This is a genomic window from Pseudomonas sp. JH-2, assembly GCF_036231725.1.
Taxonomy (GTDB): domain Bacteria; phylum Pseudomonadota; class Gammaproteobacteria; order Pseudomonadales; family Pseudomonadaceae; genus Pseudomonas; species Pseudomonas delhiensis.
The window spans coordinates 1-57,671 of the sequence record NZ_JAZAQP010000005.1; the positions used below are offsets into that span (position 1 = coordinate 1).

At 68.6% G+C, this 57,671-nt stretch carries 36 protein-coding genes and 1 pseudogene (1 of these 37 running past the window's edge); 23 read left to right on the forward strand and 14 right to left on the reverse strand.

Features of this window, described 5'->3' with window-relative positions:
• From VV867_RS04860 to VV867_RS04885, 6 genes are all read left to right on the forward strand, one after another.
• On the forward strand, nt 1-2,067 hold a 2,067-nt coding region (locus VV867_RS04860), incomplete at its 5' end, for an Ig-like domain-containing protein (protein WP_328565755.1).
• A gap of 242 nt (nt 2,068-2,309) precedes the next feature.
• A complete protein-coding gene (locus VV867_RS04865) occupies nt 2,310-6,389 on the forward strand; it encodes a VCBS repeat-containing protein (protein WP_328565756.1) in 4,080 nt (1,359 codons plus the stop codon).
• Nucleotides 6,390-6,678: 289 nt separating this feature from the next.
• Complete coding sequence (locus VV867_RS04870; protein WP_328565841.1) at nt 6,679-7,935, forward strand: HlyD family secretion protein; 1,257 nt, start codon at nt 6,679-6,681, stop codon at nt 7,933-7,935.
• Nucleotides 7,936-7,947: 12 nt separating this feature from the next.
• Complete coding sequence (locus tag VV867_RS04875) at nt 7,948-10,089, forward strand: peptidase domain-containing ABC transporter (protein WP_275629786.1); 2,142 nt, start codon at nt 7,948-7,950, stop codon at nt 10,087-10,089.
• Nucleotides 10,086-11,492 carry a TolC family protein gene (locus VV867_RS04880; RefSeq protein ID WP_328565757.1) on the forward strand — a complete coding sequence of 469 codons (1,407 nt, stop codon included), beginning with the start codon at nt 10,086-10,088 and terminating at the stop codon, nt 11,490-11,492. Before VV867_RS04875 ends, VV867_RS04880 begins: the two co-directional genes overlap by 4 nt.
• Nucleotides 11,493-11,826: 334 nt before the next feature.
• Complete coding sequence (locus tag VV867_RS04885; protein ID WP_177412040.1) at nt 11,827-12,204, forward strand: hypothetical protein; 378 nt, start codon at nt 11,827-11,829, stop codon at nt 12,202-12,204.
• An 8-nt stretch (nt 12,205-12,212) separates the two neighbouring features.
• On the opposite strand, the gene VV867_RS04890 is transcribed toward VV867_RS04885, so the two are convergent.
• Nucleotides 12,213-12,467 (reverse strand): hypothetical protein, encoded by a 255-nt coding sequence (locus tag VV867_RS04890; RefSeq protein WP_328565758.1) that lies wholly within the window; start codon nt 12,465-12,467, stop codon nt 12,213-12,215.
• 291 nt (nt 12,468-12,758) lie between these two features.
• Here VV867_RS04890 and VV867_RS04895 point away from each other — a divergent pair, with 291 nt between their 5' ends.
• From VV867_RS04895 to VV867_RS04915, 5 genes are all read left to right on the forward strand, one after another.
• Entirely contained in the window at nt 12,759-13,160 is a 402-nt protein-coding gene (locus tag VV867_RS04895; protein WP_109933529.1) for a hypothetical protein, read from the forward strand.
• Nucleotides 13,161-13,719: 559 nt separating this feature from the next.
• Nucleotides 13,720-15,096 (forward strand): TolC family outer membrane protein, encoded by a 1,377-nt coding sequence (locus tag VV867_RS04900; RefSeq protein WP_328565759.1) that lies wholly within the window; start codon nt 13,720-13,722, stop codon nt 15,094-15,096.
• Nucleotides 15,093-17,258: a type I secretion system permease/ATPase gene (locus VV867_RS04905; RefSeq protein ID WP_109933527.1), complete on the forward strand. Its 2,166-nt coding sequence runs from the start codon at nt 15,093-15,095 to the stop codon at nt 17,256-17,258. Before VV867_RS04900 ends, VV867_RS04905 begins: the two co-directional genes overlap by 4 nt.
• Before the next feature lie 55 nt (nt 17,259-17,313).
• Nucleotides 17,314-18,513: an HlyD family type I secretion periplasmic adaptor subunit gene (locus VV867_RS04910; RefSeq protein ID WP_275629789.1), complete on the forward strand. Its 1,200-nt coding sequence runs from the start codon at nt 17,314-17,316 to the stop codon at nt 18,511-18,513.
• A 9-nt stretch (nt 18,514-18,522) separates the two neighbouring features.
• The gene (locus tag VV867_RS04915; RefSeq protein ID WP_328565760.1) at nt 18,523-19,770 is read left to right on the forward strand and encodes a tetratricopeptide repeat protein; all 1,248 of its coding nucleotides are present in this window, start codon (nt 18,523-18,525) and stop codon (nt 19,768-19,770) included.
• A gap of 201 nt (nt 19,771-19,971) precedes the next feature.
• Here the strand turns inward: VV867_RS04915 and VV867_RS04920 are convergent, their stop codons facing one another.
• A complete protein-coding gene (locus tag VV867_RS04920) occupies nt 19,972-20,694 on the reverse strand; it encodes a substrate-binding periplasmic protein (RefSeq protein WP_328565761.1) in 723 nt (240 codons plus the stop codon).
• A gap of 152 nt (nt 20,695-20,846) precedes the next feature.
• Between VV867_RS04920 and dnaX the strand changes: the two genes are divergently transcribed.
• From dnaX to VV867_RS04940, 4 genes are all read left to right on the forward strand, one after another.
• Nucleotides 20,847-22,997 (forward strand): DNA polymerase III subunit gamma/tau, encoded by a 2,151-nt coding sequence (gene dnaX, locus VV867_RS04925; RefSeq protein WP_328565762.1) that lies wholly within the window; start codon nt 20,847-20,849, stop codon nt 22,995-22,997.
• Nucleotides 22,998-23,039: 42 nt separating this feature from the next.
• Complete coding sequence (locus tag VV867_RS04930) at nt 23,040-23,366, forward strand: YbaB/EbfC family nucleoid-associated protein (RefSeq protein ID WP_009619439.1); 327 nt, start codon at nt 23,040-23,042, stop codon at nt 23,364-23,366.
• 138 nt (nt 23,367-23,504) lie between these two features.
• Nucleotides 23,505-24,098, forward strand: a complete 594-nt coding sequence (recR, locus tag VV867_RS04935; protein ID WP_275629792.1) for a recombination mediator RecR — start codon at nt 23,505-23,507, stop codon at nt 24,096-24,098.
• Nucleotides 24,099-24,204: 106 nt separating this feature from the next.
• Nucleotides 24,205-25,353, forward strand: coding sequence for an acyl-CoA dehydrogenase family protein (locus tag VV867_RS04940; protein WP_275629793.1), 1,149 nt, complete (start codon nt 24,205-24,207; stop codon nt 25,351-25,353).
• Nucleotides 25,354-25,763: 410 nt separating this feature from the next.
• Here VV867_RS04940 and VV867_RS04945 read toward each other — a convergent pair whose 3' ends face one another.
• Nucleotides 25,764-26,648 carry an SDR family NAD(P)-dependent oxidoreductase gene (locus tag VV867_RS04945; RefSeq protein WP_328565763.1) on the reverse strand — a complete coding sequence of 295 codons (885 nt, stop codon included), beginning with the start codon at nt 26,646-26,648 and terminating at the stop codon, nt 25,764-25,766.
• Nucleotides 26,645-28,229: pseudogene (locus VV867_RS04950) on the reverse strand (flavin-containing monooxygenase). Before VV867_RS04950 ends, VV867_RS04945 begins: the two are co-directional and overlap by 4 nt.
• A gap of 78 nt (nt 28,230-28,307) precedes the next feature.
• On the opposite strand from VV867_RS04950, the gene VV867_RS04955 reads away from it, so the two are divergent.
• Nucleotides 28,308-28,997 (forward strand): TetR family transcriptional regulator, encoded by a 690-nt coding sequence (locus VV867_RS04955; RefSeq protein ID WP_275629794.1) that lies wholly within the window; start codon nt 28,308-28,310, stop codon nt 28,995-28,997.
• Nucleotides 28,998-29,170: 173 nt separating this feature from the next.
• Here the strand turns inward: VV867_RS04955 and VV867_RS04960 are convergent, their stop codons facing one another.
• The gene (locus VV867_RS04960) at nt 29,171-30,001 is read right to left on the reverse strand and encodes a metal-dependent hydrolase (RefSeq protein ID WP_275629795.1); all 831 of its coding nucleotides are present in this window, start codon (nt 29,999-30,001) and stop codon (nt 29,171-29,173) included.
• A 382-nt stretch (nt 30,002-30,383) separates the two neighbouring features.
• Nucleotides 30,384-31,313, reverse strand: coding sequence for a LysR family transcriptional regulator (locus VV867_RS04965; RefSeq protein WP_089390444.1), 930 nt, complete (start codon nt 31,311-31,313; stop codon nt 30,384-30,386).
• A 166-nt stretch (nt 31,314-31,479) separates the two neighbouring features.
• Here VV867_RS04965 and VV867_RS04970 point away from each other — a divergent pair, with 166 nt between their 5' ends.
• Entirely contained in the window at nt 31,480-32,709 is a 1,230-nt protein-coding gene (locus tag VV867_RS04970) for an acyl-CoA dehydrogenase (RefSeq protein WP_109932525.1), read from the forward strand.
• A 997-nt stretch (nt 32,710-33,706) separates the two neighbouring features.
• Here the strand turns inward: VV867_RS04970 and VV867_RS04975 are convergent.
• Complete coding sequence (locus VV867_RS04975) at nt 33,707-35,818, reverse strand: sensor domain-containing protein (RefSeq protein WP_328565764.1); 2,112 nt, start codon at nt 35,816-35,818, stop codon at nt 33,707-33,709.
• Between the two features lie 382 nt (nt 35,819-36,200).
• Here VV867_RS04975 and VV867_RS04980 point away from each other — a divergent pair, with 382 nt between their 5' ends.
• On the forward strand, nt 36,201-36,548 hold the full coding sequence (locus tag VV867_RS04980; RefSeq protein ID WP_109933727.1) for a helix-turn-helix domain-containing protein: 348 nt from the start codon (nt 36,201-36,203) through the stop codon (nt 36,546-36,548).
• 36 nt (nt 36,549-36,584) lie between these two features.
• Here the strand turns inward: VV867_RS04980 and VV867_RS04985 are convergent, their stop codons facing one another.
• From VV867_RS04985 to VV867_RS04995, 3 genes are all read right to left on the reverse strand, one after another.
• Nucleotides 36,585-36,770 (reverse strand): hypothetical protein, encoded by a 186-nt coding sequence (locus VV867_RS04985; protein ID WP_109933981.1) that lies wholly within the window; start codon nt 36,768-36,770, stop codon nt 36,585-36,587.
• Entirely contained in the window at nt 36,739-37,779 is a 1,041-nt protein-coding gene (locus VV867_RS04990) for a TerC family protein (protein ID WP_328565765.1), read from the reverse strand. Before VV867_RS04990 ends, VV867_RS04985 begins: the two co-directional genes overlap by 32 nt.
• A gap of 198 nt (nt 37,780-37,977) precedes the next feature.
• Nucleotides 37,978-39,357: a phosphate ABC transporter substrate-binding/OmpA family protein gene (locus VV867_RS04995; protein WP_328565766.1), complete on the reverse strand. Its 1,380-nt coding sequence runs from the start codon at nt 39,355-39,357 to the stop codon at nt 37,978-37,980.
• Nucleotides 39,358-39,512: 155 nt separating this feature from the next.
• Here VV867_RS04995 and VV867_RS05000 point away from each other — a divergent pair, with 155 nt between their 5' ends.
• Nucleotides 39,513-43,094, forward strand: coding sequence for an ATP-binding protein (locus VV867_RS05000; protein ID WP_328565767.1), 3,582 nt, complete (start codon nt 39,513-39,515; stop codon nt 43,092-43,094).
• On the opposite strand, the gene xthA is transcribed toward VV867_RS05000, so the two are convergent.
• Nucleotides 43,095-43,907 (reverse strand): exodeoxyribonuclease III, encoded by an 813-nt coding sequence (xthA, locus tag VV867_RS05005; protein WP_109933723.1) that lies wholly within the window; start codon nt 43,905-43,907, stop codon nt 43,095-43,097. It lies immediately after the preceding gene.
• Nucleotides 43,908-44,056: 149 nt separating this feature from the next.
• Between xthA and VV867_RS05010 the strand changes: the two genes are divergently transcribed.
• The 4 genes from VV867_RS05010 to mgtA all read left to right on the forward strand — a co-directional run bounded on the left by VV867_RS05010 (nt 44,057) and on the right by mgtA (nt 52,986).
• Nucleotides 44,057-44,704: a GNAT family N-acetyltransferase gene (locus VV867_RS05010; protein WP_109933722.1), complete on the forward strand. Its 648-nt coding sequence runs from the start codon at nt 44,057-44,059 to the stop codon at nt 44,702-44,704.
• A gap of 115 nt (nt 44,705-44,819) precedes the next feature.
• Entirely contained in the window at nt 44,820-46,517 is a 1,698-nt protein-coding gene (locus tag VV867_RS05015; RefSeq protein WP_442965002.1) for an autotransporter assembly complex protein TamA, read from the forward strand.
• Nucleotides 46,514-50,179 (forward strand): translocation/assembly module TamB domain-containing protein, encoded by a 3,666-nt coding sequence (locus tag VV867_RS05020; protein ID WP_328565769.1) that lies wholly within the window; start codon nt 46,514-46,516, stop codon nt 50,177-50,179. The genes VV867_RS05015 and VV867_RS05020 overlap by 4 nt, the downstream gene beginning before the upstream one ends.
• An 86-nt stretch (nt 50,180-50,265) precedes the next feature.
• On the forward strand, nt 50,266-52,986 hold the full coding sequence (gene mgtA, locus VV867_RS05025; RefSeq protein ID WP_328565770.1) for a magnesium-translocating P-type ATPase: 2,721 nt from the start codon (nt 50,266-50,268) through the stop codon (nt 52,984-52,986).
• Nucleotides 52,987-53,333: 347 nt separating this feature from the next.
• Here mgtA and VV867_RS05030 read toward each other — a convergent pair whose 3' ends face one another.
• The 3 genes from VV867_RS05030 to VV867_RS05040 form a co-directional block, all read right to left on the reverse strand.
• Nucleotides 53,334-54,344, reverse strand: coding sequence for an alpha/beta hydrolase family protein (locus tag VV867_RS05030; RefSeq protein ID WP_328565771.1), 1,011 nt, complete (start codon nt 54,342-54,344; stop codon nt 53,334-53,336).
• 199 nt (nt 54,345-54,543) lie between these two features.
• Nucleotides 54,544-56,133 carry an ABC-F family ATPase gene (locus VV867_RS05035; RefSeq protein ID WP_109934966.1) on the reverse strand — a complete coding sequence of 530 codons (1,590 nt, stop codon included), beginning with the start codon at nt 56,131-56,133 and terminating at the stop codon, nt 54,544-54,546.
• A 254-nt stretch (nt 56,134-56,387) separates the two neighbouring features.
• On the reverse strand, nt 56,388-57,671 hold the 3' portion of the coding sequence (locus VV867_RS05040; protein ID WP_328565772.1) for an FAD-dependent oxidoreductase. It continues 246 nt past the right edge of the window; 1,284 of the gene's 1,530 nt are visible here — the last part of the coding sequence; its start codon lies beyond the right edge, outside the window; its stop codon occupies nt 56,388-56,390.

The window sequence follows — 57,671 nt, forward strand, 5'->3', positions numbered from 1 at the left end:
AGCCTGTCGCTCAAGGGCACCGCCGATGCCGGCAACCTCGTGCTGCTGTACGTCAACGGCGAGCTGGCTGCCAGCGTGGTCGCCGATGAAAGCGGCAACTGGAGCACCGAACTGCCGCTGGCCGGCGATGGCGAGAAGGTCATCACCGCCAAGGCGCAGGATGAGGCCGGCCGTCACAGTGAAGAGACCGCTCCGGTCTCCATCACTCTCGACACCATCGCGCCGGAACAGCCGGACGTAGTGACCGCCGAGGACAACACCGGCGCCATCACCGGCCCGATCGAGCCGGGCAGCGTGACCGACGAAACCCAGCCGACCCTCAGCGGCTCGGGCGAGCCGGGCGACACCGTCAGCATCCTCGACAAGGGTGAGGTGATCGGCACCGTCGTCATCGACGAGAACGGCAACTGGGAGTTCACCCCGGAACAGCCGCTGGAAGAGGGCGACCACAGCATCAGCGTGGTGATCACCGACCCGGCCGGCAATGCCAGTGAACCCAACGAGTCGCTGGACTTCACGGTGCAGGCCCAGGTACCGACCCTTACCCTCGACTCGGTGTACGACGATGTCGAAGGCATCGTGGGCGAGATCGCCCAGGGCGGGTTGACCAACGACGCGCAACCGATGCTGTCCGGCACGGCCGGCAATGGCGCGGTGCGGGTGCTCATCCATGACGGCGAGGTCCTGCTGGGCAGCGCGCTGGTCGATGGCGACGGCAACTGGCAGTTCGAACTGCCGGAGCTGGCCGACGGCGAGCACAGCCTGCGCCTGGTGGCCGAAACCGCCAGCGGTACGCCGAGCGCAAGCCTCGAATGGGGCTTCACCGTCGACACCGAGGTGCCCGGCGTCGTCAGCGGCCTGGACCTGGTCGACGACGAGCCGCTGATCACCGGCACCATCGCCCAGAGCGGCCTGACCAACGACGCCACGCCGACCTTCAGCGGCCAGGCCAGTGGCGCCCAGTGGGTGAACATCTACGACGGCAGCCTGCTGATCGCCAGCGTCGCCGTGGACGCCGAGGGCAACTGGAGCTTCACCCCGGACGAGGCGCTGTACGAAGGCGTGCACCGCTTCAGTGCCGCGGCCGTGGACGAGGCCGGCAACGAAGGTGCGCGCAGCGTTGGCTGGAACTTCACCGTGGATATCACCGCACCGGGCCGGGTCACCAACCTCGGGCTGTACGACATGATCGGACAGAATCCGGAGACGGACTGGGGCGATGTGCCGAACGGCGGCAAGACCGACGACCCCTGGCCGAACTTCTACGGCCAGGTGGACACCTTCGGCGTGAAGTACGTGTACGTCTACGACAATGGCACCTTCCTCGGCTCGGCCACGGTCAACCAGCTCACTCTGGAGTGGGCCTTCGAGCCCTACCTGCAGCTGTCGACCGGAAGCCACAGCTTCCAGGCCTGTGCCGTGGATGAGGCTGGCAACATGGGACCGCTCAGCGACGCCTGGGACTTCACGGTGGCCATTCAAGCGTCGCCCTACCCGTCGATCATCAATGTGTATGACGACGTCGCGGGCGTGTTCCTGCAGAAGGAGGACTTCACCGAGGATACCAATCTGACGGTCAAGGTTTCCTGTGCCCCGGGCAACCTGGTGACGCTCTACGCCAACGGCGTGGCGGTGGGTTCCCATGTGGTGGACGCGGATGGCTACTGGACCTTCTCCACCGGTGAACTGGCCCACCTGGCCAAAGACGATGGTTCGGTGGACCTGGTGGTTGGCGCCGAGGACCTGCCGTCGTCCGGGCCTTACACCATCTTCCTGGAGGACAGCGTACTGCAGCCGCAGGTGCTGGCCGAGCCTTACGAGGCCGGCGATGGACTGGTGGCGGGGCTGCTCGGCGCCCTGGCGTCGGGGCAGGAAGCCCGCGCCGAGGCGAAGCCGTTGTCGCTGGCGGACCTGCTGCAGGCCCGGGAGCCGGTGGCCGAGCCCGCCGCGCCCGAGCTGCTGAGTGCAGCCGCGGCGCCGGCGGCGCCCGCGGCCGAGCCGGTGGTCTTCGACAACCCGCTGGTGAAGCAGGACCTGCTGGCGCTGCAACAGCAGCACCTGGTCTGACCCACCCGGCCCCGGCCGACGCCTGGCGTCGGTCCGGGGTTCCTACCCAGGCGGCATGGGCCCTGGCCCATGCCGCCTTTTTTTGTGCGCCATGCAGCGCGCCGACGGACGTCGGCGGACTTTAGGGCACGCCTTAGATACATCGTTGGGATGGCTTTCTAACATCGCCGCACGCCTGCGAACCGGTTGGCCCCAGGGCATACGGGCAGGCGCATGCCAACAGAAAACTTCAGGAGTAGTACATGACCGTCAGCAAGAACCCGTTCCGGGATGTCGCGGCCTACGCCGTGTCTCAGGACGAACCCGTCATTCCCGTGGCGCCGCCCGCTCCGAACATCCAGTATATCCTCGATGACACCGGAAGGCCCGAGTACCAGGGCATGGTCCAGCTCAACGGCTACACCGACGACACTACCCCATCCATCGTCGGCAACGGTGCCGCGCCGGGCGACACGATCAAGGTCTACCATGGCGACCGCCTGCTCGGCAGCACCACTGTCCAGGGCAACGGTTCCTGGCGCTTCACCCCGAGCGAGCCGTTGCTGGACGAGGGTATGCAGGTGCTGCGCGCCACCGCCACCGACAAGGACAATGGCCTGGAGAGCGGCTACAGCTCGCCCTTCACCTACATCCTCGACCGCACCCCGCCATCGGCCCAGGCCACGATCAGCAATGTCGCCGAAGCCAGTCCGGAACAGCCGCTGGTGACCGCCGACACCTCGCCGTTGCTCTACGGCACCCTGAACGTACCGCTGGCCGCCAACGAGAAGCTGCAGATCAGCCTGGACACCGGCGTCACCTGGCAGGACGTCGACACCGTCAGCGGCGGCTACTGGCAATACCAGGACGTGCGCGAGCTGCAGAACGGCAACTACACCTACCTGATGCGCAGCATCGACGCCGCCGGCAACGAGGGCGCGATGACCGCCCAGCAGATCACCATCAGCCGCGAGGTGGCCCCGCCGCCGCTGGAAGGCATCAAGGTGTACATCACCGGCATCACCCCGGACACCGGCGTTGAAGGCGACTTCATCACCAGCGCCTCGAAGATCACCCTGATGGGCACCCTCAGCGAGGAGCTGCCGGCCGGCGCCAAGCTGCAGGTCAGCGTCGACGGCGGCCAGACCTGGAAGGTCGTGCAGGCCTTCGGCACCGACTGGATCTACATCGATCCCAGCGTGCACAACCTCGGCACCCAGGTTCGCTACGAAGTGCGCGTGGTCGACGCCCAGGGCAAGCCGGTGGCCAGCGCCTACGCGGCCCAGGACGTGCTATTCGACGCCGGCGTGCCGCTGCCGGAAATGCACACCACCATCGATCTGGGCACCGACACCGCGGTGGAGATCGCCGGCCAGTACAGCAATGCGCAGACCGCGCAGAACAACGACTTCATCACCCGCGACAACAGCGTCACCCTGTCCGGCAAGCTGAGCGCGGCCCTGCAGATCGGCCAGCACCTGCAACTGTCCCTGGACGGCGGCAAGACCTGGCAGACCATCATGTCCAACGGCGGCCAGCTGTGGAGCTACACCAGCGACCCGCTGCTGGCCAGCCAGCGCCTGGACGTCGAACTGCGCGTGGCCGACAACAGCGGCAGCACCCTTGGCCTCGGCGAGCGCACGCTCATCGTCGACCTCGACTCGCCGGTGCCCTTCGCCTTCGCTCCGCAGATCGCCTCGCTGACCTCCAGTGGCGAGCGCGCCTACTATTCCAGCTCCCAGTATGGCCTGGCCGAAGCCGGCGCCACCGTGGCCCTGGTCCAGGACGTCAACCGCGACGGCCGCTACCAGGAAGGCCTGGACAAGATCGTCGGCCATGCGGTGGCCGGCAACGACGGCCGCTGGAGCTTCGATGCCATCCTCGCCGATGGCCAGCAGCAGCTGGGCTTCGTCACCTGGGACGTGGCCGGCAACAACTCCGGCTTCGGCCCGCAAGTGCTGACCGACGCCCACCGTCCGGTCAACGAGGTGGGCGCCAGCGTCCAGCAAACCAACTGGGGTGGCGCGGTCCAGTCCGAGCGCGGCTCCAATGCCGCGGCCATGACCATGAGCGCCGATGGCACCTGGTCGTTCTTCCAGAGCACCGGCTATGCGCTGAGCTCCGACACCTACAAGAACGCCGGCCACGTCTACAGCGGCTACGACCGTGAAAACTACCGCGCCAGCTACCTGAGCGAGCCGAGCAAGGTCACCGCCGACGGCCACGGCAACATGATCTCCAGGGCCACTTTCGCCGACTACAACCGCGATGGCCTGATGGACGTGATCGGCCACGTCAGCGGCAACTCCGCGAACCTGCCGGTATGGACCGCGAAGGCCGACGGTACCTACACCGCCGGCTGGGCGAACAACCCGAGCTCGCTGAACATCGGCGGCGTCATCGCCTGGGACGGCAACGGCGACGGCTATACCGACTTCATCGTGGTCGACAACAGCATCGGCAAGTGGGGTTTCAACCTCCTCCGCAACGAGAACGGCGTACTGAAAGGGGAGAAGAAGAACAACACCTGGTGGGGCTCCGAGATCAGCGGCGTCGACCTGGACAACAACGGCACCGTGGACCTGGCAGGGCACAACGACCAGTACGGCAATACCGCCCTCGCCGTGCTGCTGACCCAGGATGATGGTTCCTTCGGCAGGGAGCAGACGTTCGGCAATATGTTCCGCAGCGACAGCGCCAGCCGCACGGAGCACAGCAACCTGTCCACCGCCATGACCTGGGCCGACTTCGACGGCGACGGCGACCTGGACCTGTTCCTGGCCCGCGGCAGCCAATCCTCCACCGGCAAAAAGGGCAACGCCGACGACAGCCGCATCTACCTGAACAAGGGCAATGATGCCAACGGCAAGTGGCTGGGGATCGACAACGAAAATCCGCTGTTCTTCAACGACTTCCTCGGCCAGAACCAGGACGGCCAACTGGTGCATTTCGACGGCGGCGTTTCCTTCGCCGTGGACTGGAACCACGATGGCAGGATGGACGTCATCGAGGCGCCGCGGCAGAACGCCGTGAAGTCCGCCTCCAACGCCCCCATGTCTCCGGTGCTGTTCCTCAACCAGGGCAATGGCGACTGGATGAACACCGGCAAGCTGCTGGCCAACGAGGCCTACGGCAACGTCACCGGTGCCGTGGCGGTGGATTATGACTTCGACGGCGCCGTCGACCTGCTGCTGTACCGCACCTCCGGCGAGAAGCACCTGGGCATGATCACCGACTCGGCGCCCACGGTACTGATCCGCAACGAGAACCACGTGGCCGAGGGCACCAGCCTGATCCTGCGCATCCTCGACAAGAACGGCCTGAACAGCTACTACGGCAACACCGTGCAACTGTTCGACTCGGCCGGCCGCCTGGTCGCCACGCAGGTCATCAACCCGCAGTCCGGCGTCACCAACGACAGCTCCGGCCTGGTCTACTTCTACGGGCTCGACTCCAGCGAGGTCTACAGCGCCAAGCTGCTGGCCGCGAAGATCACCGGCCTGGCCGTGCCGGGCAGGTTCGAGGAAGACCTCGGCCTGACCGACCCGACCTGGGGCAACCTGGTCGCCGGCGCCACCGATCACGCCTACGTGCTTACCGCCGGCAAGCCGACCGTGAGCTTCGACAGCCAGGGCGCCGGCACCGTGGGCAGCGGCTACAACGACAGCTTCACCGCCACCGAAGGCAACGATGTCATCAATGGCGGTGGCGGCTGGAACTACCTCACCGACGGCAGCAAGGTCTGGAGCGCCACCCAGGGCATGGACGTGGTCGACTACCAGCACGCCCAGCAGGGCGTGCAGGTCAACCTGCAGAGCGGTCAGTCGGTGGGCATGGGCAACGACACCCTGCTCAACATCGAAGGCCTGAAGGGCAGCGCCCATGCCGACGCCTTCATGGACAACGCGGCCAGCAACCGCTTCGAAGGCCGTGGCGGCGACGACGTCTTCTACCTCTTCGGCGGTGGCAACGACACCCTGGTCTACCGTCCGTCCAGCGGCTGGGACATCTCCGCCGATGGCGGCAACGGCCATGACGTGGTGTTCGGCTTCGGCCTGGGCAACGTGCTGAACAACAGCAACGCCGACATCGTCGACCTGCGCGGCATGCTCGGCTACGGCGGCCCGGTCAGCCTGGTCAAGGATGAGGGCGTGCTGCAGCTGGATGCCTCGTCCCAGGGCCTGCTGGACTACCTGTCGACCCGCGTCGAGGGCAACAACACCATCCTCAGCGTCGACCGCGACGGCATCGGTAGCCAGGTCGGCTCCACCGACCTGGTCCACCTGATGGGTATCCGTACCGACCTGCTGACCCTGATCCAGAACCACCAGATCATGGTCTGAGGCCCCGAACCGCCCCGGCGCCCATGCGCCGGGGCACTCATCCGTTCTGGCGGCGCCGGTTTTCTCCCCCTTGATGGCGCCGCTTTTTTTCGCAGGGGCACGCTTGTTCGCGAGCTTCGGAACAGGCACGGCGTCTTTCGTCGACATTCAGAAAAATCTGGCCGATGTAGGTCTTTTTACTGCTCCTGAATCGGACATCCCCGGTATTTCCACCCGCGCTCCGCCCTGTAGAAAGACCGTCCGCCCCAAGACAACACAAGTGGTCCCTACCTTGAGTACCGAAACACCGCTGTTCCGCACCGAGGCCCTGCAAGGGCAGAGCGCCCAATGGCTGGGCTCGATCATCCTGATCCGGCCGCTGTCCTTCAGCGTGCTCACCGCCCTGGCCACCCTGTTCGCCCTGCTGGTGATGGGCTTCTTCATCTGGGGCAGCTACACCAAGCGCAGCACCGTGGTCGGGCAACTGCTGCCGGTCAACGGCCAGGCCAAGGTGCACGCGCCGCAGATGGGCGTGATCATCGAGAAGTCCGTGCGCGAAGGGCAGAAGGTCGAGCGCGGCCAGACCCTGCTGCGCCTTTCCAGCGAGCGCTACAGCGGCCAGGACCAGGCGGTGCAGGCCGGCATCAGCCACCGGCTGGAGGCCAGCCGCGAGTCCCTGGAGCAGCAACTGGAGAAGCTGCAGCGGCTGCAGGCCGATGAACGCCGCAGCCTGCAGGCCAAGGTCGTCAGCCTGCGCGACGAACTGGCCACCCAGGCCGCCCAGTTGCACAGCCAGCGTCAACTGGTGGCCATCGCCGGCGACGCCGAAGGACGCTACCGCGGGCTGATGGAGAAAGGCTACATCTCCATGGACCAGTTCCAGCAGCGCCAGGCCGACCAGCTCGGCCAGCGCCAGACCCTGCAGCGCCTGGAGCGCGAGCGCATGGCGCTGCAACAGCAGTTGCGTGAGCAGCAGGCCGGCCTCGACGGGCTCGACGCGCGCCATGCCAACCAGAGCGCCGAACTGCAGCGCCAGCTCAACGGCGTGCACCAGCAGCTGGGCGAGAGCGAGGCCAAGCGCACCCTGCGCATCGTGGCGCCGGAGGCGGGCATCGCCACCGCGGTGCTGGCCGAGGTCGGCCAACTGGTCGACCCCTCGCGGCCGCTGCTGAGCATCGTCCCGGAGAACGCCGAGCTGGTCGCCGAACTCTACGCGCCGAGCCGCGCGGTGGGCTTCATCAAGGTCGGCGGCCCGGCGTTGATCCGCTACCAGGCCTACCCGTACCAGAAGTTCGGCCAGTACCGCGGCAAGGTGCTGTCCATCTCGCGCACCTCGCTGCCGTACAACGAGCTGGCGGCCATGGCCGGCAGCGTGCCGGGCGTGGGCCAGAGCGGCGAGCAGTACTACCGCATCCGCGTGCAGCTGGACGAGCAGCAGGTGAACGCCTATGGCCAGCCGCGCCCGCTGCAGAGCGGCATGCTGCTGGAAGCCGACCTGCTGCAGGAAACCCGAAAACTCTACGAATGGGTCCTCGAACCCCTCTACAGCCTGACCGGCAAACTCTGAGGAACGTGCCGCATGGCTATCTTCGACTCCCTGGCGCTGCGCTTCGGCCGGCGCCTGCCCATCATCCAGCAGACCGAGGCCGCCGAGTGCGGCATCGCCTGCCTGGCCATGGTCGCCGGCTACCACGGCTGCCACAACGACCTGCGCGAGATGCGCCAGCGCTTCAACGTCTCGCTCAAGGGCATCACCCTCAAGCAACTGATCCAGGCGGCGCAGCAGCTGGGCATGGCCACGCGCCCGCTGAAGCTGGGCCTGAATGATCTGCCCAAGCTGCGCACGCCCTGCATCCTGCACTGGGACTTCAAGCACTTCGTCGTGCTCAAGTCGGTGAGCCGGCGCGGCGCGGTGATCCACGACCCGGCCCACGGCATCCGCAAGCTGGATCTTGCGGCGCTGTCGCGCTCCTTCACCGGGGTGGCCCTGGAGCTGTGGCCGGACACCGACTTCCAGAAGAAGGAGGCCAAGCCGAGCCTGCGCCTGCTCGGCATGCTCGGCAAGGTCAGTGGCCTGTACCGTTCCCTGGGCCAGGTGCTGCTGCTGTCGCTGGCCCTGGAGGTATTCGCCCTGGTCAGCCCGTTCTTCATGCAGTGGACCATCGACAACGTCATCCCCAGCAACGACCGTGACCTGCTCACCACGCTGCTGATCGGCTTCGGCCTGATGATGCTGATGCAGCAGGCCATCAGCGCGGTGCGCCAGTGGGTGGGCATGCACATGGGCACGCTGCTCAACGTGCAGTGGCGGGCCAACGTCTTCACCCACCTGCTCAACCTGCCCACGCAGTATTTCGAGAAGCGTCACCTGGGCGACATCGTCTCGCGCTTCGGCGCCGTCGACAGCATCCAGGGCACCCTGACCTCGGCCTTCCTGGTGGCGGTGCTCGATGGCCTGATGACCGTCGCCACCCTGGCCATGATGTTCGTCTACAGCCCGATGCTGGCCTGCATCGCCATCGTCTGCATGACGCTCTACGCGCTGGTGCGCTGGGCCTGGTATCAACCGCTGCGCAATGCCACCGAGGACGAGATCATCCATGCCGCGCGGCAGCAGACGCACTTCCTCGAGACCATCCGCGGGGTCCGTCCGCTGAAGCTGTTCCAGCGCCAGGACGAGCGCCGCGCCACCTGGCTGAGCCTGCTGGTGGAGCAGATCAACGCCAGCCTGCGCACGCAGAAGCTGGGGCTGTTCTACAGCCAGGTCAATGGCCTGCTGTTCGGCATCGAGAACCTGCTGGTGATGTACCTGGGGGCGAGCATGGTGATGGATGGGCATTTCACCGTGGGCATGCTCATGGCCTTCCAGTCCTACAAGGGCCAGTTCGACGGCCGCGTGGGCAGCCTGATCGACAAGTTCTTCGAGCTGCGCATGCTGCAACTGCAGGGCGAGCGCCTGGCCGACATCGTCCTCGAGCCGCCGGAGCAGGTCGGTGGCGGTGCGCCCCCCGAGGTGCTGCAGCAGCGCGAGTTCAGCATCGAACTACGCGACCTGCGCTACCGCTATTCGGAAAACGAGCCCTATGTGCTCGACGGCATCGACCTGAACATCCGCGCCGGTGAATCGGTGGCCATCGTCGGACCGTCCGGTTGCGGCAAGAGCACCCTGATCAACGTCATGCTCGGCATCCTGCCGCCCTCCGGCGGGCAGATCCGCGTGGCCGGCATGGAACTGTCGCAGATCGGCCTGGACGGCCTGCGCAGCGTGGTCGGCACCGTGCTGCAGGACGACAGCCTGTTCGCCGGCTCGCTGGCGGAGAACATCGCCTTCTTCGACCCAGCGCTGGACATGGAGCGGGTGATGGAGTGCGCGCGCCTGGCGGCGGTCCACGACGAGATCATGGCCGCGCCCATGGGCTACAACACCCTGGTCGGCGACATGGGCACGGTGCTGTCCGGCGGCCAGAAGCAGCGCGTGCTGCTGGCCCGGGCGCTGTACAAGCAGCCGAAGATCCTCTTCCTCGACGAAGCCACCAGCCACCTGGACGTGGACTGCGAGCGCCGCGTCAACGAAGCCATCCGTTCGCTGAGCATCACCCGGGTGATGGTCGCCCACCGCCCGGAGACCATCGCCTCGGCCGACCGCGTGGTGCTGCTCGGTGCCGGCCGGGTGAGTGCGGAACAACGCAACCACCACGACCTGGAGGGCGCACCGCTATGAAGCGTCTGCTCCTGTGCAGCCTGGTACTGGGCGCCAGTCCCGTGTTGGCCGGGCCGGATGTATTCCGTACCGAGCGCTCGGTGGCCGCGGAAAACATCGCCGAGTCGCACCGTGGCGGGGTGGCTTGCCTGTTCAACGCGCCGACCGGGGAACTGGCGCTGGACGAGGCCATAGAGCGGATTCTCTGCCACGATCCGCAGACCGCCCAGGCCTGGGCCGAGGCCAAGGCCCAGGCCGCGCAGTTGGGCGTGGCCTGGTCGGCCTACCTGCCGCGCCTGGGCGCCAGCCTCGGCAGCAGTGACGGCCGTAGCCGTACCGACTACCTGGATTTCGACGGCGTCGAAAGCTCGGCGCGCCAGAAGTCGCTCAATGCCAACCTCGAGCTGAGCTGGGTGCTGTTCGATTTCGGCCGGCGCCGCGCCGCCCTGCGCAGTGCCCGGCAACTGCTGGTGGCGGCCAACGCCAGCCACCAGGCGATGCTGCAGAGTGCCTTCGTCGACGCCGCGCAGACTTACTACGACGCCCTGGCCGCCCAGGACACGCTGACCGCCGCGGAGCAGGTGCGGGACATGGCCGCGGAGAACTACCAGGCCGCCGATGCCAAATATGCGGCCGGGGCAGCGGCGTTGTCGGACCGCCTGCAGGCGCAGACCGCACAATCGCAATCGGAGCTGCGCCTGGTGCGCGCCCGCGGCAACCTGGACAACGCCCTCGGGGTGCTGGCGCTGCGCATGGGGTTGCCGGCGGAAAGCCGTTTCCAGCTGACCAGCGAGCTGGCGCTGATGCCCGACACCACCTTCGTCAGTGCCATCGATCGCCTGCTGGCCCAGGCGCGCGACCGGCACCCGCAGCTGATCGCCGCCCAGGCCCGGGTCGAGGCCGCCAGCCAGAGGGTGCACGAGGTTCGCGCCGAGGGCCTGCCGACCCTGGCCCTGACCGGTAGCCTCAGCCACTCGCGCAATGATCTGCCACGCACGCTCAATGGTGACACCCGGCAGCGCGATACGAGTATCGGCCTGCAGCTGAACATCCCGCTGTTCGAAGGTTTCGAGCGCAACTACCGGGTGCGCGGTGCCAAGGCCGAGGTCCAGGCCAGCCGCGCGGCCCTGGCCGGTACCGAGCAACAGGTCTCGCTGCTGGTCTGGGGCAGTTACCAGCGGCTGATGGTGGACAGCCAGAGCCTGAACAGTACCGACGCCCTGGTCGCGCAATCGCGCCAGGCGCTGGAAGTGACCCAGGGGCGTTACCGGGCGGGCGTCGGCAGCATGATCGAGCTGCTCAACGCCCTCAGCGCCTACGCCGACGCCCGCGAACAGCACATCCGGGCGCTGGCCGACTGGCAGAGCGCCCGCCTGCAATTGGCGGCCGGGCTCGGTCGCCTGGGGTTCTGGGCGCTGCGCTGAATGCCTGCGGGCAAGGCCCGGCCCCCGCTGACATCGACACTGAAGCCGCGCTGGAATCCTCCAGGCGGCTTTTTTTCTGCCCGCGGCGCAGGCTGCTATTGACCGGGTGAGCTGCTGTTGAGGGGCGCTTGTACGAAGTGGCCGAGTTCGGCCGTTTACCTGACACCTGGCTTCCTAATATGCCTGTTCTCAGGGGTTTATTAATCGCTGTGGGTACTCATGAAAATAAACTCCAGGTGTCATTGCATTTCATGCACTTGATATCGCCGCCTGCTGTTGGCGGGCGGTGTATGCATTACCAACTTCAGATCCATCAACCTGCAAGGAGTCCATCATGCAAGAACTCAACAGCCAGGAACTCGAAATGATCGCCGGCGGCGCCACCACCGGTATCCTCGACAGCATCGGCGGCGGCCTGCTCGGTATCTTCGCCGGCGCCATGGGCACCGCCTGGCGCGGCGGCACCATCGCCATCAACAACTTCGGGGGCATCGGTCATATCCTGGCGCCGGCCGCCGGGATCATCGTCGGTGCCTTCGGCACCATCTGGGGCGCGGTCTTCGGCCTTATCAACGGCATCGCCCAGGGGACCGGCTCCCAGGTCCAGGCGCTGGGCGATGTATGGAACGACATCATTGGCCTGCCGGGTTCGGCCACCGGCCAGGGCTACGACGGTTATCTCGGTGGTGGCACCGGCAATGGTCCGCGCTGATTGACCGATTAAAGCAACGCAGCCACCACCAGGCGGTGGTGGCTTCCGACATTCTCCAGGTACTGCCTGTCGTTCGCTGCTGTTGGAAACTTCCCGGTTTCCGGCGTTGTGCAGGATTCAGCAGTTTTATTGAAACGAGCCGCATGAGAAGTCCTTGTATGAAAATTCCAAACTATCGGGTTGTATTCTGCCGGCCATATCCTGCGAATTCCTGATGATGGCACTTTCGAGTGTTTTTGGGTTGTCATCAGTAGTTTGATCAACAAGAATTTACCTGTCGCATCGGCCTTGTGCTTGTTGCGAAATAGCCGGCGCCGAAATTGTCGCGGAGTCTCCGCGTGGTAATTGAAATGGCCTTGGGCTGAAGTACTTCCGGTTGATCAACAAGCCACGATCCTTGGCTGGGCTTTTGCCGTGGATATTGGTTGTTGCGGATCATTCTTGGAAAGCTTCAGACGGCCTTGCTATTGCTGTTCATATCGGTGGCGGTATGTCGAGAAAATGAGCCGTGATTTGAAAGCGGCAATTCTGTTAGCTGCAAGGAGTCTATCCAAATGCAAGAACTGAAAATGCAAGAAATCGAGATGGTAGCGGGCGCGGGTATCATCGAGGACGTGGTCGGTCGCATCGGTGCGGCCATCATGCTGGTCCCGCTGTCCCTCAGCACCGGTGTCGCCAAGGGCGTGGTAACCGGTGGCTCCGTGGGTGGCATCCTGGGCGTTGGTGTCGCCAGTGGTGCCTTCGGTGGTGTCATCGGTGGCGTTCTTGGCGTCATTCATGCGGTTACCTACGGTCTGGTGAATGGCTGGGACATGTCGCTGCAAACCTTCAACGGCAACGCAGAAGGTTGGTGGCGCATGGATTACCCGGCACCGCAGGTCGGCAACGGCGGCGGTCTGCTGGGCGGCCTGATCGGCGGCAGCGGCGGCAACGGCGGTTCTGTGAGCCCGCGTTGATCCCCAGAAGAGGCCATCGCCCATCGGGTGGCCTTTAGCTGTCTCGGAGCCTGCCGGTAAACGGCAGGCTCTGTCGCATATTCGCTTGTGCAGTTTCCATTGCCCGGGTTTGCCGAACTTCATGGAGCGGAAAATAATTCGCTATATCTATGCGGACTGAAAATAATAAGCCGTGCTGGTGCGAGTCGTGCCGGTTGTATCGAAAACCACTGCTTCGGTAGTGGTTTTTTATTGTGTCGAATTTAGGGAAGATCCTGCCGGTTCAGGTCGGAGTTCATGGATTTTTGGTTTTTTGTATAAGAAAAATCCTACATGCTGGTTCGTATTTATCCTCTGATGGGACGAGTTGTCGGGTAATAGACTGATAGGCATCAGTAATAAACGGCATTTTCGGATGTTCTCTCAAAGATAGCCTTTGCGGTGATCCGTAGTATTGCCGCCTCGGTTTTTCAGGGTGGTTCGGATGTATCTCAATAAACTGTATTGGGGAATGTTGGCTTGCCTGGCATTTTCTTCTCTGGCAGTTGCCGGCGAGACTGCTGGCAAAAACGGCAAGCGCATGGTCTGCCGGCCCGAATGCCAGTGGCTGGACGCCGCCGCGCCTATGCCGGCGGCGCCCGCGGCCACGGCGGTGCGCCAGGCCGTGGCGCGGGCCGGTGCGCAGCCCAGGCTGGACCTGTCGGTCGATCACCTGGCCCGGGACTGGCAGCCGGCGGATACCGGGGCGGGGCAGGGCGGTGCCCTGGACCTGTGGCGCGCGGTCGGCCTGGCGGTGGAAACCTACCCGTCGATCCGCGATGCCGCCGCCCAGCTGGACCAGCAACGCGAAGCGATCAACGTGGCCAGGGCCGGCTACCTGCCGACCATCCAGACCGGCCTCAACACCGGCAGGCAGGGCGCCTATGGCAGCGGGCAGAACCTGTCGCTGTCCGCCTCGCAGATGATCTACGACTTCGGCAAGGTGGCCAACGCGGTCAAGGGCGCCGAGGCCGGCGTGCGCGTACAGCGCTTCCAGCTGATGAGCGAAGTGGACGAGGTCGCCCGGCAATCGGCCCAGGCGCTGATCGAGGTCGCCCGCTACCGCGCCCTGCGCGACAGCGCCCGGACCCTGGTGGACAGCCTGCAGCGCCTGCGGCAACTGGCCCGGCAGCGCGCCGACGAGGGCGCCAGCACCCAGGCCGACCTGATCCAGGCGCAGTCGCGGGTGGAGGCGGCCGAGGCCTCGCTGCTGGCCATCCAGACCCAGCTGCAGCAGCAGAAGAGCAAGCTGCGCACCATGATCGGCCGCGAGGTGAGCGAGGCCGCCGTGAGCGTGCCCGCCGAACGCCTGCAGCGGGCCGCCCGGCTGATCGAGCCGAACCCGCAGATGCCGGTGAGCGTGCGCATGGCCCTGGCCGAGCGCGAGGAGGCCGAGGCCCAGCTGTCCCTGGCGCGGTCCAACACCCGGCCGACCTTCACCGTCGACGGCGGCGTCAACAAGTACTTCGGCAATGCCGGCGACATGGCCGGCGAGCGCGTCTACACCCTGACCCTCGGCGTCAAGCACGACCTCTTCGCCGGCGGCGCGCCCTCGGCGCGGGTGCGCGGCGCCGGCCAGGCGCTGCGGGCGGCGGAAGAGCGCATACACACCCGGCAGCTGGAGGCCCGCGACCAGTGGACCGCCCTGCAGGAGCAGATGGGCGGCCTCGACGAGCGCCTGCGGGTGCTCGCCGACCGCCAGAAGAGCATCGTCGACACCCAGCGCCTGTACCGCGAGCAGTACCTGTCGCTGGGCACCCGCACGCTGCTCGACCTGCTCAACGCCGAGCAGGAGATCTTCCAGGCGCAGAGCGATTCGGTGAACGCCCGCCACGACCTGTGGAGCGCCCAGGTGGCCTTCATCAACGCCACCGGACGGATGCACGACGTCTTCCAACTCGAGAGTGATTCCCTATGACCGCGCAAGCGCAACGCCCGGTGGCCGACAGCGCCCCCTGGCTGGAAGCCATGCTGATGGTGGCCCGGCACTACCGCCTGGACGTATCCGAGGAGCGCGTCCGCGTCGGCCTGGAATGGCACCGCGGCCTGGACCTGGACGGCCAGTTGCAGCACATGGCCCGCGACATGGGCCTGACGCTGCGCGCCGAGGCCCTGGACAAGGGCGTGCTCGACCCCTGGCGGCTGCCGGTGCTGGCGCAGTTCTCCGGCGGCCAGGTGGGGCTGATCGAGAGCGTCGACGGCAACGGTGGCGTCGGCGTGCGCCTGAGCGGCGAGCAGGGCGTGCTGCAGGCGCTGCCGGCCGCCGAAGTGGCCGAGCGGGTGCAGCGGGTGTACCGCCTGCGCCCCGAGGTGGCGGTGGCGGACGTGCGCGTCGACGACTACATCAAGCCCTACCAGCCCAACTGGTTCTGGAGCCTGGTGCTGCGCGACTGGCGGCGCTACGGCGACGTGATGCTCGCCTCGCTGGTGGCCAACGTGCTGGCCCTGGCTTCCATGCTGTTCTCCATGCAGGTCTACGACCGCGTGGTGCCGGCGCAGTCCGAGCCGACCCTGTGGGTGCTGTTCGGCGGGGTGATGCTGGCGGTGCTCATCGGCTTCGGCATGCGCCTGGCGCGCACCCACATCTCCGACCTGATCGGTAAGCGCGCCGACCTGCGCATCTCCGACCGCGTCTTCGGCCACGCCCTGCGCCTGCGCAACGAGGCCATCTCCAAGTCCACCGGCTCGTTCATCTCGCAGATCCGCGAGATGGAGCAGGTGCGCGAGCTGATCACCTCGACCACCCTGGGCGCGCTGGCCGACCTGCCGTTCTTCTTCCTGTTCCTGGTGGTGCTCTGGTCGGTGGGCGGGAGCATGGCCCTGGTGCCGCTGGCGGTGCTGCCGCTGCTGCTGATCCCCGGCCTGCTGGCGCAGAAGCCGCTGGGGCGGTTGTCCAAGGAGGGCATGCGCGAGTCGGCGATCCGCAACGCCATGCTGGTGGAGGCGGTGCAGGGCATCGAGGACGTCAAGCAACTGCGCGCCGAGCAGCGCTTCCAGAACCAGTGGAACCACCTCAACGAGGTCTCGGCCACCGTCAGCATGCGCCAGCGCTTCATCACCGGCGCGCTCATGGCCTGGACCCAGGAAGTGCAGACCCTGGTGTACGTGCTGGTGGTGCTGGTCGGCTGCTTCCAGGTGATGAGCGGCGACATGACCACCGGCGCGCTGATCGGCATGTCCATCCTGTCCTCGCGGATGATCGCGCCCCTGGCGCAGATCTCCGGGATCATGTCGCGCTGGCAGCAGGCCAAGGTCGCCCGCGAGGGCCTGGAAGAACTGATGAAGCGCCCGGTGGAAAGCGCCGAGGGCGGCAAGCGCCTGCACCGCCCGGTGCTGCACGGCGACTACCAGCTCGAAGGCGTGCGCTTCCGCTACGGCCAGGACGACAAGCGCCCGGCCATCGAGGTGGCCCAGCTGCGCATCGCCGCCGGCGAGAAGGTCGCCATCCTCGGCCGCAACGGCGCCGGCAAGTCCAGCCTGCTGCAACTGCTGGCCGGCATGTACCGGCCGCAGGAGGGCAGCCTGCTGCTCGACTCGCTGCGCCTGGAACTGATCGACCCCTACGACGTGCGCCGCGACGTGGCCTTCCTCAGCCAGCAGGCCAACCTGTTCTTCGGCACCCTGCGCGAGAACCTGAGCATGGGCCGGCCCAACGCCAGCGACGAGGAGCTGCTCGAGGCCCTGCGCCTGAGCGGCGCCCTGGGCCTGGTGCAGGCCCTGCCCGACGGCCTGGAGCACATGGTCCAGGAGGGCGGCCGCGGCCTCTCCGGCGGCCAGCGCCAGAGCCTGCTGCTGGCCCGCACGCTGCTGCGCCAGCCGCGCGTGCTGCTGCTCGACGAGCCCACCGCCTGGCTCGACGAGGTGGGCGAGCAGGCCCTGATCCGCCACCTGGAGCCCTGGCTGAAGTCGCGCACCCTGGTGGTGGCGACCCACCGCCCGGCGGTGCTCAAGTGGGTCGACCGCATCATCGTGGTCGACAACGGCCGCGTCGTGCTCGACGACACCAAGCAGGCGGTGCTGGCCAAGCTCGCCGGCCCGCCGCCGGCCAAGCCCGGCGAGAAGGCCCCGGCGGTGGCCTGAGGCCGCCCACGCAATTCGCAGAGGACGCGGGCCCTGGCCCGTGTCGGGAGTGACCATGCAAGCCAATTCGATTCAAGCGCCCGGGGCCGCGCCCCTGGCCCCCTATTTCCAGGCGAAGGAGCGCGCGCCCCGCGCCGCCTGGCTGGTCTGGTGCGTGCTCGGCGGCATGCTGCTGCTGTTCGCCTGGGCCTACCTGTTCGAGCTCGACGAAGTCTCCACCGGCACCGGCAAGGTGATCCCCAGCTCCCGCGAGCAGGTGGTGCAGTCCCTGGAGGGCGGCATCCTCGCCGAACTGCGGGTCAAGGAGGGCGACCGCGTCGACGCCGGCCAGGTGCTGGCCCAGCTCGACCGCACCAAGACCGAGTCCTCGGTGGGCGAGAGCGCCTCGCGCCTGCGCGCCGCCCTGGCCATGGCCGCGCGCCTGCGCGCCGAGGTGGACGGCGGCGAACTGGTGTTCCCCCCGGAAGTGCTGGAGGAGCCGGACCTGGTGAGGTCCGAGACCGCCCTGTACAAGTCGCGGCGCGACAGCCTGCAGAAGAGCCTGCAGGGCATCAACGAGGCCCTGGCGCTGGTCCGCAAGGAACTGAAGCTGACCACGCGCCTGGCCGAGATCGGCGCGGCGAGCAACGTCGAGGTGCTGCGCCTGAAGCGCCAGGCCAACGAGCTGGAGCTCAAGGCCACCGAGACGCGCAACCAGTACTACGTCAAGGCCCGCGAGGAACTGGCCAAGGCCAATGGCGAGGTGGAGGCGCAGCAGTCGGTGACCCGCGGCCGCGCCGACTCGCTGTCGCGCCTGACCGTGGTCTCGCCGGTGCGCGGCATCGTCAAGGACATCGAGGTGAACACCGTCGGCGGCGTCATCCCACCCAACGGCCGCTTCATGGTCATAGTGCCGGTGGAGGACCAGCTGCTGGTGGAGGCGCGCATCTCGCCGCGCGACGTGGCCTTCATCCACCCCGGGCAGCCGGCCACGGTGAAGATCAGCGCCTACGACTACGCCATCTACGGTGGCCTGGACGGCAAGGTGACGCACATCTCGCCGGACACCATCCAGGACGAGGTGCGCCGCGACCAGTACTACTACCGCGTGTTCGTACGCACCCAGACCGACTCGCTGCAGAACAAGGACGGCAAGAGCTTCCCGATCTTCCCCGGCATGGTCGCCACGGTGGACGTGCACACCGGCAGCAAGACCGTCTGGGACTACCTGACCAAGCCGCTCAACCGCGCCCGCGAAGCGCTGCGCGAACGCTGAGGAGGCGCCATGGCCAAGCAACGCACCCCCAGCTACCGCGAGCGCCGCGAGGTGGAGGCCGCCGGCAGGCGCGCCAGCGCGCTCTACGCCCAGGGCCGGCATGAGGAGGCCCTGCAACTGTGCCTGCAGACCGCCCGGCGCTGGCCGCAGCTGGCGGTGGCCTGGACCGACGCGGCGGTCAACTGCATCAAGCTGGAGCGCTGGCAGCAGGCCGTCGAGCACGCCGGCCGCGCCCTGGCCGCCGGCGGCACCGGCCTGGCGCTGTTCGACGCCCTGTCCCACGCCCACTGCGCGCTGCGCCAGTGGGACCAGGTGCGCCAGCACGGCCTGCACGCGCTGACCCTGCGCGACCGCCAGTTCGGCGTCGAGCCGCCGCTGGCCCACGCCCTGCCGCCGCTGCCGCCGCCACCCAGCGCCGCCACCCGCGGGCGCAACCTGATCGCCTTCTCGCTGTTCGGCGCCAGCGCCAAGTACTGCGAGACGGCGGTGCTCAACGTGCTGGAGCAGCCGCGCATCTACCCGCACTGGACCTGCCGCTTCTACATCGACGACAGCGTGCCCGAGGCCATCGTCCGCCGCCTGCGCGACAACGGTGGCGAAGTGGTGCTGGTCGACGAGGCCGTGCGCCAGTGGCCGGGGCCCATGTGGCGCTTCCTGGCGCTGGACGATGCCCGGGCCCAGCGCATCCTGTTCCGCGACGCCGACTCGGTGATCAGCGAGCGCGAGGCCGAGGCGGTGGCCGAATGGCTGGCCAGCGACAGGCGCTTCCACGCCCTGCGCGACAACGGCACCCACACCGAGCTGCTCCTGGCCGGCCTGTGGGGTGCGGTGGGCGGGGCGCTGCCGCCGCTGGTGGAGCTGCTCCGGCCGTTCTTCGCCGAGCCGCTGGCCTCGCGGCATTTCGCCGACCAGCATTTCCTGCGCCGCTACGTCTGGCCCTACGCGCGGCGCAGCCTGCTGCAGCACGATTCGATGTTCGGCTTCCTGGGCGCCGCCGGCTTCCCCGGCGGGCCCATGCCGGACGACTTCCACGTCGGCTACGCCGAAGGCTCGCCACGTTTCGAAGTGCCCTGCACCCTGGCCGAGGGCACCCGGGTACGCTGGACCCTGTACCGCCGCGGCGGGGAGGGCGAGCAGGCGATCTGCGACTACGCCGCCACGGTGACCGCCGGCGCGGTGCACGGGCACATCCCGGCGCGCTACGCCGAGTGGATCCGCCGCGGCGAAGCGCGCATCGCAGTGGCGCCGGAGGCGTAGGGCGTACAACCGTTCGCGGTTGTACGCCGCCTCACCGATCTTGCAGGGTCCCGCGCGGGAATCGGCCAAGGCCAAACGGCGGATAACGCGGAGCGTTATTCGCCCTACGCCAGGCCCACCCGTAGGGCGGATAACCGTTCGCGGTTATCCGCCGTTTCACCTTTCTCATCGCCAACGCCATGGCTGGCCCTGGCGCGGCCGTCAGCGATAGTGATCGAGGATGCGCGCGATTTCCCCGGAGGCCTTGAGCTCGGCCAGGGCGTTGAGCACCGCCTGGGTCGGCAGGTGCGGGTCGTCGAGGACCATGCAGCCCAGTTCCGCCTGGTCGAGCTGGGCGGCGGGGTAGAGGCGGTGCTCGGCCGGCCGCGCGAGGTTGAACCAGTTCAGCGCGACCTCGCTGGACACCGCATAGTCGTAGCGCCCGGCCTCCAGCTTCTTCAGCACCAGCTCCTGGTTGCGCGCATCGTCGCGGTGCAGGCGCCCGCTGGCGAACGACAGCTGCAGGTAGGGGTAGGCGTAGCCGAGGACGGTGCCGATGCTCTGTCCGGCCAGGCTGGCGACGTCCACCGGGGCCCGCTCCCGGGCCACCAGCAGGTCGCGCTGGATCATCAGCGGCACGCTCCAGCGGTAGTCGCGGAACTCCTCGCTGAGCCAGGCGGGGGAGATGTAGCAGCGCACGTCGATGCTGTGGTTGTGCAGGGCCTGTTCCACCCGGGCCCGCGGCAGCACGTGGAAGGACGGGGCCATGCCGACCTTGCGCGCGGTACTGGTGAACAGCTCGAAGAGGATACCGCCGGTCAGCTGGCCGTCCTCGACCCGCGCCAGCGGCATGGCCCAGCCCTCGACCACCGAGAAACTCAGCTGCCGGGGATCGGCCTGGGCCAAGCCGGCGATGAGTAGGAGGGCGGGGACGAGTGCGCGCATTCGGGCTCCGGACGTGCGGAAGCAGGACACAATGCCTGTTTCGGGGGGTTCTTGCCAAGCCTGTCAGGTTGCAGGCCCTTGCATCGGGTGCAATTTCCGGTCCTCTTCGCTAGGATTAGCCCACTTCCGCCTACCAGCCGCGATGGATTTCAATGAGTTATCAGGTTCTTGCCCGCAAATGGCGTCCGCGTTCGTTCCGCGAAATGGTCGGCCAGGCCCACGTCCTCAAGGCCCTGATCAACGCGCTGGACAACCAGCGCCTGCACCACGCGTACCTGTTCACCGGTACCCGCGGCGTGGGCAAGACCACCATCGCGCGCATCCTCGCCAAGTGCCTGAACTGCGAGACCGGCATCAGCTCCACCCCCTGCGGCCAGTGCTCGGTGTGCCGGGAGATCGACGAAGGCCGCTTCGTCGACCTCATCGAAGTGGACGCCGCCAGTCGCACCAAGGTCGAGGACACTCGCGAACTGCTGGACAACGTGCAGTACGCGCCGAGCCGCGGGCGCTACAAGGTCTACCTGATCGACGAAGTGCACATGCTTTCCAGCCACAGCTTCAACGCCCTGTTGAAGACGCTGGAAGAGCCGCCGCCCCACGTCAAGTTCCTGCTGGCCACCACCGACCCGCAGAAGCTGCCGGTGACCATCCTCTCGCGCTGCCTGCAGTTCAGCCTGAAGAACATGCCGCCCGAGCGCGTGGTGGAGCACCTGACCCACGTGCTCGGCGCCGAGAACGTGCCCTTCGAGGAAGACGCCCTGTGGTTGCTGGGCCGCGCCGCCGACGGCTCCATGCGCGACGCCATGAGCCTGACCGACCAGGCCATCGCCTTCGGCGAGGGCAAGGTGCTGGCCGCCGACGTGCGCGCCATGCTCGGCACCCTCGACCACGGCCAGGTCTACGGTGTGCTCCATGCGCTGCTCGAAGGCGACGCGCGGGCCCTGCTGGACGCCGTGCGCCACCTGGCCGAACAGGGCCCGGACTGGGGCGGGGTGCTGGCCGAGATCCTCAACGTGCTGCACCGCGTGGCCATCGCCCAGGTGCTGCCGGACGCCGTCGACAACGGCCAGGGCGACCGCGACAAGGTGCTGGCCCTGGCCCAGGCGCTGCCCGGCGAGGACGTGCAGTTCTACTACCAGATGGGCCTGATCGGCCGTCGCGACCTGCCCCTGGCGCCGGACCCGCGCAGCGGCTTCGAGATGGTGCTGCTGCGCATGCTGGCCTTCCGCCCGGCGGACGGCGGCGCCCCACCGAGGTCACCGCTAAAGGACCTGGGGATCAGCAAGGCCACGGCTGATTCCAACCGCAACCCAGTGGCCGGCGCCGCCGTCGCGGCGCCGGCAGCCGTTGCCAGCGTGGCGAGCGTGCCGGTGGTGTCCACCGTGCCCGCCGCCGTTGCGCCGGCCGCGCCCGCGCCGCAGCCTGTGGCGGCTCCGGCTCCGGCTCCGGCTCCGGCTCCGGCTCCGGCTCCGGCTCCGGTGGTGGAGGCCGAGCCTGTGCCCGAACCCGCGCCGGCGCCCGTCGTCCCCGTCGTCGAGGCCGCCCCCGTCGAGCCCGCTCCGCAGGCCCCGGTCGAGGCCGCGCCCGCCGAACTGCCCGCGGTCGAACCACAGGCCGCCGTGGAGGCGCCGGCCCCCGCCGTCGACCTGCCCTGGGAAGAACCCGCCGCGCCGGCTGCCGCGCAGCCGCAGGTCGAGCCCCAGCCGGCGCCCGCGCCCGTTGCGCTTCCTGAGCCTGCGCCCATCGTCATGGCCGACAGCGAGGACGACGACCGCGACGAAGAGCCGCCGCCGGCCGACGACTACTATGAAGTCGACATGGATGCGCTCAGCTACCTGGACGCTGGCGACGAGCGGCAGGCCGAGGCCCGGCCCGAGCCGGAACCGGAGCCCGCGGCCCTGCCGGCCACGGGCCTGGCCGCCGAGTGGCTGGACCTGTTCCCGCGCCTGGGCCTGGGCGGCCTGACCGCGAGCATCGGCGCCAACTGCACCCTGGTGGCGGTGGAGGACGACGTCTGGCACCTGCACCTGGACCCGGGGCAGAGCGCGTTGTACAACGCCACCCAGCAGCGCCGCCTGAACGAGGCGCTGAACCAGTACCATGGGCGCCCCCTGAAGCTGGAAGTGACCATCCAGAAGCCCGAGCAGGAAACCCCGGCCCAGGCCGCGGCGCGCAAGCGCGCCGAGCGCCAGCGCGAGGCCGAGGCCTCCATCGGGGCCGACCCGTACGTGCTGCAGATGCGGCAGCAGTTCGGCGCGGTGGTCCGCGCCGGTACCATCGAACCCCTGGCGGCGAAGGCCTGACCGCCTGCGCCCAACCAACCCTGAACGACCGAGGTGATCGAGATGATGAAAGGTGGCATGGCCGGCCTGATGAAGCAGGCCCAGCAGATGCAGGAAAAGATGCAGAAGATGCAGGAAGAGCTGGCCAACGCCGAAGTCACCGGCCAGTCCGGCGCCGGCCTGGTGAGCGTGGTGATGACCGGCCGCCACGACGTCAAGCGCGTCAGCCTGGACGACAGCCTGATGCAGGAAGACAAGGAAATCCTCGAGGACCTGATCGCCGCCGCGGTGAACGACGCCGTGCGCAAGATCGAGCAGAACAACCAGGAGAAGATGGCGGGCATGACCGCCGGCATGCAGCTGCCCCCCGGCTTCAAGATGCCGTTCTGATTCGCGACACCGCCACACCCGTAGGAGCGAGCTTGCTCGCGAACCTTCGCCGCGCCAGCAACGGCAGGCAAAGCGTTCGCGAGCGGGCCCGCTCCTGCGCCGTTTACCCTTCCTGAAATCTCGAGACCGACGCCCGCCATGTTCAGCCCGCTGATCCGCCAACTCATCGACGCCCTGCGCATCCTCCCCGGTGTGGGGCAGAAGAGCGCCCAGCGCATGGCGCTGCAGCTGCTGGAGCGTGACCGCGCGGGCGGCCTGCGCCTGGCCCAGGCGCTGACCCAGGCCATGGAAGGGGTGGGGCATTGCAAGCAGTGCCGCACGCTGAGCGAGGAAGAGCTGTGCCCGCAGTGCGCCGACCCGCGCCGCGACGACTCGCTGCTGTGCGTGGTGGAAGGCCCGCTGGACGTGTTCGCCGTGGAGCAGACCGGCTACCGCGGGCGCTTCTTCGTGCTCAAGGGCCACCTGTCGCCACTGGACGGCCTGGGCCCGGAGGCCATCGGCATTCCCGAGCTGGAAGCGCGGATCAAGGCCGGCAGCTTCAGCGAAGTCATCCTCGCCACCAACCCCACGGTGGAAGGCGAGGCCACCGCCCACTACATCGCCCAGTTGCTGGCCGGCAGCGGCCTGGTCCTGAGCCGCATCGCCCATGGCGTGCCCCTGGGCGGCGAGCTGGAGCTGGTGGACGGCGGCACCCTGGCCCACGCCCTTGCCGGGCGCCGGCCGATCGTCTAGTCGCGGCGCATCTGGGCCGAAACGGCCCAGGCGATGGCAAAAGCCTCGCCTTGTAAACCAAGCAAGCGCTAGGTAAGTTTTCAGGCAACCCGCCTGGAGGCTCGCCATGTCCGCATTCACCGATTACTTCGACGATAGCCACCGCCTGGTCCGCGACTCGGTGCGACGCTTCGTCGAGCGGGAAATCCTCCCGCACATCGCCGATTGGGAAGAAGCCGAGGAGTTCCCCCGCGAGCTCTACCGCAAGGCCGGCGAGGCCGGCATCCTCGGCATCGGCTACCCGGAAACCTACGGCGGCAGCCACGAGGGCGACCTGTTCGCCAAGCTGGCGGCCAGCGAGGAACTGATGCGCAGCGGCTCCGGCGGCCTGGTGGCCGGCCTGGGCTCGCTGGACATCGGCCTGCCGCCGCTGCTCAAGTGGGGCCGCCCCGAGCTGCGCGAGCGCATCGTGCCGCAGGTGCTGGCCGGCGAGAAGATCATGGCCCTGGCGGTCACCGAGCCTTCCGGCGGCTCCGACGTGGCCAGCCTGAAGACCCGCGCCGTGCGCGACGGCGACCACTACCGCGTGACCGGCAGCAAGACCTTCATCACCAGCGGCGTGCGCGCCGACTACTACACGGTGGCGGTGCGCACCGGCGGCGAGGGCTACGGCGGCATCAGCCTGCTGCTGGTGGAGAAGGGCACCCCCGGCTTCACGGTGGGCCGCAAGCTGAAGAAGATGGGCTGGTGGGCCTCGGACACCGCCGAGCTGTTCTTCGACGACTGCAAGGTGCCGGTCGAGCACCTGATCGGCATGGAGAACATGGGCTTCGCCTGCATCATGGCCAACTTCCAGAGCGAACGCCTGGCCCTGGCCACCATGGCCAACATGACCGCCCAACTGGCGCTGGAGGAAGCCCTGAAATGGAGCGCCGGGCGCGAAGCCTTCGGCAAGCCCATCGGCAAGTTCCAGGTGCTCAAGCACCGCCTGGCGGAGATGGCCACCCAGGTCGAGGTGTCCCGCGAGTTCACCTACCGCCAGGCGGCGAAGATGGCCGCCGGGCAGAGCGTGGTGAAGGAAATCTCCATGGCCAAGAACTTCGCCACCGACGTCGCCGACCGCGTGGTCTACGACGCCGTGCAGCTGCTCGGCGGCATGGGCTACATGCGCGAGAGCCTGGTGGAGCGGCTGTACCGCGACAACCGCATCCTCTCCATCGGCGGCGGCACGCGGGAGATCATGAACGAGATCATCGCCAAGCAGATGGGGTTGTGAGGGAGAGGGCTGTCTGTAGGAGCGAGCTTGCTCGCGAACCAGTGGAGTTACCTGGCTGCGCTGGTGCATAGCCGGACCTCGTTCCCTCTCCCTAACCCTCTCCCTGAAGGGAGAGGGGACCGTTGGGCAGAAACGGATGTTCTGGCGTTAGCCGGCAACACCGCAGGTTTCCAGCTGAAACCATTCCTTCTCTCGGCACGGACAAGCCCCCTCTCCCTTCAGGGAGAGGGCTGGGGAGAGGGCGCGGAGTCAACCCCAAACACCGTAGCCGCCGGGAAACGCCATTGTTCGCGAGCAAGCTCGCTCCTACGAAGAGCAAGGCCCCGTAGGATGGCGTTGAGCGAAGCGATACCCATCAAACAGAAAACCCGCTCCAGGGAGCGGGCTTCTTCTTTCATCGACCCCGGGCCCTACTTGGCCTCGTAACCCTCCGGCCGGGCCTTGGGCTTGGGTGCGAAGCGCGCCGCCAGGCGCATGCTGACGGTAACCACCTTCTGGTACCACACCGGCAACAACCGCAGCATCACATCAATTGCATGTGCATCCGTGCCGATGAGGATGCGCCGGGCGTCGCGCTCCACGCCGCGGATGATCACCTGGGCGGCCTTTTCCGGGGTGGTGCGCAGCAGCTGGTCGTTGAACTGCTGGCGCGCGGCGTTGGCGTTCTGCCCGGTGACCTTGGCCAGGCTGTCGTTCATCCGCGCGGTCTTGGCGATGTTGGTGCGGATGCCGCCGGGGTGCACGCAACTGGCCGAGACCGCGCCGCCTTCCATGTCCAGTTCCTGGCGCAGCGACTCGGTGAAGCCGCGCACGGCGAACTTGGTGGCGTTGTAGGCGCTCATGCCCGGCTGCGAGAACAGCCCGAAGACGCTGGAGACGTTGACGACGTGGCCCTCGCCGGACGCCTTGATGTGCGGCAGGAAGGCCTTGGTGCCGTACACCACGCCCCAGAAGTTGATGTTGGTGATCCACTCGTACTCTTCGTACTCGCTGCCCTCCACCGTGCCGGCGTGGGCCACCCCGGCGTTGTTGAACACCAGGTTGACCTTGCCGTGCTCGGCCACCACCTTGTCGGCCCAGGCGTGCACCTGCTCGCGCTCGGCGACGTTGACCACCTCGGTGGAGATGCGCACGCCGTAGGAGGCCAGGCCCTGGTGGGTTTCCTCAAGGCCGCTGGCGTTGACGTCGGCCAGCGCCAGGTGGCAGCCGCGCGAGGCCAGCTCGCCGGCCAGGGCGCGGCCGATGCCGGAACCGGCGCCGGTGATGGCGGCGACTTTGTTCTCGAAGGACTTCATGCCGGGACCTCCTCGGCGCGGGGTTGCTGGATGGCGTCGGTTTCCTCGAACGGCCTGGCCTTCAGATGATAGGCGGCGGTGTCGAAACTGCGGGTGAGCAGGCGGAAGCGCCAGGTGAAGCCCGGCCACAGGGTGCAGTTGCGCCCGCTCACCGGGTGCAGGTACCAGCTCTTGCAGCCGCCGGTGTTCCACACGCTATGGTTGAGCCCGCGCTGCAGCTTGAGGTTCCAGCGCTTCTGCTCGTCTTCCTTGACCTCCAGGCTGAGCAGCTCGCGGCGCTTCATCAGCTTCAGCGCGCCGAGCACGTAGGCGATCTGCGACTCGATCATGTAGACCATGGAGTTGTGGCCCAGGCCGGTGTTCGGGCCCATCAGGAAGAACAGGTTGGGGAAGCCGCGGGTGACGGTGCCCTTGTAGGCCTCCGGGCCTTGCGGCCAGGTGTCCAGCAGGTCCACGCCGCCACGGCCGAACACGGTGCCACGGGGGATGGGGTCGTTGGCGGTGAAGCCGGTGCCGAAGATGATCGCGTCCACCTCGCGCTCCTGGCCGTCGGCGGTGACGATGCTGTGCTCGCGGACCTCGCGGATGCCGTCGGTGATCACCGAGGCGTTGGGCGCGGCCAGCGCCGGGTAGTAGTTCGGCGACATCAGGATGCGCTTGCAGCCGATGGTGTAGTCGGGGGTGAGCTTGCGGCGCAGCTCCGGGTCCTTGACCTGCTGGTGGATGTAGCGCACCGCCAGCTTGCCGATCATCTTCATCGCCCAGGGCGCGAAGGTGAAGCCCAGCACGCGGCCTTCGAGCATGCTGTACAGGGCGCCGCGCCAGAGCTTCTGCACCAGCGGGAAGTGCTTGAAGCGCGCGCGCTCCTTGTCGCTGATGGCGCGGTCGGGCTTGGGCAGGATCCAGGGCGCGGTGCGCTGGTAGAGGTCCAGCTTGGCCACCAGCGGCTGGATTTCCGGAACGAACTGGATGGCCGAGGCGCCGGTGCCGATCACCGCCACGCGCTTGCCCGTCAGGTCGTAGTCGTGGTCCCAGTGCTGCGAGTGGAAGGCGTGGCCCTTGAAGCTGTCCAGGCCCTTGAGGTCGGGGGTCGAGGGGATCGACAGGGCGCCCATGCCGGAGACCACCGCCTGGGCGGTGTAGTGGTTGCCGGCGGCGTCGTGCAGGTGCCAGAGGTCGCGCGCCTCGTCCCATTCCAGGCGCTGGATCTCGGTGTCGAGCAGGGTGCGGCCTTCCAGGCGGTACTTCTTCCAGCAGTTCTCCAGGTAGGCGCGGATTTCCGGCTGGCGGGCGAACATGCGCGTCCATTCCGGGTTCGGCTCGAAGGAGAAGGAGTAGACGTGGGACTGCACGTCGCAGGCGCAGCCGGGGTAGTTGTTGACCCGCCAGGTGCCGCCGACGCCGGCGTCCTTCTCGAACAGCAGGAAGTCGTCCTCGCCCTCCTGGCTCAGGCGGATGGCCATGCCCAGGCCGGAAAAGCCGGTGCCGATGATGGCTACCTTGCAGTGTCTGACCGCGGCAGTCTTAGGTTGAGTTCCCATTTACCTGGCTCCTGTTATGCTTGTGTGCAGGCGTATACAACTGTCTACGTGTTGCCAATGTAGACATCTGTATACTTCGCGGGCAACCAATCTTTAGGGTGGGCGAGGTGGGGCAAGGATGAGTCTGGAAACGGATGCGGTAACACAACGCCAGGATGCGCCGGGCAAGCGCCTGCTGATGGAGGCGGCGCTGCGCCTGGCCTCCAGCCGGCGCAGCCTGAGCAGCATCGGCCTGCGCGAACTGGCCCGCGAGGCCGGGCTGAACCCCAACACCTTCTACCGCCACTTCGCCGACGTCGACGACCTCGGCCTTGCGATCATCCGCGACATCGCCACCGAGCTGCGCCAGCCGCTGCGCGCACTGCGCCGCGAAGCCGCCGAGCGAGCCCCGGCGGCGGACGGCGCGGCGGGCACCCCGCTGGGCCTGGACTTCGCCCGCGGACAGCGGGTGTGCGAGGAGACGGTGAGGCTGTTCTTCGACTTCGTCGAACGCCACCCCGAGGCCTTCATCATCGGCGTGCGCGAACTGCACGGCCCCTCGGCGGTCCTGCGCGAGGCCCTGGGCCAGGTGATGGACGACTTCGGCGCCGACATGGCCGAGGACATCGCCCTGTTCCGCCTGCTGCCGGACGTACCCGGGGACGAGGTCGCGCAGCTGTCGAGGCTGATCAGCCGGCAGTTGTTCCAGCTGTCGCTGGACTACCTGGAACTGCCGGCGGGGCAGCGGGGCGGGGTCTGCGCGCTGGCGGAGCGGCAGGTGCTTCTGTTGTTCACCGGGGCGGCGGTGTTGCAGGCGTTGGGGGTGTAGAGCCGCCCGCGCCGAGCTGCTCTTCGTAGGAGCGAGCTTGCTCGCGAACAGATTCCGCTGCGGGGTTTGTTCGCGAGCAAGCTCGCTCCTACGAGACGCCGTGCTGCACCTGTAGGAGCGCGCCCTGCGCGCGAATCGCGGACAAGGTCCGCTCCTACGGGTAAAGGGGCGACTCAGCCTGCGAAGTCGAGCTTGTCCTTCCAGTAGGTCTCCAGCGCCTTGGTGTCGTGGTCGAAGGGGTGGAAGCCGGGGCGGAAGTAGTCCAGCCAGGGCAGCACGAGCTGGGTGAAGTAGCCGTTGCGCAGGCCGAACAGGGTGACCAGGCCGTGCTTCCAGCTGCGCCAGTTGAACAGCTGGCGGTCGCGGCGCAGCAGGTGGATCTGGAAGCCGCCGATCACGCCGAGGAAGATCACGGTGGTCAGCAGCATCACCGCGGTACGGGTGAAGTAGCCGCCGTAGACCTGCTGGTAGACGTCGTAGGCCACCGCCTTGTGCTCGTTCTCCTCGATGGCGTGCCACATCCACAGCTTGTACATCTTCGGCGAGCGCATCTGGGTGCTCAGGTCCTCGCGGCGCAGCAGGCGCTCGGCCATGGTCGCGGTGAAGTGTTCCAGGGCGCAGGTGATGGCCAGGTCCTGCTTCTTGGTGGTGACCTTGCCGATGGCGCCGAGCAGGTGCTTGATGCGCAGCTCCAGGCGCTCCAGGTCGATGCCGTGTTCCTCGGCGTACTCGTTGTAGGCCGCGTGCTCCTTGGAGTGCATGGCCTCCTGGCCGATGAAGGCGGACACGTCCTTCTGCAGTTGCGGGTCCTGGATGCGGTCGCGCACGGCGCGCACGCTGTCGACGAAGAACTTCTCGCCGTAGGGGAACAGCGAGGACAGGTTGTTCATGAAGTGCGACATGAAGGGTTGATCGTCCCACCAGTACTTCGGCGTCTCGGTGAAGCTGAAATCCATGCGCCGGACGGGGAAGTGGGCGCGGAGCGGTTCGGTCTGGGCGTTCATGGGCAACTCCTTGTTGTTGTTCGACGAGCCCCGGTGGCGATTTGGGCAGGCAGCGGCGCCGGCGGGGCGGAGGGCCTGACACAGTGAATGTGTCATTGGTTGATGTAATTGTTGGAAGGATTGTCGGACAAAGGAGAGGTCCGATCCGGCCATGGAAGGGTTATTTGCGGCCAAGGAGGGGCCGGCCCGACCTTGGATAGGGGGGAGGGTGTAGGAGCGAGCTGGCTCGCGAACGGTGTTTACCGGCAGCTGCGGTATATCGGGTTGACTCGGCCCCTTTCCCCAGCCCTCTCCCTGAAGGGAGAGGGGGCCGTTCGGTGTCTGTGGGGAGAATGGAGTCAGCCGGCAACCCCGGCTATTGCCGTGAAGCGCCTGTGGTGAATCAGCCTTGCTGCGCTTCGCGCGCCTCGCGGGCGGTGACCTGCTGGCAGAGCTCGATCAGCTGCTCGCGCATCCAGCGGTTGGCCGGGTCCTGGTCGGTGCTCTCGTGCCAGTACAGGTGGGTCTCCAGCCTGGGCACGTCGCTCACCGGCAGCTCCACGTAGTGCAGGCTGTGGTGGCGGGCGAAGCGCTCGGGCACGGTCACCGCCATGTCGGTCTGCTGCACCACGTTGGAGGCCATCAGGTAGTGCTGCGAGCGCAGGGCGATCTTGCGCTGCAGGCCCATCTTGCCCAGGGACAGGTCGATGTAGCCCAGGCCGCTGCGGCGGCTGGAAATCTGGATGTGCGTCAGCGACAGGTACTCGTCCAGGCTCAGCTTCGCCTTGGCCAGCGGGTGGCCGTGGCGCATGGCGCAGACGTAGCGGTCTTCCATCAGCTTGACGTGGCGCACCTGCGGGTCGGTGTTCAGCGGCGCGTCCACGGCGAAGTCCAGGCGCCCGGCGGCCAGCTCCTTGGTGGTCTCGCGGCGCTTGGAGAGGAAGCTCTCGATGTGCACGTTGGGCGCCTGGCGGCGCAGGCGCTGGAACAGCGGCGGCAGGATGATGGCCTCGGTGAGGTCGGTCATGCTGATGCGGTAGGTCTTGCTCGCCTGCTGCGGGCTGAAGGTGCGGCTCTCCTGCACCGACACCCGCAGCAGCTGCAGGGCGTTGCGCACCGGGCCGATGATGTTCTGCGCCATGGGCGTGGGCACCATGCCCTGGGCGGTGCGCACGAACAGCGGGTCGTTGAAGGTTTCGCGCAGGCGGGCCAGGGCGTTGGACACCGCGGGCTGGGTGATGCCGACGATCTGCCCGGCGCGGGTGAGGTTGGCTTCGGTGTAGATGGCATCGAAGACGATGAACAGATTCAGGTCGACCTTGTTCAGGTTCATCCCGTGGCTCCGCTTGTCATTGTTGTGGCCGGATCATACCCGGGATGGCGGACCATCATGCGGGTTATGAATGTTCATTGATTCGGATAATAGGCTAGGTAAATCGTGCTGCCTGTTCTAGCATCTTCCTCGACACAAGACAAACCCCTGCCAGAAGGTAGCCCCCATGGATTTCGCCTATTCCGCCAAGGTCCAGGACCTGCGTGAGCGCGTCACCGCGTTCATGGAAGCCTATGTATATCCCGCCGAGAGCGTCTTCGAGCAACAGGTGGCCGAAGGCGACCGCTGGCAGCCGACCCAGGTCATGGAGGACCTCAAGGCCCGCGCCAAGGCCGAGGGCCTGTGGAACCTGTTCCTGCCCGAGTCCGAATACGGCGCCGGCCTGACCAACATGGAATACGCCCCGCTGGCGGAAATCATGGGCCGCTCGCTGATCGGCGCCGAGCCGTTCAACTGCTCGGCCCCGGACACCGGCAACATGGAGACCATCGTCCGCTACGGCAGCGAGGAGCAGAAGCGCACCTGGCTGGAGCCGCTGCTGCGCGGCGAGATTCGTTCGGCCTTCGCCATGACCGAGCCGGGCGTGGCTTCTTCCGACGCCACCAACATGCAGGCCAATGCCGTGCGCGACGGTGACGAGTGGGTCATCAACGGCCGCAAGTGGTGGACCTCCGGCGCCTGCGACCCGCGCTGCAAGGTCATGATCTTCATGGGCCTGACCAACCCGGACGCGCCGCGCCACCAGCAGCACTCGATGATCCTGGTGCCCACCGACGCCCCCGGGGTGAAGATCCTCCGCCCGCTGCCGGTGTTCGGCTACGACGACGCGCCCCACGGCCATGCCGAGGTGCTCTTCGAGAACGTCCGCGTTCCCTACGAGAACGTGCTGCTGGGCGAGGGCCGCGGCTTCGAGATCGCCCAGGGCCGCCTCGGCCCGGGCCGCATCCACCACTGCATGCGCTCCATCGGCATGGCCGAGCGCGCCCTGGAACTGATGTGCAAGCGCGCCGCCAGCCGCACCGCCTTCGGCAAGCCGCTGGCGCGCCTGGGTGGCAACATCGACCACATCGCCAACTCGCGCATCGAGATCAACCAGGCCCGCCTGCTGACCCTCAACGCCGCGTACATGATGGACACCGTGGGCAACAAGATCGCCCAGAGCGAGATCGCCCAGATCAAGGTGGTGGCGCCCAACGTCGCCCTGCAGGTGATCGACCGCGCCATCCAGATCCACGGCGGCGCCGGCGTCTCCAACGACTTCCCGCTGGCCTACTGGTACGCCATGCAGCGCACCCTGCGCCTGGCCGACGGCCCGGACGAAGTGCACCGCATGGCCATCGGCAAGTACGAGATCGGCAAGTACGTGCCCAAGGAAATGCTGCGCAGCGGTCGTTGAGCCGGCTGTCCGGGCCAGCGGATGGTCCGGCGTGGCCTGCGGGTCCAATCGCGGACGGAGTCCGCTCCTACGATCGTGCTTCCCTGGCGCCCGTAGGAGCGGACTCCGTCCGCGATTTTTGTCATTGGAAACGGCGGATAACCGCGAACGCGGGAGCCCAGAGATGTCGGGTTTTGGGTGTAGCGCGCCGCTCCGAGTGCGTTGATGTTTCTTGTTTCGCCCCCTCGGGCGAGTCACTTTTGTCAGTCGCCACAAAAGTAACCAAAAAGGCTTGCCCCGACATACGGGCCCGATGGAGCCGGGCTACCCTCACGAACTCCCCCGCCACGGAGGCCCGCCCCGAGGGTACGTCCCTGTAGCCCATCGGGGCTCTCGCGACATCCATGTCGCATGACCTCCTGAGCGCCGGTTTCGCTCGGCCTTCTGAAGGGGCGTTCCGGTGCGCTCGGTGGTTTCTCTGGAAGTCCCAAAAACCAGAGCAAGAGCGGGCGTGCTCTTCGTAGGAGCGAGCTTGCTCGCGAACCCTGGCTCCGCTCCCCCTCCCTAACCCTCCCCCGCAAGCGGGAGAGGGGACCGTTCGGCGTGAGGCGGAATCACGAAGCTCCCGGGTTCCCACGTCGTCGTTGAAAACGGCGGATAACCGCGAACGGTTATGCGCCCTACGGCGGCGGGGTGTGAGGATGACGCCGGACTTTCAGCCCGCTCGGGACAGCCCCCTCTCCCGCTTGCGGGAGAGGGTTGGGGAGAGGGTGCTCTTGGGCCCGACACCAGCGTCGCCGGGAAACCCCTTCGCGGGCAAGAACTAGGCGTCCCCCTCGATCCTACGAAAAGCGTTCGCCTTCAACCCGTCCGTAGGGCGCATAACGCCTACGGCGTTATCCGCCATGATCGTGGACAGAGTCCTCCTACGGTTCCGGGTAGCACCGTCGTAGGAGCGGACTCCGTCCGCGATCGGATTCACCGGCCGCGCCGGACCATTCGCTGGCGCGGCCTGTGCTTACGGCGACTCCCTCGCCTTCAACCAGGCCGCTAGGCCCTCGGCCGGTAGCGGCGGGGACAACAGGTAGCCCTGGGCCAGCGTGTAGCCCTGGGCTTCGAGGATGCGCAGTTGCTCGGGGTTCTCGATGCCCTCGGCGACCACCGTCATGCCCAGGCTGCGGCCGATGTGCAGCACGGCGTCGCTGAGGGTGCGGCTGGTGCTGTTGCTCTCCAGGTCGCGGACGAAGCTGCGGTCCAGCTTCAGTTCCTGCACCGGCAGGCGGTTCAGCCGGGCCAGGCTAGAGTAGCCGGTGCCGAAGTCGTCCAGGGCCAGGCGGATGCCCAGTTCGTGCAGCTGGTCGAGCACGCCCAGGGTGTCGCTGTCCGCTTCCATCAGCGCGCTCTCGGTGATCTCCAGGGTCAGGTCGGCGCCGTGCAGGCCGTGTTCCTCCAGGGTGCGCAGCACCGCGGCGGGCAGTTGCGGGTCCTGGAAGTCGCCGGCGGACAGGTTGACCGATATCTCCGGTACCCGCAGGCCCGCGCGGCGCCAGGCCGCCAGTTGCCGGCAGGCTTCGCGCAGCACCCAGCGGCCCAGTTCGATGCTCAGCCCGCATTCCTCGGAAAGGGGGATGAAGCGTTCCGGGGAGATGTTGCCCAGCTGCGGGTGGTGCCAGCGGGCCAGGACCTCGACGCCGCGCAGGCGGCCCTCGCGGATGTCCACCAGCGGCTGGTAGTTCAGGTGCAGGCGCTGCGTGGCGAGGGCTTCGCGCAGGGCGCTTTCCAGCGCCACGCGTTCCTGCGCCAGGCGTTCGAGTTCCTCGCTGAAGAAGACGTGGCCGCCGCGGCCCTTGCCTTTGCCCTTGGCCTGGTTCATCGCCATCGCCGCATGGCGCAGCAGCGTCTGGAAGTCCTCGCCGTCCTCCGGGAACAGGCTGACGCCGATGCTGGCCGACGGGTTGTGGGGCGCGCCGGCTACCCGCCAGGGCGCGTCGAGCGCGGCCTTCAGGCGGGCGATGTGGCGGCTGGCCGCCGCGCGGTCGCAGGCCGGCAGCAGGACGACGAATTCGTCGTTGGCCTGGCGCCCGACGTGGTCCTCGCTGCGGCAGGCCTGGCGCAGGCGCCGGGCGATGGTGCGCAGCAGCTCGTCGCCGGAGGGGCGGCCGAAGGAATCGTTGATCTGCCGGAAGCGGTCCAGGCCGATGTACAGCACCGCCAGGCCCTGCCGGCCGGCCAGCTCGGTGCCGGCCAGGACCTGCAGCAGGTGGCGGTTGGGCAGGCCGGTGAGGTCGTCGTAGTAGGCGAGCTGGTGGATGCGGGCGCGCGCCTGGTCGCGCTCCAGGACCAGCGCGCAGAGGTGCGTGCAGATGTCCAGCAGGCACTGCTGCGTCGCGCAGGGCAGCTGCGCCCCTTGGCCGTAGCAGACGAAGCAGCCGATCAGCTGGCCGCCGCTGGAGCGGATCGGCGTGACGCTGCAGCTGCGCAGCTCCGGCGGCAACAGGTGGCGGTAGGCGGACCACAAAGGGTGCTGCTCGATGTCGCCGGCCCAGGCCTCCTCGCTACCCGGGCCATCGCCCAGCGGCAGGCCGTCCAGGGCCTGCAGGTAGGCGGGGGGCAGGCTCGGCCCGGCCAGCGGGTACAGGCGGCCTGCATTTATCCGCAGGACCGAGGCGCTGACCCGCGGCAGCAGCCGTTCGATTTCCAGGCAGGCCGCTTCCATCAGGCGTTCCGGCGCCTCGTCGCGGGCCATGCCTTCGAGGAGGCGGTCCAGCAGCACCTCGTGGATCTTCGACTGGGTGATCTCGGTGAGCGCCAGCAGTCGCAGGCCGGGTTCGCCGGGGGCGCTGTCCAGCCCGGTGCTGGCGATGCCGCACCAGATGCGCCGGCCGTCGCGGCAGCGCACCAGGGTTTCCAGGCGGCCGTTGGCCGCCGGCTGCGCGGGCCGCGGTGCCCCCGCCAGTTCGTCGAATGCCCGGCCCACCAGGGTTTCCGGGGCATGGCCGAGCAGCCGGCCGAAGGCGGGGTTGCAGTACAGCAGGCGCCGGCTGTCATCGTGGATGCAAAGGGCGGTTTCGGCATGCTCCAGGGCTTTGCAGAGCATCCGGGGGAGGTCGGGAATACTGTGGATCGGCATGCTTGCACTCCGGCCTGGCGATCGAGGGGCGGCGCCAGGGCGCTAGGCGCGGCACCGTGTCGTTGCGTTCCGGCGGCCGACGCGGCTGCGGAGCGTCAGGGCGGCGGCCGGGGTGGCCAGGACGATGTGCATTCCCGTGCGTATTTTCAGCTTGTACAACATGCGGACTTCCTTTCGTGGCGAACCACCATCGAACTGGCTGCGCCGGTGCGGCGGAATGATGGCAATCAGCCGTTATCCTGTTCTCCGGACAAAAGGAAAGTCAATTAGTCAATGATCTATTAAGAAACTTTTATAGACGTCATGCGTCCTTCGGCCGCACGCAAGCTCCCCTGAAAATGGCGTGGGGCGTTATATCGAATGATGTGTGAGGTCAATTTCCATGAAAGGTCGGAACGTGGTCCATGAAGTCGGCGCAGCCATCGCCAACCGCCGCAGGTCCAAGGGGCTGACGCAGGCGCAGATCGCAGAGGGGATAGGGGTGGAAAAGGAAACCATCAGCCGCATGGAGAACGGCGTGATATCGCCGACGCTGCATCGCCTGGGGCAGATCGCGGAGATTCTCGAATGCCCGCTGAGCGATCTGTTCCGCAAGGATTCGATCGACGTCGCCGGGCAGGCCGAGGCCATCGGCGACATGCTCCAGGAACTGGCGGAAAGCGAGCGGGCGCTGGTGGTGAACCTGATCGGCGAGATCGTCAAGGTGCTCAAGGGCCGGCGCAGCCACTAGCGCCGGCGGGCGCCCCGCCCGGCGGCGGGCGGGGGCTCAGGTGCGTTCGTGCGGTTCGTCTTCGCCGCGTTGCTGCCACCACTGGCGGCGCACGTGCAACTGGGCGGCGAAGGCGCGGGCCAGGGGTTCCTGGGAGAAGCGCAGGCCGCGGCGGCCCAGGCGCACCAGCCAGCAGGGCCGTCCCTGGAATTCAATGGCCTCGATCTTCACCTCGTCCTGCATGCAGGGTCTCCCGGCTGACGATTTCCAGCTCCTGCTCGCCTGCCTTGCGCGTCTTGAGCAGTGACAGCAGTATGCCACCAGCGAGCAGGCCGAAGGTTACCCCAAGCGACAGCACCGCGGGAACCTTGCCGATGAAGCCGTGGGCGAAGATCTTCGCGCCGATGAACACCAGCACCATGGCCAGGGCGTACTTCAGGTAGACGAAGCGGTGGATCATCGCCGCCAGCGAGAAGTACAGGGCGCGCAGGCCGAGGATGGCGAAGATGTTCGAGGTGTAGACGATGAACGGGTCCTTGGTGATGGCGAAGATCGCCGGCACGCTGTCCACCGCGAACACCACGTCGGCCAGCTCGATCAGGATCAGCGCCAGGAACAGCGGGGTGGCGAAGCGCACCAGCCGGCCCGAGGCGTCGGGCTTGCGCACGAAGAAGTGGTGCTCGTGGAGCTGCTCGGTGACGCGGATGTGCCGGCGCAGGAAGCGCAGCACCGGGTTGTTGGCCAGGTCCGGCTCTTCCTCGTGCCGGGCGAACAGCATCTTCACGCCGCTGAACAGCAGGAAGGCGCCGAACACGTACATGATCCACTCGAACTCGCTGACCAGGGCGGCGCCCAGGCCGATCATGATGGCGCGCATGACGATGGCGCCGAGGATGCCCCAGAACAGCACCTGGTGCTGGTAGCGGCGGGGGATGCCGAAGAAGCCGAAGATCATCGCCATGACGAACACGTTGTCCATCGACAGCGACTGCTCCACCAGGAAGCCGGTGTAGTACTCCATGGCGCTGGTGGCGCCGAACTCGTACCAGACGAAGCCGCCGAAGGCCAGGCCGCAGCTGAAGTAGCCGGCCGAGAGCAGCAGGCTCTCGCGCACGCCGATCTCGTGGTGGTCGCGCTGCAGCACGCCCAGGTCCAGGACCAGCAGGAGGATGACGATGGCCAGGAACAGCAGCCAGAACCAGGCGGCGGTGCCGAGGAAGGGGGTATTGAGGAAATCCAATAGGGGTGCCATGCGGGCCCTCTCTTGCTGTCGTTGTCGAAAGTGACTCCGACATGGCGGTCAGCGACCGTCAGAGGGGCCCGGCGTCACGGCGGGAAAAATAGCAGAGCGCGGTCGCGAGGCAAGCGGGGGAAAGTAACAAGTTCCTACGACCATCCACGCCTTCAGGACAGTCTAGACCAGGGTGCCGGCAGCGCGGGCTGCCCTGGGTCAGTACACCCAGACCTCCACGCGGCGGTTCTTCACCCGGCCTTCCTGGTCGTCGTTGGCCGCCACCGGCAGGGCCGCGCCCAGCCCTTCGATGCCCTGGAACACGACCCCTTCCCTGGCCAGCTCGCGGCGCACCGCCATGGCCCGCAGCTTGGACAGCAGCTGGGCGCGGGCCGGGTCCTGGCGGGCATCGCCGAAACCGACCAGCACCGCCTTGCCGTCGAGCTTGTCGTGCTGGCGCAGGTAGGCCAGCAGGCGCTCGACGTCGCGCCGGGCCTTGTTGTCCAGGGTGGCGCTGCCCTCGTGGAAGCGGAAGTTCAGCGACAGCCGCCGGGCCTCGCGGGCCAGGGCCTGGTAGGCCTCGGGCATGCCCTGGGCGGGCTGCACGCGCATGGCCTGCACGCGCTGGCCGACGAAGCCGCTGCCGCTGACCAGGGCCTGGCCGCGGTCGCCCTGGGCGAACTGCACCAGGGCCTGGGCCCAGGGGTTGCGTTCGTTGGGCTTGATGTACAGGTACAGGCGGCGCGCCAGCGGGTAGTCCTCGGTGGCGATGCCGCCGGGGGTGGGCAGCATCGCCCGCGACTCGCCGTCGGCGATGGCCAGGGCGCGCGCCTTGAGCACCGAGGCCAGGCCGACGAAGCCGATGCCCTGCGGGTCCGCGGCGACCTGGGCCGAGAGCGCGTCGCTGGACTCGAAGCGCTGGGCGGAGGCGGCCAGGGGCTTGCCGTGGCTGGCCAGGACCAGCTCCTTGAAGGTATCGAAGGTGCCGGAGTTGTCGTCGCGGGCGTACAGGTGGATGGCGCCGCCGCGGCCGCCGAGTTCCTCCCAGGTCGTTACCTCGCCGGCGAAGACCTGGGCCAGCTGGTCGGTGGTCAGCTCGCGCAGGGGGTTGTCCGGGTGGACGACGATGGCCAGGCCGTCGATGCCGATCACCTGCTCGGCCGTGGCGCTGCGCAGGTTGCCCGAGGCGGACAGGGCCACGGCCTCGGCGTCCTTGATCGGCCGCGAGGCGGCGGCGATCTCGGCGCTGCCGTCCTTCAGCGCGGCGAAGCCGGTGCTGGAGCCATGGGCGGCCACCGTCACCACGACGTCATGGCCCTGGGCGTCACGGGCGCGGACCCGCGTCTCGTTCTGCGCCTGGCCGGGTTCGGCGAGGATGGCCTTGTAGCCCTGTTCCAGCAGCAGCCCCCTGACCAGTTCCGGCAGCAGGTGCGCGCCTATGGTGTTGGAGCCCTGGATGCGCAGCACCGGCTGGCCGTCCTGGGAGGCGGGCAGCGCGGCGAAGGCGTGCCAGGGCAGGGCGTAGCAGACGAAGGCGATGAGCAGCCAGGCGAGGGTGACCGGCCAGGCGTCCTTGTCGTGGCGTGTGAAGTGCGGCATCGGCGGTTCCAGAGCGGTTGCGGACCAGGCCGGGAGCATAGGCCGGCAAGGTTTCACTGCGGTGACGCCGGGCGCCGCGGCCGCCCGGGCTCTTGGCTATAGTCATTCAACAGCGGGCAGCCGGACGGCCGCCGACCCACCTCGCCAGGAGCGCCATGGACCTCGCACGCGGCCTCATCCTCTGCTGTGCCCTGCTGCTGGGTGGAGCGCCGGCCCTGGCCGCCGAGCCGCAGCCGCTGACGCTGTCCGGCTACAGCGCGCACATGCCCGACAGTTGGCTGAGCCCCGCCGAGCGGGCCTGGCTGACGCAGCGCGGCCCGCTGCGCGTGGGCGTGGCGCTGAACGACCGGCCGCCGCTGCAGATCGTCGGCGGCGGGCGCCTGGAAGGCGTCAGCGCCGACTACCTGGGGCTGCTGGCCGGCGGCTACCAGCGCGTCTACGCCTACCCCTCGCGGGAGGCGGCGCTGGAGGCGCTGCGCAAGGGCGAGATCGACCTGGTCTGCGGCGGCACCGCCAGCGAGGCCGAGGCCCGCGGCCTGTTGCGCAGCCGCGCCTACCTGCAGGACCAGCCGGTGCTGGTCAGCGACGAGACGCGCCCCTTCGACGCCGGCCGGCCGGGCACCACCCTGGCGCTGGTGGCCGACTACCTGCGCCTGCCCCAGGTGCAGGCGGCCTACCCGAACAGCCGCATCCTGCTCTTCGCCTCGCCGCTGCGGGCCCTGGAGGCGCTGAGCCTGGGCAACGTCGACGGCATGCTCGGCGATGCGCTGTCGGTGCACTACCTGATCAACATGAACTACCTGTTCAACCTGCGCATCGACAACTTCGCGCCGCTGGAGAGCGCCGGCTTCGGCTTCCTCCTGGCGCCCACCGGGGAACGCCTGCTGGGCCTGGTGGACCGCGGCCTGGCGCGCATCGACGTGCAGCGCAACGAGGAGATCCTGCGCCGCTGGAGCGCCGGCGAGCGCCTGCGCCTGGGCGGCCAGCGGGTGGTGCTGACGCCGCGGGAGAACCGCTGGCTGGCGGCCCACCCGCAGGTGCCGGTGGTGCTCAACCGGCACAGCGGCTCGCTGGCCCAGGCCGACGCCGCCGGCCGCGTCAGCGGCATCGCCCGCGACTACCTGGACCTGCTGGGCCGGCGCTCCGGGCTGCATTTCACCTATGCCGCGGTGGACGACTACGCAGACGTGTTCGCCGAACTGCAGGCCCGGCGCGCCTGGCTGACGCCGGTGGTGGTGCCCAATGCCGAGGGGCTGACGCTGCTGCCGCCCTACCTGCGCGCCACCATGATCCTGGTGACGCGCAAGGGCGAGGAGGGTGTCCACGACCTTGGCGACCTGGCCGGCAAGCGCGTGTCCGTCGCCATCGGCCCCTACCTCAACCGCACGCTGGCCGAGCGCTACCCCGAGGTCCGCCTGGAGTCGTCGAGCAACCAGCGCAGCGCCCTGCGCGACGTGGTCGAGCGGCGCAGCGACGCCGCCGTCAGCACCCTGTTCAGCGCCCGGGCGCTGATCGCCGGTGAGTTCAAGGACAGCCTCAAGGTCGCCGGCATACTCGAGGACCTGAGCACCCCCTTCGGCATCGGCGTGCTGCCGGACCAGCCGGAGCTCTACTCCATCCTGGAGAAGGCCCAGCTGTCGGTGGACCCGGAGGAGGTGGCCGAACTGGTGCGGCGCTGGGAGCCGCGCCTGGCGGCCAGCGGCGGCGACTTCTGGAGCCGCTACCGCGAGGCGATCCTCGCCGGCCTCGCGGTGGCCACGGCGCTGGTGGCGCTGTCGCTGGTCTGGGGCTTCTACCTCAACCGCCAGGTGCTGCGCACGCGGCGCGCCGAGCAGCGCCTGGGCGAGCAGGTGGGCCTGCTCAACGAGTTGATCGAGGCCTTGCCCAACCCGGTCTACCGCCTCGACCGCGAGGGCCACCTGGACCACTGCAACCAGGCCCTGCTGCGCCTGTTCGACGCGCGCCTGGCGGATTGCCGGGGCAAGGCCATCGGCGAGCTGGACTGGTTCCCCGGGGAGGAGGCCGAGCGCCTGATGCAGACGCACCGGCGGCAGGTGGCCGACGGCCAGATGCCGGTGCCGGGCGACTACGTGCTGCGCCTGCGCGACGGCGAGCACTACGTCTATCACTGGGCGGTGGCCCAGCGCGACGAGGCGGGGACCATCCAGGGCGTGATCGGCGGCTGGATCGACCTGACCGAGCGCCAGCAACTGGTGAACCAGCTGGAGGGCGAGCGGCAGCGCGCGGACCAGGCCAGCGCCGCCAAGAGCCAGTTCCTCTCGACCATGAGCCACGAGATCCGCACGCCGATGAACGCCATCGTCGGGCTGCAGGAGCTGGTGCTGGAAAAGGCCCGCGGCGGCGTGCTCGACCGCGAGGCGCTGGAGGTGGCGCAGGACGCCGCGCGGGCCCTGCTGATGCTGATCGGCAACGTACTGGACATGGCGCGCATCGAGTCCGGGCGCATCGACTCGACGCCGCAGCCGGCGCTGCTGCGCCGCGAGATCGAGGGCGCGGTGGCGCTGTTCGCCGGCCTGGCCACGCAGAAGGGCCTGGGCCTGGACCTGGAGACCGAGGGCGAGCTGGACCACTGGGTGCTGCTGGATGCGCTGCGCTTCAAGCAGGTGCTGTTCAACCTGCTGAACAACGCGGTGAAGTTCACCGAGCACGGCGGCGTTCGCGTGCGGGCCGGCGCCCGGCGGCAGGGCGAGCGCCTGGAGCTGCGGGTGGAGGTGATCGACAGCGGCATCGGCATTTCCGCCGAGGACCAGGCCCGGCTGTTCCAGCCCTTCGCCCAGGTGCAGCAGCCGGCACGCCAGGCCGGCAGCGGCCTGGGCCTGCACATCAGCCGCCACCTGGCGCAGCTGATGGGCGGCGACATCGGCCTGCGCAGCACGCCCGGGGAGGGCTCCTGCTTCAGCCTGCGCCTGCCGCTGGTGCTCACCGCGGCGCCGGAGCAGGCGCCCCGCCAGGGCTCACCGCAGGCTGGCGGGCAGGGGCTGCGGGTGCTGGCGGTGGACGACCACCCGGCCAACCGCATGGTGTTCCGCCAGCAGCTGGCGCACCTGGGCCACAGTGCCACCCTGGCTGCCGGCGGCGAAGAGGGCTGGCTGGCCTGGCTGGCGGGCGACTTCGATGCAGTGGTCAGCGACTGCCGGATGCCCGGCGTCGACGGCTACGAGCTGAGCCGGCGCATCCGCGCCCACGAGCGCCAGGAAGGGCGCAGGCGGTGCCGGGTGATCGGCGCCACGGCCAATGCCCAGGAGGAAGAAGTGCAGCGTTGCCTGGATGCCGGCATGGACCAGGTGCTGTTCAAGCCGCTGACCCTCGAAGTGCTGGCCCAGGCGCTGGCCGGCGCCCAGGGCGTGGCGCCGGCCGGGCCGGCCGAGGAACCGGCGGCCTTCGACCTGGGTGGCCTGTTCGGCCCGCAGCCGCTGGAAAGCGAGGCGGCGCGGGAGTTCGTGCGCACCCTGGCGCAGACCAACGCCCGCGACATCGAGCAGATGCACCAGGCCTGGCGCAACGGCGAGCGCAAGGCCCTGGGCGACCTGGCCCACCGCCTGGCCGGCGCCGCGGCGATCATCGGCGCCGCCGAGGCGGAAGGGCATTGTCGCGCCCTGCAGCGGATCTGCGAAGGCGACGGCGAAGGGCTGGAGGCGCGCCTGGGCCAGGCCGACGCGGCGCTGGCCGGACTGCAGCGCGCGCTGGCCGACTGGCTGGCGCGCGCCGGCGGCTGATCAGCTCAGCTTGAGCCAGATGGGCGCGTGGTCGGAGGGTTTTTCCATGCCGCGGATCTGGTAGTCGATGCCGGCATCGGCCAGGCGCGGGCGCAGCGCCTCGGAGGCGAGGATGACGTCGATGCGCAGGCCGCGCTTGGGCTCGTCCTCGAAGCCGCGGCTGCGGTAGTCGAACCAGCTGAAGCGGTCGTCCACCTGCGGGTGCAGCTGGCGGAAGCTGTCCACCAGGCCCCAGGCCTTGAGCTTGCCGAGCCACTCGCGTTCCTCGGGGAGGAAGCTGCACTTGCCGGTGCGCAGCCAGCGCTTGCGGTTCTCCTCGCCGATGCCGATGTCGCAGTCTTCCGGCGAGATGTTGATGTCGCCCATGATCACCAGGCGCTGGTCGGGCTTGAACTGGTTCTCCAGCAGGTGCTGCAGGTCGGCGTAGAAGCGCTGCTTGGCCGGGAACTTCACCGGGTGGTCGCGGCTTTCGCCCTGGGGGAAGTAACCGTTCATCACGGTGATCGGCTGGCCGTCGGCGTCGGCGAAGGTGCCCCAGATGAAGCGGCGCTGGGCGTCCTCGCCGTCGTTGGGGAAGCCGTAGCGGATCTCCAGCGGCGCCTGGCGCGAGAGCAGGGCCACGCCGTAATGGCCCTTCTGGCCGTGGAAGTGCACCTGGTAGCCCAGGGCCTCGATCTCTTCGCGGGGGAACTGGTCGTCGGCGACCTTGGTTTCCTGCAGGCCGATGACGTCGGGCTGGTGCGTCTCGACGATCGCCTTGAGTTGGGCGGGGCGGGCACGCAAGCCATTGATATTGAAGGAGACGATTTTCATCCGCAGCGTCCTGGGCAAAGTGACGATGCTAGCCGCTGGCGCCGGCAGCGGCAAATGCCGTAGCGGCCCGACGGCGATGCTGGCGGTGCGGGCGCGGCGCTGCTAGGGTTCGGCTCTGGGCCCACAACAGTATAAGAAGAGGTGTCCGCATGCCTGAGACGCTCGCCGAAGTCCGCTTCCTGGGCGATTCCTATGCCCGGGAGATCCGCTCGCTGCTCTACCACGCCTACCGCCACGAGCCGACCTTCGCCTACCTGTTCGAAAGCGACCGCCCCGGCTTCGACCAGCGGGTGCGCGCCACCGTGCGCGAGCTGACCAACCGGCACCTGTCCGAGGACCTGCCGGTGCTCGGCCTGGTGATCGACGAGCGTCTGGTCGCAGTGGCGCTGATCGCGCCGCCGCAACGCCGCCTGGACATCACCGACAGCTGGGCCTGGCGCATGCGCATGCTGCTCACCACCGGCTTCCGCTGCACGCGGCGCTACCTGGGCTACCACGAGGCGGTGCTCGGCTGCCTGCCGCCAGGGCCCTACCACGTGCTGCCGCTGCTGGGCGTGCACCCGGAATTCCAGGGCCGCCACCTCGGCGAACAGCTGCTCGACGCCCTGCATGCCTGGTGCGCCGAGGACGCGAATTCCCAGGGCCTGGTGCTGGACACTGGCAACGCCCGCTACCTGGATTTCTACCGCCGCCACGGCTACGAGGAGGTGGGCGAGGTGGCCCTGGGGCCGATCCGCGAACACGTGCTGTTCCACCCCAACCCCCAACCGGAATCGCGCCTGGCCCGCGAGGGCTGATAGCCCCTCGCCATCGCGCAAAGCCGCGGCGCAGGGGCCGCGGCGCTGGATTGTCACGGCCATCGTGCTAGCATCTCGCGCCATGAGACTCCAAGGAACGATTCGGCTAGCGCTGATGGGCCTGCTGTGCTGGATCGGCGCGGCAGTGGCAGCGGAAAGCCAGCTCGACGTACGTATCGACCCCGCCAACTCTGCGCTCAAGGCCAATATCGAGGCCTATGTGGGCAGCGTGGAAGGGCGCGACGAAACCGCCCTGCGACGCCTGCGCCGCACGGTCCAGCAGCAGGCCGTGCAGGCCGCCCAGGCGCTGGGCTACTACCAGGCGCGCATCCGCGCGCGGGTGCGCGGCGACGACAAGACCCCGCGCCTGCGCATCGACGTCTCGCCCGGCGAGCCGGTGAAGCTGCGCACGGTCGACATCCGCATCGAGGGCCCGGCGGCGAAGCTGAAAAGCTTCCGCACTCCCGCCGGCGATGGCCTCAAGCCCGGCGCGCAGCTCAACCACGGCACCTACGAGGACGCCAAGCGGCTGATCCAGAACCAGGCCTCGCGCTTCGGCTTCTTCCGCGGCCAGTTCACCCGCCAGCAACTGCGCGTCGACCCCGAGGCCGGGGTGGCCGACATCGAGCTGGTGTACGCCAGCGGCCCGCGCTACGCCCTGGGCGCGGTCAGCTTCAGCGGCGACTTCCCCTTCGACGAGGAACTGCTGCGGCGCATGGTGCCCTTCCACCAGGGCGAGGCCTACGACTCCGAACTCATCGCCGACCTCAACCAGGCCCTGCAGTCCAGCGGCTACTTCGACGGCGTGCGCGTCGACGCATCGCCCCTGCAGGCCAAGGGCGAGAGCATTCCGGTGGCGGTCCACCTGACCGCCCGCAAGCCGCGTTCCCTGGGCGTCGGCCTGGGCTTCTCCACCGACGTGGGGCCGCGCGCCAAGTTCAGCTGGACGCGCCACTGGGTCAACCCCCAGGGCCACAGCCTGGGCACCGAAGCCGAAGTCTCGGGGCCGCGGCAGAACGTCGGCGCCTGGTACGAGGTGCCGCTGGACCCGCCGCTGACCGACAAGCTGCGTTTCACCACCGGCTACCAGAACGAAGACCTGGTGGACACCGAGAGCAAGCAGTTCACCATCGGCGGCGAATGGCTGCGCAAGCTGCCCAGCGGCTGGCAGCGCTCCTTCTCCCTGGGCTGGCTGCACGAGGAATACCTGCTGGGCGACGACTCGGGCAACAGCAGCTTCCTCATGCCCGGCTTCGGCTATTCCATCCTGCACGCCGACAACAAGGTCGACCCCCACCAGGGCTACCGCCTGCAGCTGGAGACCAAGGTGGCCAAGGAGGGCCTGCTGGCCGACGCCGACCTGGCCCACGTCAGCGCGCAGGCCCGCGGGTTGACCACCTTCGCCGGCGGCCACCGCCTGCTCGGCCGCGCCCAGGTCGGCTTCATCGCCACCAACGACTATTCGAGCATCCCGCCGTCGCTGCGCTTCTTCGCCGGCGGCGACCAGAGCGTGCGCGGCTACGACTACCAGACGCTGTCGCCGAAGAACTCCCAGGGCGACCGCATCGGCGGGCGCTACATGGTCGCCGGCAGCGTCGAGTACCAGTACCCGCTGGCCGAAAAATGGCGCCTGGCGACCTTCATCGACCAGGGCAACTCCTTCAACTCGCTGGACTTCCCCTCGATCAAGACCGGCGTCGGTTTCGGCATCCGTTGGGTGTCGCCGGTGGGGCCGCTGCGCCTGGACCTGGCCGACGGCCTGGACGAGGGTGGCGGCTGGCGCATCCACTTCTCCATGGGGCCCGAGCTGTGACGCGCCTGCTGAAATACTTCCTGGCCGCGCTGCTCGGCCTGATCCTGCTGCTGGCCGTGGCGCTGTTCGCCATCCTCGGCAGCGAGGCCGGCAGCCGCTGGGCCCTGGGCCTGGTGCCGGGCCTGCAGGTGCAGGGCTATGCCGGCCGGCTGGGCGGGGCCTGGCAGGCCGAGCACCTGGCCTGGAGCGACGGCGCCACCACGCTCGAGGTCGAGCGGCCGCAGTTCGCCTGGTCGCCGGCGTGCCTGCTGCAGGGGGCGCTGTGCATCGACCGCCTGGTGGTCGAGCGCGTGCAATTGCGCCTGGCGCCGGGGCCTGCGGAACCCAGCGAAGGGCCGATCCGGCTGCCGGCGCTGAAGCTGCCGCTGGCGGTGCGCCTGGGCGAAGTGCGCCTGGGCAGCTTCCTGCTCGATGGCAACGAACAGGTCAGCAACGTCCAGGCCAGCGCCCACTGGGAGGCCGACGGCCTGCACATCGACGCCCTCAAGGCCGCCCGCGGCGACTTCGCCGTGGACCTGAGCGGGCTGCTCGTCCCCCAGGGCAACTGGCCGCTGCAGGCTCAGGGCAGCCTGCGCCTGCCGGCGCCCGGCGAGCAGCCCTGGGCATTGAAGCTGCAAGCCAAGGGCGAACTGCTCGGCCACCTATTGCTGGAGGCCGACAGCAGCGGCTACCTGCAAGGCCACCTGAGCGGCGACCTGCAACCGCTGGCGGAGAACCTGCCGGCCAGCGCGAAGATCACTGCCGACGGCTTCCGCGGCGCAGCGGACCTGCCCGACACCCTGGTGCTGAACAAGGTGCTGCTGCAGGCCAGGGGCGACCTGGCCGCCGGCTACCAGGTCAGCGGCTCGGCGGTGCTGCCGGGGGAGGGCGGCGACGTCGCCCTGGCCCTGCAGGGCCGCGTCGACGCCAAGGGCGCGGACATCGCCGCGCTGAACCTCAGCGCCGCGCCGGAACAGCGCCTGGGCCTGAGCGGCCGCCTCGACTGGCAGGAGGGCTTCGCCGCCGACGCCAGGCTGGACTGGCTGGACTTCCCCTGGCTGCGCCTGTACCCCATGGAGCCGCCGCCGGTGGCCATGCACCGCCTGCAGGCCGACCTGCAGTACCGCGACGAGGCCTACCTGGGCAACTTCGCCGCCGAGCTCAGCGGCCCGGCCGGGGCCTTCCAGCTGAGCAGCCCGGTGTCCGGCAACCTCGCCGAGGTGCACCTGCCGTCGCTGCAGCTCACCGCCGGCCAGGGCAAGGCCGAGGGCAGCCTGGGCCTGAAGTTCGCCGGCAGCCTGGCCTGGGACGCGCAACTGAAGCTGAGCGATCTCGACCCGGCCTACTGGGTGGCCGAGCTGCCGGGCACGCTGGCCGGCCCGCTGAGCAGCCAGGGCAGCTACAAGGATGGCGTGCTCGCCCTGCAGGCCAACCTCGACCTGCAGGGGCGCCTGCGCGGCCAGCCGGCGGTTTTCAAGACCGCCGCCAACGGCCAGGGCCAGAACTGGAAAGTCGACGGCCTGGAGCTGCGCCTGGGCGACAACCGCATCAGCGGCCAGGCCAGCCTCGACCAGCGCCTGGCCGGGCGCCTGGACATCGCCCTGGCGCGCCTGGGCCAGCTCTGGCCGCAATTGCAGGGCCAGCTGAACGGACGCCTCGACCTGGCCGGCAGCCTCAAGGCGCCCCAGGGCGAGCTGAGCCTCAAGGGCCAGCGCCTGGCCTTCCAGGACAACGGCGTGCGCAGCCTCGACCTCGGCGCCCGCCTCGATGCCGCCCAGCGTGGCCGCCTGGAACTGCTGGCCGACGGCGTGCGCGCCGGCGAGACGCGCTTCGGCCAGTTCAAGGCCAGCGGCCAGGGCGACCTGCAACGCCAGCAGCTCGACCTGTCCCTGCAGGGCCGCCCGCTGGTGCTGGCGCTGGGCTTCGACGGCAGCTGGAACGGCCGCGACTGGCGCGGCCGCCTGGCCAGGGGCGAGATCCAGAGCGGCGGCCAGGACTGGCGCCTGCAGCAGCCGGCGCGCCTGGAGCGCCTGGCCGACGGCCGGCTGAACCTCGGCGCGCATTGCTGGGCCTCCGGCGCGGCCAGCCTGTGCGGCGGTGAGCAGCGCCTGCTGCCGGAGCCGCAACTGCGCTGGCAACTGCGCGACTTCCCGCTGGACAGCCTGGCGCGCTGGCTGCCCGAGGACTTCGCCTGGCAGGGCAAGCTCAACGGCGAGGTCAAGCTCGACCTGCCGGCCCGCGGCCCCAGCGGCAACATCCTGCTGGATGCCGGCGCCGGCACCCTGCGCCTGAAGGAGCAGGAGCAGTGGGTCGACTTCCCGTACCAGAGCCTGCGCCTGGAAAGCCGCCTGACGCCCACGCGCATCGACAGCAGCCTGCAGTTCCACGGCAACAAGCTCGGCACCCTGGAAGCCCAGGCCGTGCTCGACCCGCGGCCGAAGAGCAAGCCGCTGACCGGCAGCTTCACCCTGGCCGGGCTGGACCTGGCGGTGGCGCGGCCCTTCGTGCCCATGGTCGAGACCCTCAAGGGCCGCCTGGATGGCAGCGGGCGCATTTCCGGCGGCCTGCTGCAGCCGCGCCTGGACGGCGAGCTGCGGCTGTCCGGCGGCGAGCTGTCCGGCGGTGACCTGCCGACGCGGGTGGCCAACCTGCAGGTGCTGGCGCGCATCGCCGGCGAGCGCGTCGACCTCAGCGGCACCTGGAGCGGCGGCGACAAGGGCAACGGCAGCCTGGGCGGCTACCTGGCCTGGAGCCAGGGCCTGGACATGGACCTGGCGCTGCGCGGCACCGACCTGCCGGTGACGGTCGAGCCCTACGCCACCCTGGAAGTCACCCCGGACCTGGCGCTGCGCATGGCCGACCAGAAGCTCAGCGTCGCCGGCAAGGTGCAGGTGCCGCGCGGGGCCATCGTCATCCGCCAGTTGCCGCCCTCGACGGTGAAGCTCTCCGACGACACCGTGATCGTCGGTGCCCCGCCCAAGGAGGCCAGCGGCACCCACCTGGCCATGGACGTGGACGTGCTGGTCGGCCAGGACAAGCTGACCTTCGAAGGCTTCGGCCTGGGCGCCGAGCTGGCCGGCCAGGTGCACGTCGGCAACGACATGGACACCCGCGGCGAGCTGAGCCTGAACAAGGGCCGCTACCGCGCCTACGGCCAGAAGCTGACCATCCGCCGCGCGCGGCTGCTGTTCGCCGGCCCCATCGACCAGCCGTACCTGGACATCGAGGCGATCCGCAAGGTCGACGACGTGGTCGCCGGCCTGCGCCTGTCGGGCAACGCCGAGCAGCCGCGCAGCGAGGTCTTCTCGGAACCGGCGATGAGCCAGGAGCAGGCGCTGTCCTACCTGGTCATGGGCCGCCCGCTGTCCACCGGCGAGGACAGCAACATGCTCGGCGAGGCCGCCCTGGCCCTGGGCCTGGCCGGCAGCGCGCCGGTCACCGGCGAGGTGGCCCGGCAACTGGGCATCAAGGACTTCGAACTGGGCACCGAGGGCACCGGCAACAGCACCAGCGTGGTCGCCAGCGGCCAGCTTTCCGAGCGCCTGAGCCTGCGCTACGGCGTGGGCGTGTTCGAACCGGCCAACACCATCGCCCTGCGCTACCTGCTGAGCAAGAAGGTCTACCTGGAAGCCGCCAGCGGATTGGCCAGCTCGCTGGACATCTTCTACAAGCGCGACTTCTAAGGGCCCCCTGGTCTTCATGGCGCCTTAAGGAACACCTCGCAGACTCCCGCTGCCGCCGGCCAGGGCGGCAGTGATGGGGAGTCGTCATGCGTTTCGAACAGATCCGGACCCACCTGCTGGAGTTCCTCAACAAGGGCCTGCCCGCCCGGCAGCTGCGCCGGCTGGTGCTGCTCGACCTGCTGCGTGGTTCGGCGGCCGGACGCCAGGCCCCGGCGCAACTGGCCCAGGGCCTGCTGGAGTGGTCGGTGCTGGAGCCGCAGGCGCTGTTCGAACGGCTGGGCAGCCGCCGCGAGGGCCTCAGCGAGGCCGAGGCCGCCGAGCGCCGCGACAGCGTCGGACTCAACGAGGTCGACCAGGCGCGCCCCATGCCCTGGTGGACGCACCTGTGGCTGTGCTACTGCAACCCCTTCAACCTGCTGCTCAGCGTGCTGGCGCTGGTGTCGCTGTTCACCGGCGACAGCCCGGCGGCGGTGGTGATCGGCGCCATGGTGGGCATTTCCACCCTGCTGCGCTTCGTCCAGGAGAAACGCTCCAACGACGCCGCCGAGCAGCTCAAGGCCATGGTCAGCAACACCGCCACCGTGTTCCGCTGCGCGGAGGGCGGGCAGGGCTCGGCGCAGCGCCTGGAGGTGCCGATCCGCCAACTGGTGCCCGGCGAGGTGCTGTGGCTGTCGGCCGGCGACATGGTGCCGGCGGACGTGCGCCTGTTCAGCGCCAAGGACCTGTTCGTCAGCCAGGCGGCGCTCACCGGCGAGTCGCTGCCGGTGGAGAAGTTCGCCCAGGTCCGCGACGCCCGCCAGGGCAACCCGCTGGAGCGCGACAGCCTGTGCTTCATGGGCACCACCGTGGTCAGCGGCTCGGCCCGCGCGGTGGTGGTCGGCACCGGCGCGCAGACCTATTTCGGCTCGCTGGCCGAGCGGGTGATCGCCAGCGACCACACGCCCACCGCCTTCCAGGCCGGGGTCAACAAGGTCAGCTGGCTGCTGATCCGCTTCATGCTGGTGATGGCGCCCATCGTGTTGCTGCTCAACGGCTTCACCAAGGGCGACTGGCTGCAGGCGGCGCTGTTCGCGCTGTCCATCGCCGTCGGCCTGACCCCGGAAATGCTGCCGATGATCGTCACCTCGACCCTGGCCAAGGGCGCGGTGGCGCTGAGCCGGCGCAAGGTCATCGTCAAGCGCCTGGACGCCATCCAGAACTTCGGCGCCATGGACATCCTCTGCACCGACAAGACCGGCACCCTGACCCAGGACCGCATCGTCCTGGAGCGCCACACCGATGCCTTCGGCGAGGTGGAGGACCGCGTGCTGCAGCTGGCCTTCCTCAACAGCCACTACCAGACCGGGCTGAAGAACCTGCTGGACGTGGCCGTGCTCGAACACGTGGAACTGCGCCAGGCGCTGCGGGTGGACAGCCGCTACCGCAAGGTCGACGAAATCCCCTTCGACTTCGCCCGCCGGCGCATGTCGGTGGTGGTCAGCGAGCGCGACGACCACCACCTGCTGATCTGCAAGGGGGCCCTGGAGGAAGTGCTGGCGGTGTGCACCTCGGTGCGCGAGCGCGAAGGCGTCGAGCCGCTGACCGGCGAACGCCTGGCGTGCATCCGCGCGGTGGCCGAGGCGCTCAACCAGGACGGCCTGCGGGTGGTCGCGGTGGCCACCCGCGAGCTGCCGCCCAACCGCGACACCTACGGCCTGGCCGACGAGCAGGGGCTGTGCCTGGACGGCTACATCGCCTTCCTCGACCCGCCCAAGGAGACCACCGCCCCGGCCCTGCGCGCCCTGGCCGCCAACGGCGTGGCGGTGAAGGTGCTGACCGGCGACAACGAGCGGGTGACGCTGAAGGTCTGCCGCGACGTCGGCCTGGCGGTCGACGGCGTGCTGCTGGGCCCGCAGCTGGACGACATCGACGACGCCGCGCTGGGCGAGCTGGCCGAGCGCACCACGCTGTTCGCCAAGCTGACGCCGACGCACAAGGAACGCCTGGTCCGCGTGCTGCGCGAGCGCGGCCACGTGGTGGGCTTCCTCGGCGACGGCATCAACGACGCCCCGGCGCTACGCACCGCGGACATCGGCATCTCGGTGGACTCGGCGGTGGACATCGCCAAGGAGGCGGCCGACCTGATCCTCCTGGAGAAGAGCCTGATGGTGCTGGAGGAGGGCGTGGTGGAGGGGCGGCGCACCTTCGCCAACATGCTCAAGTACATCCGCATGACCGCCAGTTCCAACTTCGGCAACGTGTTCAGCGTGCTGGTGGCCAGCGCCTTCATCCCCTTCCTGCCGATGCTGCCCATGCAACTGCTGGTGCAGAACCTGCTGTACGACATCTCGCAGATCGCCATCCCCTTCGACGGCGTGGACGCCGAGCAGCTGAGCCGCCCGCAGCAGTGGAACCCCGACGGCCTGGGGCGCTTCATGGTGTTCTTCGGGCCGCTCAGCTCGATCTTCGACATCACCACCTTCCTGCTGCTCTGGCACGTGTTCGGCGCCAACGCCCCGGCGCACCAGGCGCTGTTCCAGTCCGGCTGGTTCGTCGAGGGGCTGCTCTCGCAACTGCTGGTGGTGCACATGATCCGCACCCGGCGCATCCCCTTCCTGCAGAGCCGCGCCTCCTGGCCGCTGCTGGCGATGACCGCGGCCATAGGCGCGCTGGCGATCTTCCTGCCGATGGGGCCGCTGGCGCGCTACTTCCACATGCAGCCGCTGCCGGCGGGCTACTGGCCGTGGCTGGTGGCGATACTGCTGGGCTACATGGGCCTGACCCAGGCGGTGAAGGGCTGGTTCGCGCTGCGGTATGGGTGGTCGTAGGGTGCGGGTACCGCGGGCTCTCGTAGGAGCGAGCTTGCTCGCGAAGGGGGTTCTGTCGGGGGAGTTTGGTGTTGTGCCGAAGAGCGCCCTCTCCCTAACCCTCTCCCTGAAGGGAGAGGGGACCGTTGGGCAGGGTTGGGTGTTCTGGAGTTAGCCGGCAAGCACGTAATTCAAGGTTGAAGCCATGACTTATCTCGGCACGGACTAGCCCCCTCTCCCTTCAGGGAGAGGGCTGGGGAGAGGGAAAGGCGCTCACCCCAAAACACCGTAGCGACAGGTGAACACCCTTCGCGAGCAAGCTCGCTCCTACGAAATCCCAAATCCCCAACCCAACCCCGCGACCCACCTCAGCGCAACATCGCCTGCACCTGCTCCGGCTGCAGCGCCTCGTCGAAAAAGCGCTGGGCGTCGCCGATCAGGTTGCGGTGGATGGCCACCCGGTCCACCCCTTCCGCGTCCTTGCACAGGCCCGGGGTGGCTGCGGTTTCCTCGTCGTTGCAGGGGGCCATGAAGACGAAGTGGCCGGCGCCCAGCAGCACGTGGAAGTCGGCGCTGCGCGGCAGCTTGCGGGCCAGGGCGGCGGCGTTGCGCGTCCAATCCAGCACCTTGTCGTTGTCGCCGCTGTAGATCAGCACCGGGATGTTCACGTCGGCCAGCTCGCGGCTGCCGAACATCAGCCCCAGCGGCGCCAGCAGCATCGCCGCGCCCACCCGCGGGTCGGCCATGGGCGCCAGGTCGCTGCGGTCGGCCAGCAGCTCGCCGCCGGCGCTGCAGGCGTCGCGGTCGTCCGGGCGCTGCGTGCAGTAGCGGCGCAGGCGCTCCAGGCGCGGCTGGGCGCCGGCGAGGATCAGCGCCGTCTCGCCGCCGGCGGAGTAGCCGATCACGCCGATGCGCCGTGGGTCCAGCAGCGGTGCCAGGCGTTCGTCGGCCAGGGCCGCGCTGATGGCTTCGGAGACCTGCAGCGGGCGGCCGTAGAGGTTGCTCAGGGCGCCCAGGCGGCTCTGGTCGTGGAGGTTGTCGCCGGGGTGCACCAGGGTGATGACCACGAAGCCGCGCCGGGCCAGGGCCAGCACCAGGTCGCGCAGGGCCAGCGGGGTGCCGCCGTTGCCGTGGGAGATGACCAGCAGCGGGTGGCGCCCGGCCACCGCCGGGGCTTCCTCGGCCAGCGGCAGGGTGAACAGGCCGAGGGTGGTGGGCGAAACCGCGGCCCGCGTCGGGTAGAAGGCGATGGCGCGCATCGGCCGGTGGTCCAGCGGGTCGTCGAGGGTCAGGCGATGGAAACCGACGTTCAGCGTCTGGGCGCTGGCCGCCAGTGAGAAGATCAGTAGCAGAACGCAACAGACGAATCGCCCCGACATGGTGCTCTCCACCCCCAACGCAGCCTCTGGATCGGGCGTTGCCGTGCGCCTGGGCGCGGCCGGCCGCCACGGTGAGGACATCCCCTGCATGGTACGCGCCAATTTCGCTTGCGCGCGGGCGGCGGATCGACGGTGGGGGGAAGGGCGTTGCGGGGGAGGGGCGCAGGGGATGCCGGCGTGGCATCCCCTGGCGGGGGCGTCAGACGATCACGCCCTGGCTGCGCAGGTAGTCGTCGTAGCTGCCGCTGAAGTCGGTCACGCCGTTCTCCGACAGCTCGATGATGCGGGTGGCCAGGGAAGACACGAACTCGCGGTCGTGGCTGACGAAGATCAGCGTGCCCGGGTAGTTCTCCAGGGCCAGGTTGAGCGCCTCGATGGACTCCATGTCCAGGTGGTTGGTCGGCTCGTCCATCAGCAGCACGTTGGGCTTCTTCAGGATCAACTTGCCGAACAGCATGCGGCCCTGTTCGCCCCCGGAGATCACCTTCACCGACTTCTTGATGTCGTCGTTGGAGAACAGCATGCGCCCGAGGGTGCCGCGCACCAGTTGCTCGCCGCCCTGGGTCCACTGGGCCATCCAGTCGAACAGGTTGTAGTCCTCTTCGAAGTCCTCGGCGTGGTCCTGGGCGAAGTAGCCGACGTCGGCGCTGTCGGTCCACTTCACTTCGCCGGCCTGCGGCGGCATTTCGCCGACCAGGGTGCGCAGCAGGGTGGTCTTGCCGATGCCGTTGGGGCCGATGATGGCGATGCGCTCGCCGGCTTCCACCTGCAGGCTCAGGTTCTTGAACAGGGGCACGCCGTCGAAGCCCTGGCTGACGTTCTCCAGGGTCACCGCCTGGCGGTGCAGCTTCTTGAACTGCTCGAAGCGGATGAAGGGGCTGACGCGGCTGGACGGCTTGACCTCTTCCAGCTGGATCTTGTCGATCTGGCGCGCGCGGCTGGTGGCCTGCTTGGCCTTGGAGGCGTTGGCCGAGAAGCGGCTGACGAAGGTCTGCAGCTCGGCGATCTGCGCTTTCTTCTTGGCGTTGTCCGACAGCAGGCGCTCGCGAGCCTGTTCGGCCGCGGTCATGTACTCGTCGTAGTTGCCCGGGAACAGGCGCAGCTCGCCGTAGTCCAGGTCGGCCATGTGGGTGCAGACGCTGTTCAGGAAGTGGCGGTCGTGGGAAATGATGATCATGGTGCTGTTGCGCGCCGTGATGACGTTTTCCAGCCAGCGGATGGTGTTGATGTCCAGGTGGTTGGTCGGCTCGTCGAGCAGCAGCAGGTCCGGGTCGGAGAACAGCGCCTGGGCCAGCAGCACGCGCAGCTTCCAGCCCGGGGCCACGGCGCTCATCGGGCCGAAGTGCTGGTCCAGGGGAATGCCCAGGCCCAGCAGCAGCTCGCCGGCGCGGGACTCGGCGGTGTAGCCGTCGAACTCGGCGAATTGCACCTCCAGCTCGGCCACGGCCATGCCGTCGTCCTCGCTCATTTCCGGCAGGGCGTAGATGCGGTCGCGCTCGGCCTTGACCTTCCACAGTTCCTCGTGGCCCATTATCACGGTGTCGATCACCGTGAAGTCCTCGTAGGCGAACTGGTCCTGGCGCAGCTTGCCCAGGCGCACGTTGCTTTCCAGCATGACCTGGCCGGAGGAGGGCTCCAGCTCGCCACCGAGGATCTTCATGAAGGTGGACTTGCCGCAGCCGTTGGCGCCGATCAGGCCGTAGCGGTTGCCGTTGCCGAACTTGACGGAGACGTTTTCGAACAGCGGCTTGGCGCCGAACTGCATGGTGATGTTGGCGGTGGAGATCAAGGGCTTTACCTATCAATGACTTGCGAGCCGCTGGGCCAGTGTTGGCAGCGGGCCGATACCAATTCGATACCAATCTGGGTTTCCGGGGCCCGGATTTGCGTGGGCGCCGGTGCATCCAGCGGACGTGCGCGAAGAGCAGCATCTGGACGCGATGTCCAAGCTGTTGCGCTTAAAGGGCGGGGTTCATGCCGGACAGGCCGCGGATTGTCGCATAGATGGGCCTGTCCTTGCATGGCCGGTCGTGCCGGACGGGGCTAATCCGGTGTCTGTTTCTCGAAGGCGGCCTCGGCCTCCAGGCTCTGCCGGTCGCGCCCCACGGTGGCGACGGCGAGCGCCTTGCCGTCGAGCCAGTAGGTCGCCCGGCAGTCGTGGGCCGCAGGGTCGCCGTCGACGTCGATGCGGTCCCAGCGCTCGGCGTGGCCGACGTAGTTGATGCCGACGTCGTACTGCTGCGTCCAGAAGAACGGCACTGCCGTGTAGCGCTCCTGGTGGCCGAGGATGTTGCGCGCCGCCACCAGGGCCTGGCGCTCGGCGACCGCCCAGTGCTCCACGCGGATCGCCTCGCCGGTGCGGGCGTCCGGCCAGCGGGCGATGTCGCCCACGGCGTAGACGTCCGCGGCGCTGGTGCGCAGCCAGGCGTCCACCAGCACGCCCTTGTCCAGGCGCAGGCCGGCGTCGCGGGCCAGGTCCAGCTCGGGGCGGGCGCCGATGCCGACCACCACCAGGTCCGCCGGCAGTGTCGCGCCGTTGGCCAGCCGGACCTGCTGCGCCTCGATCGCCGTGACCCCGGTGCCGAAATGGAAGACCACGCCGTGGGCCTCGTGCAGGGCCCGGAGCATGTCGCCCAGGGCCTCGCCGAGGACGTGCTCCATGGGCCGCGCACCTGGCGCCACCACCTGTACCTCCAGGCCGCGGGCGCGCAGCGAGGCGGCCACCTCCAGGCCGATGAAGCCGGCGCCCACCACCACGCAGCGGCGGGCCGTGGCGCAACGGGCGATCAGCTCGTCGCAGTCGGCGAGGCTGCGCAGCACGCGGACGTGGGGCAGGTCGGCGCCGGGCACGTCCAGGCGCGCCGGCGCGGAGCCGGTGGCCAGCACCAGGGCGCCGTAGTCCAGTTCCTCACCGCTGGCGAGGGTCAGCTTCTTGTGCGCAGTGTCGATGTGGCTGACGCGGGTGTCGCAGCGCAGTTCGATGCGCTGGCTGGCGTAGAAGTCCGCCGGGCGCAGCGGCAGCCAGGCGGGGTCGGCGCTGCCGGCCAGGTAGTCCTTGGACAGGTTGGGCCGGTCGTAGGGCGCGGCCGGGTCGGCGCTGAGCAGGGTGATGGGCCCGTCGTAGCCCTCGTGGCGCAGGCCCAGGGCCGCCGCGTTGCCGGCTGCGCCGCCGCCGACGATCACCACCGAGGCCGGTGCCTGCGCGCCGACCGGCAGGTCCGCCGCGGGGGTGGGCAGGGGGGCGCCGACGTAGGCCTTGCCGTCGCGGCAGTCCACCTGCCAGCGCGGCAGGTCGTCCAGTGCCGGCGGGCCCAGCAGGCGCCCGTC

Excerpts from the sequence above, each read along its gene's own strand:
- VV867_RS04865 (WP_328565756.1), top strand. The coding sequence starts at position 2,310 with ATGACCGTCAGCAAGAACCCGTTCCGGGATGTCGCGGCCTACGCCGTG.
- VV867_RS04875 (WP_275629786.1), top strand. The coding sequence starts at position 7,948 with ATGGCTATCTTCGACTCCCTGGCGCTGCGCTTCGGCCGGCGCCTGCCC.
- VV867_RS04880 (WP_328565757.1), top strand. The coding sequence starts at position 10,086 with ATGAAGCGTCTGCTCCTGTGCAGCCTGGTACTGGGCGCCAGTCCCGTG.
- VV867_RS04885 (WP_177412040.1), top strand. The coding sequence starts at position 11,827 with ATGCAAGAACTCAACAGCCAGGAACTCGAAATGATCGCCGGCGGCGCC.
- VV867_RS04895 (WP_109933529.1), top strand. The coding sequence starts at position 12,759 with ATGCAAGAACTGAAAATGCAAGAAATCGAGATGGTAGCGGGCGCGGGT.
- VV867_RS04900 (WP_328565759.1), top strand. The coding sequence starts at position 13,720 with ATGGTCTGCCGGCCCGAATGCCAGTGGCTGGACGCCGCCGCGCCTATG.
- VV867_RS04905 (WP_109933527.1), top strand. The coding sequence starts at position 15,093 with ATGACCGCGCAAGCGCAACGCCCGGTGGCCGACAGCGCCCCCTGGCTG.
- VV867_RS04910 (WP_275629789.1), top strand. The coding sequence starts at position 17,314 with ATGCAAGCCAATTCGATTCAAGCGCCCGGGGCCGCGCCCCTGGCCCCC.
- VV867_RS04915 (WP_328565760.1), top strand. The coding sequence starts at position 18,523 with ATGGCCAAGCAACGCACCCCCAGCTACCGCGAGCGCCGCGAGGTGGAG.
- VV867_RS04920 (WP_328565761.1), bottom strand. The coding sequence starts at position 20,694 with ATGCGCGCACTCGTCCCCGCCCTCCTACTCATCGCCGGCTTGGCCCAG.
- dnaX (WP_328565762.1), top strand. The coding sequence starts at position 20,847 with ATGAGTTATCAGGTTCTTGCCCGCAAATGGCGTCCGCGTTCGTTCCGC.
- VV867_RS04930 (WP_009619439.1), top strand. The coding sequence starts at position 23,040 with ATGATGAAAGGTGGCATGGCCGGCCTGATGAAGCAGGCCCAGCAGATG.
- recR (WP_275629792.1), top strand. The coding sequence starts at position 23,505 with ATGTTCAGCCCGCTGATCCGCCAACTCATCGACGCCCTGCGCATCCTC.
- VV867_RS04940 (WP_275629793.1), top strand. The coding sequence starts at position 24,205 with ATGTCCGCATTCACCGATTACTTCGACGATAGCCACCGCCTGGTCCGC.
- VV867_RS04945 (WP_328565763.1), bottom strand. The coding sequence starts at position 26,648 with ATGAAGTCCTTCGAGAACAAAGTCGCCGCCATCACCGGCGCCGGTTCC.
- VV867_RS04955 (WP_275629794.1), top strand. The coding sequence starts at position 28,308 with ATGAGTCTGGAAACGGATGCGGTAACACAACGCCAGGATGCGCCGGGC.
- VV867_RS04960 (WP_275629795.1), bottom strand. The coding sequence starts at position 30,001 with ATGAACGCCCAGACCGAACCGCTCCGCGCCCACTTCCCCGTCCGGCGC.
- VV867_RS04965 (WP_089390444.1), bottom strand. The coding sequence starts at position 31,313 with ATGAACCTGAACAAGGTCGACCTGAATCTGTTCATCGTCTTCGATGCC.
- VV867_RS04970 (WP_109932525.1), top strand. The coding sequence starts at position 31,480 with ATGGATTTCGCCTATTCCGCCAAGGTCCAGGACCTGCGTGAGCGCGTC.
- VV867_RS04975 (WP_328565764.1), bottom strand. The coding sequence starts at position 35,818 with ATGCCGATCCACAGTATTCCCGACCTCCCCCGGATGCTCTGCAAAGCC.
- VV867_RS04980 (WP_109933727.1), top strand. The coding sequence starts at position 36,201 with ATGAAAGGTCGGAACGTGGTCCATGAAGTCGGCGCAGCCATCGCCAAC.
- VV867_RS04985 (WP_109933981.1), bottom strand. The coding sequence starts at position 36,770 with ATGCAGGACGAGGTGAAGATCGAGGCCATTGAATTCCAGGGACGGCCC.
- VV867_RS04990 (WP_328565765.1), bottom strand. The coding sequence starts at position 37,779 with ATGGCACCCCTATTGGATTTCCTCAATACCCCCTTCCTCGGCACCGCC.
- VV867_RS04995 (WP_328565766.1), bottom strand. The coding sequence starts at position 39,357 with ATGCCGCACTTCACACGCCACGACAAGGACGCCTGGCCGGTCACCCTC.
- VV867_RS05000 (WP_328565767.1), top strand. The coding sequence starts at position 39,513 with ATGGACCTCGCACGCGGCCTCATCCTCTGCTGTGCCCTGCTGCTGGGT.
- xthA (WP_109933723.1), bottom strand. The coding sequence starts at position 43,907 with ATGAAAATCGTCTCCTTCAATATCAATGGCTTGCGTGCCCGCCCCGCC.
- VV867_RS05010 (WP_109933722.1), top strand. The coding sequence starts at position 44,057 with ATGCCTGAGACGCTCGCCGAAGTCCGCTTCCTGGGCGATTCCTATGCC.
- VV867_RS05015 (WP_442965002.1), top strand. The coding sequence starts at position 44,820 with ATGGGCCTGCTGTGCTGGATCGGCGCGGCAGTGGCAGCGGAAAGCCAG.
- mgtA (WP_328565770.1), top strand. The coding sequence starts at position 50,266 with ATGCGTTTCGAACAGATCCGGACCCACCTGCTGGAGTTCCTCAACAAG.
- VV867_RS05030 (WP_328565771.1), bottom strand. The coding sequence starts at position 54,344 with ATGTCGGGGCGATTCGTCTGTTGCGTTCTGCTACTGATCTTCTCACTG.